This is a genomic window from bacterium (genome assembly GCA_024742285.1).
Classification (GTDB): Bacteria; Myxococcota_A; UBA9160; order UBA9160; family UBA4427; genus UBA4427.
Genome location: JANSYR010000021.1, coordinates 1 through 57,671, shown reverse-complemented (window position 1 = coordinate 57,671; position 57,671 = coordinate 1). Strand labels below are relative to the sequence as shown.

General features: G+C 68.6%; 55 protein-coding genes (1 of these 55 running past the window's edge). 48 read left to right on the top strand and 7 right to left on the bottom strand.

Annotation, left to right across the window (positions count from 1 at the left end):
* The 12 genes from recG to NXI30_26535 all read left to right on the top strand — a co-directional run.
* Window positions 1–1,958, top strand: partial view of an ATP-dependent DNA helicase RecG gene (recG, locus tag NXI30_26590; protein MCR9097803.1) — the 3' portion only. Its footprint begins 514 nt before the window's first position; 1,958 of the gene's 2,472 nt are visible here — the last part of the coding sequence; the start codon falls outside the window, past its left edge; it ends in the stop codon at window positions 1,956–1,958.
* A 112-nt stretch (window positions 1,959–2,070) separates the two neighbouring features.
* Window positions 2,071–2,700: a hypothetical protein gene (locus NXI30_26585; GenBank protein MCR9097802.1), complete on the top strand. Its 630-nt coding sequence runs from the start codon at window positions 2,071–2,073 to the stop codon at window positions 2,698–2,700.
* Between the two features lie 365 nt (window positions 2,701–3,065).
* The gene (gene leuA, locus NXI30_26580; GenBank protein MCR9097801.1) at window positions 3,066–4,784 is read left to right on the top strand and encodes a 2-isopropylmalate synthase; all 1,719 of its coding nucleotides are present in this window, start codon (window positions 3,066–3,068) and stop codon (window positions 4,782–4,784) included.
* A gap of 135 nt (window positions 4,785–4,919) precedes the next feature.
* On the top strand, window positions 4,920–6,080 hold the full coding sequence (locus NXI30_26575; GenBank protein MCR9097800.1) for an exonuclease SbcCD subunit D: 1,161 nt from the start codon (window positions 4,920–4,922) through the stop codon (window positions 6,078–6,080).
* Window positions 6,077–9,175 (top strand): SMC family ATPase, encoded by a 3,099-nt coding sequence (locus tag NXI30_26570; GenBank protein MCR9097799.1) that lies wholly within the window; start codon window positions 6,077–6,079, stop codon window positions 9,173–9,175. The genes NXI30_26575 and NXI30_26570 overlap by 4 nt, the downstream gene beginning before the upstream one ends.
* Window positions 9,172–10,572: an amino acid permease gene (locus NXI30_26565; protein ID MCR9097798.1), complete on the top strand. Its 1,401-nt coding sequence runs from the start codon at window positions 9,172–9,174 to the stop codon at window positions 10,570–10,572. Before NXI30_26570 ends, NXI30_26565 begins: the two co-directional genes overlap by 4 nt.
* Before the next feature lie 552 nt (window positions 10,573–11,124).
* Window positions 11,125–12,330: an aminotransferase class I/II-fold pyridoxal phosphate-dependent enzyme gene (locus NXI30_26560; GenBank protein ID MCR9097797.1), complete on the top strand. Its 1,206-nt coding sequence runs from the start codon at window positions 11,125–11,127 to the stop codon at window positions 12,328–12,330.
* Between the two features lie 38 nt (window positions 12,331–12,368).
* A complete protein-coding gene (locus tag NXI30_26555) occupies window positions 12,369–13,706 on the top strand; it encodes a homoserine dehydrogenase (GenBank protein MCR9097796.1) in 1,338 nt (445 codons plus the stop codon).
* Window positions 13,707–13,708: 2 nt separating this feature from the next.
* Window positions 13,709–15,070, top strand: a complete 1,362-nt coding sequence (gene thrC, locus NXI30_26550; GenBank protein ID MCR9097795.1) for a threonine synthase — start codon at window positions 13,709–13,711, stop codon at window positions 15,068–15,070.
* Window positions 15,071–15,149: 79 nt separating this feature from the next.
* Entirely contained in the window at window positions 15,150–15,776 is a 627-nt protein-coding gene (locus NXI30_26545) for a riboflavin synthase (GenBank protein MCR9097794.1), read from the top strand.
* Between the two features lie 55 nt (window positions 15,777–15,831).
* The gene (locus tag NXI30_26540; GenBank protein MCR9097793.1) at window positions 15,832–18,648 is read left to right on the top strand and encodes a trypsin-like peptidase domain-containing protein; all 2,817 of its coding nucleotides are present in this window, start codon (window positions 15,832–15,834) and stop codon (window positions 18,646–18,648) included.
* 37 nt (window positions 18,649–18,685) lie between these two features.
* Window positions 18,686–19,378, top strand: a complete 693-nt coding sequence (locus tag NXI30_26535) for a glutathione S-transferase N-terminal domain-containing protein (GenBank protein ID MCR9097792.1) — start codon at window positions 18,686–18,688, stop codon at window positions 19,376–19,378.
* 33 nt (window positions 19,379–19,411) lie between these two features.
* Here NXI30_26535 and mgtE read toward each other — a convergent pair whose 3' ends face one another.
* Window positions 19,412–20,767, bottom strand: coding sequence for a magnesium transporter (gene mgtE / locus NXI30_26530; protein ID MCR9097791.1), 1,356 nt, complete (start codon window positions 20,765–20,767; stop codon window positions 19,412–19,414).
* Between the two features lie 354 nt (window positions 20,768–21,121).
* Between mgtE and NXI30_26525 the strand changes: the two genes are divergently transcribed.
* The 6 genes from NXI30_26525 to rpoZ all read left to right on the top strand — a co-directional run bounded on the left by NXI30_26525 (window position 21,122) and on the right by rpoZ (window position 24,925).
* Window positions 21,122–22,018: a hypothetical protein gene (locus NXI30_26525; GenBank protein MCR9097790.1), complete on the top strand. Its 897-nt coding sequence runs from the start codon at window positions 21,122–21,124 to the stop codon at window positions 22,016–22,018.
* Between the two features lie 291 nt (window positions 22,019–22,309).
* Entirely contained in the window at window positions 22,310–22,543 is a 234-nt protein-coding gene (locus NXI30_26520; protein MCR9097789.1) for a KH domain-containing protein, read from the top strand.
* A 180-nt stretch (window positions 22,544–22,723) separates the two neighbouring features.
* The gene (locus NXI30_26515; protein MCR9097788.1) at window positions 22,724–23,236 is read left to right on the top strand and encodes a hypothetical protein; all 513 of its coding nucleotides are present in this window, start codon (window positions 22,724–22,726) and stop codon (window positions 23,234–23,236) included.
* Window positions 23,237–23,409: 173 nt separating this feature from the next.
* Window positions 23,410–23,496 carry an AURKAIP1/COX24 domain-containing protein gene (locus NXI30_26510; protein MCR9097787.1) on the top strand — a complete coding sequence of 29 codons (87 nt, stop codon included), beginning with the start codon at window positions 23,410–23,412 and terminating at the stop codon, window positions 23,494–23,496.
* 589 nt (window positions 23,497–24,085) lie between these two features.
* Window positions 24,086–24,370, top strand: a complete 285-nt coding sequence (locus NXI30_26505) for a hypothetical protein (protein ID MCR9097786.1) — start codon at window positions 24,086–24,088, stop codon at window positions 24,368–24,370.
* Window positions 24,371–24,604: 234 nt separating this feature from the next.
* On the top strand, window positions 24,605–24,925 hold the full coding sequence (rpoZ, locus tag NXI30_26500; protein MCR9097785.1) for a DNA-directed RNA polymerase subunit omega: 321 nt from the start codon (window positions 24,605–24,607) through the stop codon (window positions 24,923–24,925).
* Window positions 24,926–25,010: 85 nt separating this feature from the next.
* Here rpoZ and NXI30_26495 read toward each other — a convergent pair whose 3' ends face one another.
* Window positions 25,011–26,282: a HAMP domain-containing histidine kinase gene (locus tag NXI30_26495; GenBank protein ID MCR9097784.1), complete on the bottom strand. Its 1,272-nt coding sequence runs from the start codon at window positions 26,280–26,282 to the stop codon at window positions 25,011–25,013.
* A gap of 13 nt (window positions 26,283–26,295) precedes the next feature.
* The gene (locus NXI30_26490; protein ID MCR9097783.1) at window positions 26,296–27,441 is read right to left on the bottom strand and encodes a PilT/PilU family type 4a pilus ATPase; all 1,146 of its coding nucleotides are present in this window, start codon (window positions 27,439–27,441) and stop codon (window positions 26,296–26,298) included.
* A 294-nt stretch (window positions 27,442–27,735) separates the two neighbouring features.
* Between NXI30_26490 and NXI30_26485 the strand changes: the two genes are divergently transcribed.
* The 28 genes from NXI30_26485 to fliW all read left to right on the top strand — a co-directional run bounded on the left by NXI30_26485 (window position 27,736) and on the right by fliW (window position 52,334).
* Window positions 27,736–28,299, top strand: coding sequence for a hypothetical protein (locus NXI30_26485; GenBank protein ID MCR9097782.1), 564 nt, complete (start codon window positions 27,736–27,738; stop codon window positions 28,297–28,299).
* A gap of 143 nt (window positions 28,300–28,442) precedes the next feature.
* Window positions 28,443–28,619, top strand: coding sequence for a YqiJ family protein (locus NXI30_26480; protein MCR9097781.1), 177 nt, complete (start codon window positions 28,443–28,445; stop codon window positions 28,617–28,619).
* A 239-nt stretch (window positions 28,620–28,858) separates the two neighbouring features.
* The gene (locus NXI30_26475; protein MCR9097780.1) at window positions 28,859–29,614 is read left to right on the top strand and encodes a hypothetical protein; all 756 of its coding nucleotides are present in this window, start codon (window positions 28,859–28,861) and stop codon (window positions 29,612–29,614) included.
* A gap of 160 nt (window positions 29,615–29,774) precedes the next feature.
* On the top strand, window positions 29,775–30,539 hold the full coding sequence (locus tag NXI30_26470; protein ID MCR9097779.1) for a MotA/TolQ/ExbB proton channel family protein: 765 nt from the start codon (window positions 29,775–29,777) through the stop codon (window positions 30,537–30,539).
* A gap of 40 nt (window positions 30,540–30,579) precedes the next feature.
* Window positions 30,580–31,407 (top strand): OmpA family protein, encoded by an 828-nt coding sequence (locus NXI30_26465; GenBank protein MCR9097778.1) that lies wholly within the window; start codon window positions 30,580–30,582, stop codon window positions 31,405–31,407.
* A gap of 257 nt (window positions 31,408–31,664) precedes the next feature.
* Complete coding sequence (locus NXI30_26460; protein ID MCR9097777.1) at window positions 31,665–32,888, top strand: response regulator; 1,224 nt, start codon at window positions 31,665–31,667, stop codon at window positions 32,886–32,888.
* 59 nt (window positions 32,889–32,947) lie between these two features.
* A complete protein-coding gene (locus NXI30_26455; protein ID MCR9097776.1) occupies window positions 32,948–34,339 on the top strand; it encodes a sigma-54 dependent transcriptional regulator in 1,392 nt (463 codons plus the stop codon).
* A gap of 89 nt (window positions 34,340–34,428) precedes the next feature.
* On the top strand, window positions 34,429–34,980 hold the full coding sequence (locus NXI30_26450; protein ID MCR9097775.1) for a flagellar basal body-associated FliL family protein: 552 nt from the start codon (window positions 34,429–34,431) through the stop codon (window positions 34,978–34,980).
* A complete protein-coding gene (locus NXI30_26445; protein ID MCR9097774.1) occupies window positions 34,977–35,906 on the top strand; it encodes a FliM/FliN family flagellar motor switch protein in 930 nt (309 codons plus the stop codon). Before NXI30_26450 ends, NXI30_26445 begins: the two co-directional genes overlap by 4 nt.
* Window positions 35,907–35,912: 6 nt before the next feature.
* Window positions 35,913–36,266 (top strand): flagellar motor switch protein FliN, encoded by a 354-nt coding sequence (fliN, locus tag NXI30_26440; GenBank protein ID MCR9097773.1) that lies wholly within the window; start codon window positions 35,913–35,915, stop codon window positions 36,264–36,266.
* Between the two features lie 37 nt (window positions 36,267–36,303).
* Complete coding sequence (fliP, locus tag NXI30_26435; protein MCR9097772.1) at window positions 36,304–37,386, top strand: flagellar type III secretion system pore protein FliP; 1,083 nt, start codon at window positions 36,304–36,306, stop codon at window positions 37,384–37,386.
* Between the two features lie 27 nt (window positions 37,387–37,413).
* Window positions 37,414–37,686 carry a flagellar biosynthesis protein FliQ gene (gene fliQ / locus NXI30_26430; GenBank protein MCR9097771.1) on the top strand — a complete coding sequence of 91 codons (273 nt, stop codon included), beginning with the start codon at window positions 37,414–37,416 and terminating at the stop codon, window positions 37,684–37,686.
* A gap of 63 nt (window positions 37,687–37,749) precedes the next feature.
* Window positions 37,750–38,535: a flagellar biosynthetic protein FliR gene (locus NXI30_26425; protein MCR9097770.1), complete on the top strand. Its 786-nt coding sequence runs from the start codon at window positions 37,750–37,752 to the stop codon at window positions 38,533–38,535.
* The gene (gene flhB, locus NXI30_26420) at window positions 38,525–39,607 is read left to right on the top strand and encodes a flagellar biosynthesis protein FlhB (protein MCR9097769.1); all 1,083 of its coding nucleotides are present in this window, start codon (window positions 38,525–38,527) and stop codon (window positions 39,605–39,607) included. Before NXI30_26425 ends, flhB begins: the two co-directional genes overlap by 11 nt.
* Entirely contained in the window at window positions 39,607–41,682 is a 2,076-nt protein-coding gene (gene flhA / locus NXI30_26415) for a flagellar biosynthesis protein FlhA (GenBank protein ID MCR9097768.1), read from the top strand. Before flhB ends, flhA begins: the two co-directional genes overlap by 1 nt.
* A complete protein-coding gene (locus tag NXI30_26410; protein ID MCR9097767.1) occupies window positions 41,663–42,847 on the top strand; it encodes a hypothetical protein in 1,185 nt (394 codons plus the stop codon). Before flhA ends, NXI30_26410 begins: the two co-directional genes overlap by 20 nt.
* Window positions 42,844–43,713 (top strand): P-loop NTPase, encoded by an 870-nt coding sequence (locus NXI30_26405; GenBank protein MCR9097766.1) that lies wholly within the window; start codon window positions 42,844–42,846, stop codon window positions 43,711–43,713. Before NXI30_26410 ends, NXI30_26405 begins: the two co-directional genes overlap by 4 nt.
* Window positions 43,714–43,943: 230 nt before the next feature.
* Window positions 43,944–44,681: a flagellar basal-body rod protein FlgF gene (flgF, locus tag NXI30_26400; GenBank protein MCR9097765.1), complete on the top strand. Its 738-nt coding sequence runs from the start codon at window positions 43,944–43,946 to the stop codon at window positions 44,679–44,681.
* Window positions 44,678–45,466: a flagellar basal-body rod protein FlgG gene (flgG, locus tag NXI30_26395; GenBank protein ID MCR9097764.1), complete on the top strand. Its 789-nt coding sequence runs from the start codon at window positions 44,678–44,680 to the stop codon at window positions 45,464–45,466. Before flgF ends, flgG begins: the two co-directional genes overlap by 4 nt.
* A 127-nt stretch (window positions 45,467–45,593) precedes the next feature.
* Window positions 45,594–46,292, top strand: a complete 699-nt coding sequence (flgA, locus tag NXI30_26390) for a flagellar basal body P-ring formation chaperone FlgA (protein MCR9097763.1) — start codon at window positions 45,594–45,596, stop codon at window positions 46,290–46,292.
* Complete coding sequence (locus tag NXI30_26385) at window positions 46,279–47,043, top strand: flagellar basal body L-ring protein FlgH (protein ID MCR9097762.1); 765 nt, start codon at window positions 46,279–46,281, stop codon at window positions 47,041–47,043. The genes flgA and NXI30_26385 overlap by 14 nt, the downstream gene beginning before the upstream one ends.
* Window positions 47,043–48,173 carry a flagellar basal body P-ring protein FlgI gene (locus NXI30_26380; GenBank protein MCR9097761.1) on the top strand — a complete coding sequence of 377 codons (1,131 nt, stop codon included), beginning with the start codon at window positions 47,043–47,045 and terminating at the stop codon, window positions 48,171–48,173. Before NXI30_26385 ends, NXI30_26380 begins: the two co-directional genes overlap by 1 nt.
* Before the next feature lie 37 nt (window positions 48,174–48,210).
* Window positions 48,211–48,546, top strand: coding sequence for a rod-binding protein (locus tag NXI30_26375; GenBank protein ID MCR9097760.1), 336 nt, complete (start codon window positions 48,211–48,213; stop codon window positions 48,544–48,546).
* Window positions 48,543–49,082 (top strand): flagellar protein FlgN, encoded by a 540-nt coding sequence (locus tag NXI30_26370; protein ID MCR9097759.1) that lies wholly within the window; start codon window positions 48,543–48,545, stop codon window positions 49,080–49,082. The genes NXI30_26375 and NXI30_26370 overlap by 4 nt, the downstream gene beginning before the upstream one ends.
* Before the next feature lie 10 nt (window positions 49,083–49,092).
* Entirely contained in the window at window positions 49,093–50,598 is a 1,506-nt protein-coding gene (gene flgK / locus NXI30_26365; GenBank protein MCR9097758.1) for a flagellar hook-associated protein FlgK, read from the top strand.
* A gap of 29 nt (window positions 50,599–50,627) precedes the next feature.
* Window positions 50,628–51,536, top strand: coding sequence for a flagellar hook-associated protein FlgL (gene flgL / locus NXI30_26360; GenBank protein ID MCR9097757.1), 909 nt, complete (start codon window positions 50,628–50,630; stop codon window positions 51,534–51,536).
* Window positions 51,537–51,577: 41 nt separating this feature from the next.
* Window positions 51,578–51,838: a carbon storage regulator CsrA gene (gene csrA / locus NXI30_26355; GenBank protein ID MCR9097756.1), complete on the top strand. Its 261-nt coding sequence runs from the start codon at window positions 51,578–51,580 to the stop codon at window positions 51,836–51,838.
* A complete protein-coding gene (gene fliW / locus NXI30_26350; protein MCR9097755.1) occupies window positions 51,831–52,334 on the top strand; it encodes a flagellar assembly protein FliW in 504 nt (167 codons plus the stop codon). The genes csrA and fliW overlap by 8 nt, the downstream gene beginning before the upstream one ends.
* Before the next feature lie 24 nt (window positions 52,335–52,358).
* Here fliW and NXI30_26345 read toward each other — a convergent pair whose 3' ends face one another.
* From NXI30_26345 to NXI30_26330, 4 genes are read right to left on the bottom strand one after another with little or no spacing between them, the layout of a single operon-like run.
* The gene (locus NXI30_26345; GenBank protein MCR9097754.1) at window positions 52,359–53,246 is read right to left on the bottom strand and encodes an OmpA family protein; all 888 of its coding nucleotides are present in this window, start codon (window positions 53,244–53,246) and stop codon (window positions 52,359–52,361) included.
* A gap of 31 nt (window positions 53,247–53,277) precedes the next feature.
* Window positions 53,278–54,033 (bottom strand): flagellar motor protein, encoded by a 756-nt coding sequence (locus NXI30_26340; GenBank protein ID MCR9097753.1) that lies wholly within the window; start codon window positions 54,031–54,033, stop codon window positions 53,278–53,280.
* Between the two features lie 11 nt (window positions 54,034–54,044).
* Window positions 54,045–54,263, bottom strand: a complete 219-nt coding sequence (locus NXI30_26335; protein ID MCR9097752.1) for a flagellar FlbD family protein — start codon at window positions 54,261–54,263, stop codon at window positions 54,045–54,047.
* 4 nt (window positions 54,264–54,267) lie between these two features.
* Window positions 54,268–55,497: a GNAT family N-acetyltransferase gene (locus NXI30_26330; GenBank protein MCR9097751.1), complete on the bottom strand. Its 1,230-nt coding sequence runs from the start codon at window positions 55,495–55,497 to the stop codon at window positions 54,268–54,270.
* A gap of 433 nt (window positions 55,498–55,930) precedes the next feature.
* On the opposite strand from NXI30_26330, the gene NXI30_26325 reads away from it, so the two are divergent.
* Window positions 55,931–56,752 carry a flagellin gene (locus tag NXI30_26325; protein ID MCR9097750.1) on the top strand — a complete coding sequence of 274 codons (822 nt, stop codon included), beginning with the start codon at window positions 55,931–55,933 and terminating at the stop codon, window positions 56,750–56,752.
* Between the two features lie 116 nt (window positions 56,753–56,868).
* Window positions 56,869–57,671: flagellin (locus NXI30_26320; GenBank protein ID MCR9097749.1), on the top strand; the 803-nt coding region annotated here is incomplete at its 3' end.

Here is a 57,671-nt window from a genome sequence, read left to right as displayed (position 1 = left end):
GCGGGCGCTTCGGGAAGATCTTCCAGGCGGTGGTCGGCGACGACGACTCGATCGTGACCCTCAAGTGGTTCCGCGGCGGGGACGCGATCGCCAAGAGCCTGCAGAAGGGACGGCAGGTCCTCGTGAGCGGAGAGGTCAAGCGCTACCGCTTCTCGAAGGAGCTGATCCACCCGGACGTGGAGGTGCTGCGCGCGCCGAAGTCGGAGGAGGGCGAGGACGGCGAGGGCGGCGAAACGGCCGAGCCGAAGCCGGCGCCGCGCGTCTCGAAGGACGACGCCGAGCTCGGTCGCGTCGTTCCCGTCTATACCGCGCCGGAGGGCATGAACCCGCGTACGCTCCGGCGGCTGATCGGTCAGGCGGTCGAGGCCTACAGCGACCTGGTCGTGGGGCATCTCCCGGCGGACGTCGTCTCGCAGCGCGGGCTTCCGAGCGTCTCGGTCGCGCTTCGAGCGCTTCACCGGCCCGAGGCGGACGTCGACGTCGAGCAGTACGCGACCTTCGCCTCCCCTGCCCACGAGCGGCTCGTGCTCGAGGAGCTCTACCTGCTGGAGCTCGGTCTCGCGATGCGACGCGCGAAGACCAGCCAGCGGCCGGGGGTCGCGATCGATTCGACGCGGCCCGAATCGCGGACCGCGGCGAAGGCGCTGCCGTGGAAGCTGACCGGGGCGCAGCGCCGGGTGATCGGCGAGATCCTGGGCGACCTCGCGCGGCCCCATCCGATGAACCGGCTCGTACAGGGCGACGTCGGGAGTGGGAAGACGGCGGTGGCGATGCTCTCGGCGGTGGCGGTCGCCGCGTGCGGCGGGCAGACGGCGCTAATGGCCCCGACCGAGCTCCTCGCGGAGCAGCACTACCGGACGCTCACGAAGATGGTCGAGAGCGGCGGCGACGCGATCCCGCTTCGCGTAGGGCTCCTGACGGCGTCGCTGCCGCGGGCGGAGATCAAGCAGGTGCGCGGGCTGCTGGCGATGGGCGAGATCGATCTCGTCGTGGGCACCCACGCGCTCGTGGCCGGCGAGATCACCTTCAAGGACCTCGTCCTCTCGATCGTCGACGAGCAGCACCGCTTCGGCGTGATGCAGCGCGCGGCACTCAGCGCGCCGCGTCCGGACGGGCGCTACCCGCACCGCATGGTCATGACCGCGACGCCGATCCCTCGCAGCCTCGCGATGACCCTCTACGGCGAGCTCGACCTGTCCGTGATCGACGAGCTGCCGCCGGGGCGAAAGCCGATCGAGACGATCCTGCTCCGCTCCGGCGAGGGCCAGCGCGTGATGGAGCTGATCCGCGACACCCTCGAGCGGAACGAGCGCGTCTACGTCGTCTACCCCCTCGTCGAAGAGAGCGAGAAGATGGACCTGCGCTCGGCGATCGACTCCGCCGAGTCGATCGGCCGCGCCTTCCCGGATCATCGGGTCGATCTCGTGCACGGGCGCCTCGACGCGGCGGATCGCCAGGCGGCGATGGAGCGCTTCGCGACCGGCGCTTCGTCGATCCTGGTCGCGACGACGGTGATCGAGGTCGGCGTCGACGTGCCCGAGGCGACGCTCATGGTGATCGAGCACGCGGAGCGCTTCGGCCTCGCGCAGCTCCATCAGCTTCGCGGCCGGGTGGGGCGCGGCGGTGCGAAGGGATCGTGCGTGCTCGTCGCGCGCGGGAGCAGCGAGAAGAGCGAGCAGCGGCTGCGTGCGATGACCCGGACGACGGACGGATTCAAGATCGCGGACGCCGACCTCGACATTCGCGGCCCCGGCGACTTTCTGGGCACCCGCCAGAGCGGACACCTCCCGGAGCTGCGGATCGCCGATCTGCTGCGCGACACGCTCCTCGTCGCGGCGGCGCGGAACATCGCCCGACGCGAGGTGGACGCGGATCCGACCCTCCAGCACGTGCCAGCCACCCGGCGCGCGGTTCGTGCGCGTTGGGGCAGCCGGATCGACCTGTCCGGGGTGGGATGAAGCCACGCTCGCGGCGCCCCGCGCTTCTTTTTCGGGCCGATCGTGGGAGAAATGTGTCGATTTCTCCGAGTTTCGCATTATGTTGGGGTGAAATAGACTCGGAACAGCCCCCGTGTATTGCCGCGAAATCGTCCATCCCGCCGACCTCCAGGAGGTCCAGGCGCTCCGCTACGCGGTCCTCGTCGAGGAGATGGGACGGCTCCACCCCGAAGCAGATCCGCAGACCCGGCGGCTGGCGGAACCGCTGGATCGCGGAACGATCCACGTAGGGGCCTTTGAGCGCGACGCGGACGGCGAGCCGAGGCTGATCGGTGCGTTGCGGATCCACGTGCCCGGTCGGGGGGATCTCGAAGCCTTCGCCGAGTTCCACCCCGCGATCCTGTCGTCCGAGGGGCCGCGGACCGGTGTCGTCTCGCGGCTGGTCACGGCGCAGGACGCGCGAGGTGGACGTGGGGGGGCAGGGCTCGCCCTCGCGATCGAGGCCTATCGGTTCGCCCTCGCGGAGCAGCTCGAGGTGGTCGAGATCGACTGCCATGCGTCGCTCGTGGGGTTCTTCGAGTGGCTCGGATTCGTCGTGACCCGACGCTTCGAGCACCCCGTGTTCGGCGACGTCGCGCTCCTGCGGATCCGCCCCTTCGACCGGGCCGCACTGGCCGAGGCGAAGTCGGTCCTCGTCGACGTCTTCGACGCCTGGGCGGCGGACGAGGGGCACGCAGTGGCCGCGACACGGGCTCAAGCTTGACGCCCGTCCCACCGTTCCCTACTACCCGATGCCATGAACGAGTTCACGAACCACGCCAGCCGGACCCTTCTCGGGCTTCTCGCGCTCCTGCTCCTTATCGGGGCGGGCGGGGCTGCCTAGCGTCTGGACTGAGAAACGGTTCACGAACGACGAAGCCCTTCCCGCCTGACCGGCCGGAGGGGCTTTTGCTTTCGCGCCCCATTGACGGGCGCGATGACAGGCCGGCAGACGCGCCGGCCCGTCGCGTCGGGCACCTCTCCAATCGGTCTCGCGGGCGGGGCACGGAGAGAACGATGGATTCGCATTCCGAACGAGACAGGGAACGAGGAGACGGGGTTCGTCCGGCCGGGAATCGGCCGGATACGATGCCCCACGACCGCTATCGGCCTTTCGTGCGCTTCGAGCTTCCGGATCGCACATGGCCCGATCGCGTGCTCGACCACGCGCCGCGCTGGTGCAGCGTCGATCTTCGCGACGGGAACCAGGCCCTCGTCGAGCCGATGGGATGGGATCGGAAGATCCGTCTCTTCGAGTCCCTCGTCGCGATCGGCTTCCGCGAGATCGAGGTCGGCTTCCCGGCGGCCTCGCAGACGGACTTCGACTTCGTGCGCAGGATCATCGACGAGGAGCGCATCCCCGACGACGTGACGATCCAGGTCCTCGTGCAGTGCCGCGAGGATCTGATCGAACGCACCTTCGAGGCGATCGAAGGCGCGCCGAGCGCGATCGTGCACTTCTACAACTCGACGTCGCCGATCCAGCGCCGGGTCGTGTTCCAGCAGGACCGACCGGGGATCACGGAGATCGCAGTCGACGCGGCGAAGCGCGTGAAGAAGGCGGCGGCCGCGCGACCTTCCGAATCGATCCGCTTCGAGTACTCCCCGGAGAGCTACTCGACGACGGAGCTCGAGTACGCGGTCGAGATCAGCGAGGCGGTCATGGACGTGCTCGAGCCCGACGCGGCGAATCCGGTGATCCTGAACCTGCCGGCGACGGTGGAGGTCGCGACGCCCAACGTCTACGCCGACTCGATCGAGCTCTTCTGCCGGAGCCTGCGCGTGCGCGAGGCGGCGATCGTCAGCGTCCATCCGCACAACGATCGCGGCTGTGCCGTCGCGGCGGCGGAGCTCGGACTGCTCGCCGGGGCGGATCGGGTCGAGGGGACGCTCTTCGGGAACGGAGAGCGCACGGGAAACGTCGACGTCGTGACGCTGGCCCTCAATCTGATGAGTCAGGGCGTGGATCCGGAGCTGGACTTCCGCGACCTGCCGGCGCTGGTCCGGAAGGTCGAGCACGCGAATCGCCTGCCGGTGCATCCGCGCCATCCCTATGCCGGGGAGCTGGTCTACACGGCGTTCTCGGGATCCCATCAGGACGCGATCCGGAAGGGCCTGGCCGCCCTCGACGCGGAGTCGGTTCCGCACTGGGAGGTGCCCTACCTGCCGGTCGATCCCGCAGACGTCGGACGCAACTACGAGGCCGTGATCCGGATCAACTCCCAGTCGGGGAAGGGCGGGGTCGCGTACGTGCTCGAGACCGAGCACGGCTACGCGCTGCCGCGCCGGATGCAGATCGACTTCTCGAAGATCGTGCAGGCCTGGGCCGACGCGAACGAGGAGGAGCTGGTCAGCGAGCGCGTGAAGACGCTCTTCGAACGCACCTACCTCGACGTCGAAGGCGGGCCGAGGCTCGTCGGGAATCGCACGATCTCGAGCGGGGACGGCGCGAAGGACGTCGTCTCGGCGACCCTCGGCTGGGGCCGGGGACGGATCCCGGTCCAGGCGGAAGGCGCGGGCCCGATCGACGCGTTCGTCGCGGGACTCGGCGATGCGATCGGCGTTCCGCTCCGTATCGGCGACTACCACGAGCATGCCCTCGGTGCCGGAGCCGGGGCTACGGCGGTGGCCTACGTCGAGGTCGTCTTCGGCGCGAATCGTAGACTCTTCGGCGCGGGGCGCGCGGCGAGCATCGTCGATGCCTCGTTCCAGGCCGTCCTGTCCGCGGTCGCGCGGGCGGTCGCGCTCGGTTGGGTCGAGGTTCCGGCGGGCGTCGACGAGGTTCGGACCGGGACCGATCCGGACTGAGCATCGACCGGGGCGGGGGTCTTCGGGCCCTCGCCCCGGCGCTACCCTCGGTGTGACCGCTTCCGTCACGCGCCCCGGCGACGTTCCTCCGGGCGGAGGGTGCCGGAAGCGGGCTCGAGCGGAGGGGGAAGGGCGTTGCGCCTGCTGCACACGGCGGATTGGCATCTGGGGCGACTCTTCCACGGCGTCTCCCTGGTCGACGATCAGGCCCGCCTCCTCGACGAGCTCGCCCGCCTGATCGCCGAGTCGGCGATCGACGCCGTGCTGATCGCGGGTGACGTCTACGACCGGGCCGTACCGCCGCCGGATGCGGTGACCCTCTTCGATGCCTTCCTGGCGCGCGTCGCCGGGGAGCAGGGGGTTCCCGTCGTCGTGATCGCCGGCAACCACGACAGCGCGGATCGACTCGGCTTCGGCGCGCGTCTGCTCGCCGAGGGCGGGCTCCACGTCCGGGGTCGCCTCGAGGCCGATCCGAAGACGATCGAATTCACGGACGCGCACGGTCCCCTCGACGTGGTGGCGCTGCCCTTCGTCGATCCGCCCCACGCCCGGGCGACCCTCGACGACGCCGGGCTCCGCGATCACGACGCCTGCAACGCGGCGCTCCTCGCCCGGGCGCGCGCGTCGCTTCGCCCGGGCCGACGTCGGATCTGCGTGGCCCACGCCTTCGTGGCCGGCGCTTCGGACAGCGAGTCCGAGCGCCCGCTGGTCGTCGGGGGGGGCGGGCACGTCGCCGCCGCGCACTTCGAAGGCTTCGACTACGTGGCGCTCGGCCACCTCCACCGCCCCCAGCGCGTCTCCCGGGACGCCATCCGGTATTCGGGATCGTTGATGCCCTACAGCTTCGGCGAAGCGGCCCACGAGAAGAGCGTGTCGATCGTGGAGGTCGGAAGCGACGGCGCGGTCGCGATCGAGGCGGTCCCGCTCTCGCCGCGACGCGCGGTTCGGGTCGTCGAGGGGCGGCTCGCCGAGCTGCTCGATCGGACACCGGAAGGCGTCTCGAACGAGGACTACCTGCTCGTCCGACTGACTGATCCCGGCGCGCTCTTCCATCCGATGGCGCGCCTTCGCGAGCGCTACCCGAACGTGCTCCAGATCGAGCGGCCCGCGCTCGAGCGGGCCGCGAGCGGCGGCGCGGTGGCCGCACAGTCCCTGGCTCCGCGGACGCCCGAGGATCTCTTCGCGGACTTCTTCGAGGCCGTCATGGACCGCGAGATGGACGAAGGAGAGCGCGCCGCCCTCGCGGAGCTCGAGGCGCCGATTCCGGGAGCGGGTGGCTCGGAGGCGACGCCGTGAAGCCGCTGCGCGTCGAGATCGAGGCGTTCGGCTCCTTCGCGGATCGACAGCGGGTCGACTTCGAGGCGCTCGGATCCGATCGCCTCTTCCTGATCCACGGGCCGACCGGCGCGGGGAAGTCCACGATCCTCGAAGCGATCTGCTTCGCGCTCTACGGAACGCCCGCGGGCGCGGACGCGTCGGCGCCCCACCTGCGGAGTCAGCACGCCGACCCGGAGCGTCTCACCCGCGTCACGCTCTGGTTCGCGCTCGGCGACGTGCGCTACCGGATCGAGCGAACGCCCCGCCAGCTCCGTCCGAAACGTCGGGGCGAGGGCTTCGTCGAAGAGCGCGGGACGGCGCTGATCGAACGCTTCAAGCCCGGCATGCCAGAGGACGGGCCGGGGGAGCCCCTCGCGACGAAGCAGAGCGATGTCGACGCCGCGGTGCGGAACCTGCTCGGTCTCGATCGATCCCAGTTCCGGCAGGTGATCCTGCTGCCGCAGGGCGAGTTCCGGCGCCTGCTCGAAGCGTCGAGCAAGGAGCGCCAGGAAATCCTCTCGCGGCTCTTCGACATCGACCGCTACGCCGATCTCGAGCGCCGCCTGAAGGGCGCCGCGGATCAGCTCCGCAACGAGCTCGGGCGGGTCGAGGAGCGTCGGGCGACGCTGCTCGGGCAGGCGGAGGCCGAGAACGAGGAAGCGTTCGCGCTTCGGCGGAAGGCGCTCGGCGCCGAGATCGACGAGGCGCGGACGGCCCTCGAGGCCTCGGTCGAGACGGAACGTGTCGCCCGGGACGCGCTCGAGCGGGGACGGGTGGATCGGGAGCGGCTGCAGGCGCGGGAGACCGCGGTGAAGCAGCACGCGTCGCTCGCTGCGCGGAAGCCCGAGTTCGAGCACGAGCGGGACCGGCTGCGAGACGCCGTGCGTGCGGAGCCGGTCGTGCTGCGTTTCGACGCCTGGGCCAACGCACGTCGGGCCTCGGAGGAGGCGGCACGGCGGCTGGAGGGGGCCACGGCAGCGGTCCGCGCGGCGGACGAGGCCCTCGAAGGGGCACGCAACGACGAATTCGCTGCGCGAGAGCGGACCCCCGAGCTCCGGGGACTCGAGGAGACGGTCGCTCGGTTGCGCGCATCGAGTGAGGCGGTCGCCCGTCTCGAGACGCTGCGGGCGGAACACGCGGAGCGGGTCACGGCCCAGGCGGCGCTCGCGCAGCGCCTCGAGCGCGAGGCGGCGCTCGCGACCGAGGCGCAGCGGGCGCTGGCGACGCTCGAGGAGCAGGCGGAGCGGCATGCCGCCTTGCTCGAGGCCCAGCGGACACGGACCGAGGCGCGATCCGCGCTGGCCGCGCGTCTCGAGCGAGCCCGACGGCGTGCGGCGCTCGAGACGGCACTGGCGCGACGGGCGGAGCGGCTCACGCGACTCGACGCCGGGATCGACGCCGAACGCGCGGAGCTGGCCCTCGCGGAAGCCGCGCTTCGCGAGGCTCAGGCGCAGGACCGGGCGGCCGCGGCGCATCGCCTGGCGGCGACCCTCGTCGCCGGGGAGTCCTGCCCGGTCTGCGGCTCCACCGAACATCCCGCGAAGGCCTCGGAGGCGGCGACCGATCGGGCGCCCGGAGAGGCGGGGGGCGAGGTCGAGATCGAGGCGCTCGAAGACCGGGTGGCGCGTCTTCGCGCGCACCTCGAGCCACAGGTGGCGGAGCGCGCGGGGCTGGCGGGCGAGCAGGCCTCCGAGACGCGTGCCCTCGACGCCCTCCGAGGAGACGGCGAGTCCTCGGAGGACCGGGCCGACGAGCACGATGATCTTGCGTCGCTCGACGTCGCGCTCGCCGAGGCCGACCGCGCGATCGAGGACGCCCAGGCCGCGCTCGCGACGGCGACGCAGGCGAGCGAGGCGCTCGCGGAGCGACGCGCCGGGTTCGAGCGTCTGCGCGCGCCCCTCGAAGACCTTCGTCGCGAGCACGCGGGCGGAGAAGCCGCGATCGAGACGTCGGCGCAGAACCTCGCGACGCAGGCGGCCGCGCTTCCCGCGGAGGCGAGGACGCCGGAGGCGCTCGCCGAGGCCCTCTCGGCCTCCGAGACGCGGCGGTCGGCCCTGGCCGAGCGGATCGAGGCGACGGCCGCCGCGGTGGGGGACGCCGTCCGCGTACGCGCGGAGCGGGAGGCGACGCGGGTCGCGGTCGTGGAGGAACATCAGCGCACGAGGGCGTCGGTCGCCGAAGCCGAGCAGGCCGCCGACCAGGCCAGAGCGCGCGCCGGCTTCGAGGACGAGCGGGCGCTGCGCGCCGCGTATCTCGACGAGGCCGCGCGCGCCGAGCTGCAGGGGCGGGTCGACGCCTTCGATCGGGATCTCGAATCCGCGCGGCGGGTCGAGGAGACGGCGATCGCGGCGGCGGAGGGCGCGAGCGTCGTCGACGTGGAGGCGCTCGCGACCGCGTTCGAAGCGGCGAACCGCGACCGGTCGGCGCGGCAGGATGCGGTCGGGCGCCTCGAGGAGCGGGCCGCGGGGTGGGCACGACTGGCGGCGTCGCTCGAGAAGCTGATCGAAGAGAACGGGACGCTGGTGGCGCGCTACGAGCGGATCGGCGGGCTCGCGAACGTGGCCGGCGGCGAGAATCCGGAGCGGGTGTCCTTCCAGCGCTTCGTACTCGCGGCGTTCCTCGACGAAGTGCTCGCCCTGGCGACGGTCTCGCTCCGGCGGATGAGCAAGGGGCGCTACGCCCTGCAGCGCGTGACCGAGCTGGGCGACCGGCGTCGTCGCGCCGGGCTCGATCTCGCGGTCTGGGATGCGCACACGGGCCAGGAGCGCCCGGTGGCGACGCTCTCCGGGGGCGAGTCGTTCTGCGCCGCCCTCGCGCTCGCCCTCGGGCTCGCGGACGTCGTCCAGCGCCACAGCGGTGGGACGCGACTCGATGCGATCTTCGTGGACGAAGGCTTCGGTTCCCTGGATCCGGAGAGTCTCGAGCTCGCACTGGCGACCCTCGTCGAGCTGCAGTCCGGCGGGCGCATGGTCGGTCTGATCTCCCACGTCCCCGAGCTGCAGGAGCGGATCGACACGCGGATCGCCGTCCAGCCCGGTCGAGGCGGGAGCTCCCTGTCGGTGACTCGGCCTTGAGCGCGTCGAGCGGGGGAGCCGACGCGCCGGCGTCTCATCCGCGCGACCGCCTGCCGCGCGTGCTCGGGCTCCGGGACGCGTCGATGCTGATCGTCGCGTCGGTCGTGGGGAGCGGCATCTTCTTCACGCCGGCGCAGGTGGCGGGGCTGCTGCCGGGGGCGGGATGGATCCTGGCGGCCTGGATCGTGGGGGCGCTGATCTCGTTGGCGGGCGCCTTCGCGAACGCGGAGCTCGGTGCGATGTTCCCGCGCGCCGGGGGCGACTACGTCTATCTCCGCGAAGGGCTCCACCCGGCGGCGGGCTTCCTGGTCGGCTGGCTCTCGTTCTTCGCGATCTACACCGGCACGATCGCCGCGCTGGCGGTCGTCTTCGCCGAGTCCCTGGCGCCCTCGCTCGGCCTGGAGCGGCCGGGGATCATCGGTCTCGCGTCGATGGCGATCGGGGTCTGCTCTCTTCTCAATCTGCGCGGGACGCGCTGGGGCGCCTCGCTCAACAACTTCACCTCCGGCGCCAAGATCGGCGCCCTGGCGGTCTTCGTGCTCGTGGCCCCCATACTCGGCGACGGCACCTTCGCGCCCTGGTCGCCGGAAGCGATCGCCGCGCGCGGGGACGCCGCGCGGGGCGGCTGGTTCGCCTTCGGGCAGGCGCTCTCGCCGATCCTCTTCTCCTATCTCGGGTGGAACGCGTGCGTCTACGTGGCCAGCGAGATCGAGGAACCGACGCGGAATCTGCCGCGCTCGCTCTTTCTCGGGCTCGGGATCTGCAGCGCGCTCTACGTGGCGGTCAACGTCGTGTACTTCTACGCGCTCACCCCGGCGGAGCTGCGGGATACGGTGGATGCCGGCGAGGCGGCGGCGCGCTCGCTCTTCGGGCCCGTCGGGGCGGCATGGGTCTCGGCCTTCGTCCTGGTCTCGGTGCTCGGGACCCTGAACGCAACCGTGCTCGTCGGACCGCGGATCGTCTACGCGATGGCTCTCGACGGCATGTTCCTGCGACGGGCGGACCGGGTGCACGACGGGTTCCAGACCCCGAGCGCCGCGATCGGAGTTCAGGCGGTCGTCTCGATCGCGCTCGTGGTCTTCCTGGAGAGCTTCCCGCGTGCCCTCGATTTCACCGTCTTCGGCATCGTCCTGGCGACGTCCGCGGACACGCTCGCGCTCTTCGCCCTCCGCCTCAGGCAGCCGGAGCGCCCCCGCCCGTACCGGGCGTGGGGCTATCCCTGGATCCCGGCGCTCTACCTGGCGGTGAATCTCGCGATCGGCGCGGCGATCGCCCTCTCCCGGCCCGGGGAGGCCGCGGTCACCGTGGCGCTCCTTGCCGGCGGGCTGCTGGTCTACGGCGTCTTCGTGTGGCCTCGCGGCGGCGCGGAGGGGGCCCCGCCAGCGCCCGGGGTGTGAGGATCCCGCGACGTCCCGGGAAGGCGCGCCGAATCGCCCACCGCCGGTACCTGGGAGGTGATTTCTCCAGTAAGATCGGGCGATTCGAAGGGGTCCCAACGGGATGATCGATCGCCACCTGCACGCTTGCGCCACCGCCGAGACCGCCGCCCGAGCCCCGGGCGGATGCGCCGCGGCGACGCGCGCGACGACGGGGGCGGCTCGCTAGCCCGCCGGGGCCGGGGGATCCGAAGGGATCGATCCAGGAAACGGTGGGCGGGCGACGGACGGGCAGGGCGCTGCCTGCTCCGGGTGCGGCAGGAGGCGGAACCTCCTCCCTCTCCGGAAGCGGCGCAGCAACCCGAACGGGTCGGCTCCGAGGCGGGTCTCATGCAGCGGCCATTCCCAGGGTCCAGGGCATTCCCCCGAGAGAGCGACCGAAACGTCCGACACGAACCGGGCCGATCCCTTCGATGAGGGTGGCCTCGGCGCGTCGGGCGGGAACGCGAAGTGGAACGCGAACGAGTCGGCGAATCGTCGAGCGCTCCGGACCCTCGAAACGAGAAGACCGACATGACGGATTCCTTCCGACACGATTTCAACAAGCTGAACCGACTTCCTCCCTACATCCTCTCCGAGGTGACGGAGCTGACTCGCGCCGGTCGCCGCGCGGGCGAGGACATCATCGACCTCGGCATGGGCAATCCGGACCTGGCCACGCCGAAGCACGTGATCGACAAGATCTGCGAGGCGGCCCAGGACCCGCGCAACCACCGCTACTCCTCGAGCCAGGGCCTGCCGAACCTGCGCGCCGGGATCACGGAGTGGTACAAGCGCCTCCACGACGTGGATCTCGATCCGGCGACGGAAGCGGTCGCCGTGATCGGCGCCAAGGAAGGCCTCAGCCACTTCGTCCTGATGACCGCGGGCCCGGGAGACGTCGTGCTGGTCCCCGATCCGGCGTACCCGATCCACCAGTACTCGGTGATCATCGCCGGGGCCGACCTGCGCAGGGTCCCGCTGAACCACGAGAGCGACTTCATCGAGAATCTCGAGCAGGCGGTCAGCCGGACCTGGCCGAAGCCGAAGATGCTCATCATCTCGTTCCCGGCGAACCCGACCACGCACATCATCGACCTCGCCTTCCTCGAACGGATCGTCGAGTTCGCCCGGGCGAACGACCTGATGATCCTGCACGACTTCGCCTACGCGGAGATCGCCTTCGACGGATACAAGCCGCCGTCGATCCTCGAGGTCCCGGGCGCGAAGGACATCGCGATCGAGTTCGTGTCCTTCTCGAAGAGCCACTCGATGGCCGGCTGGCGCGTGGGCTTCGCCTGCGGCAACCCGCAGATGATCCACGCCCTCAAGCGGATCAAGTCCTACCTCGACTACGGCATGCCTCAGGCGATCCAGATCGGCGCGATCACCGCGCTGCGCGGTCCGCAGGACTGCGTCGCGGAGAACTGCGCGATCTACAAGGAGCGTCGCGACGTCCTGATCGACGGGCTCGCGGCCCCGGGTGAAGGCCAATGGAAGATCGAGAAGCCCCTCGCGACGATGTTCGTGTGGGCGCCGATTCCGGAGCCCTGGGCGCAGGTCGGTTCTCTCGAGTTCTCGAAGCGGCTGCTCAAGGAGGCGGGCGTCGCCGTCTCGCCGGGCGTCGGCTTCGGCGAGGGCGGCGAGGGCCACGTGCGCTTCGCGCTGGTCGAGAACAAGCACCGGATCCGCCAGGCGGTGCGCGGAATCCGTCGCTTCTTCCGGGAAGCGAAGCTCTAGCAACGGTCCGGCCGAAGCCGGACACCGAGGAGAACGAGATGAGCGGCAATCAGGATGGCATCGGCGTCGGGCTGATCGGCTTCGGCACGATCGGAACGGGCGTGGTCAAGGTGCTCGCGGACAATGCCGCGGAGATCGAACAGCGCCTCGGCTTCCCGCTGCGCATGGTTCGGATCGCCGATCTCGACCAGGACACGGACCGGGGCGTCGACCTCACGGGGATCCACTTCGATGCGGACGCCAGCGCGCTGATCGCCGACCCGAACGTCCATATCGTGATCGAGCTCGTCGGCGGCTACGACGTGCCCAAGAAGTTCATCCTCGAAGCCTTCGAGGCGGGCAAGCACGTCGTGACCGCGAACAAGGCGCTGCTTGCGATGTACGGCCGCGAAATCTTCGGCGCCGCCTCCGAGAAGGGCCTCGACATCGCCTTCGAGGCGGCGGTCGGCGGCGGGATCCCGATCCTGCGCTCGCTGCGCGAGGGCCTGGCGGCGAACCAGATCGAGACCGTGCTCGGGATCCTGAACGGCACGACGAACTACGTGCTGACCGAGATGGAGTCGACGGGGGAGGACTTCGACGTCGTCCTCAAGCGCGCCCAGGAGCTCGGCTACGCCGAGGCGGACCCGACCTTCGATGTCGAGGGGATCGACGCAGCGCACAAGCTCGCGCTCCTCACGACGATGGCCTACGGCGCCGAGGTCGTGTTCGAGGAGATTCCGACCGAAGGCATCCGCGGTCTCCTGCCCCTGGACTTCGAGCTGGCGGACGACTTCGGCTACAAGATCAAGCTCCTCGGCGTCGCGAAGTGTCACCGGGCCGACGACGGGACGGAGCGGATCGAGTCGCGGGTCCAGCCGACGATGGTTCCGAAGACGAGCATGCTGGCGAACGTCGATGGCGCGATGAACGCCGTCGAGGTGATCGGCAACGCCGTCGGCCCGACGCTCTACTACGGCGCCGGGGCGGGCGAGATGCCGACGGCGAGCGCGGTGGTCGGGGACCTGATCGAGATCGCCCGCGAGATCAAGCGCGGCGAGGCCGGCCCGGTCGCGCCGCTCAGCTATCTGCCCCAGCACATCGTCGCCAAGGAGACGGTCCCGGACAGCGAGGTCCTGGGCCGCGCCTACCTTCGTTTCACCGCGAAGGACGAGCCGGGCGTGCTCAGCAAGATCACCGGCGCGCTCGGAGCGGAAGGCGTCGGGATCGCGTCGGTCGTCCAGCGCGAGAGCGGATCCGGATCGGCGACCGTCCCGGTCATCGTCCTGACCCACACCGCCAGCGAAGCAGCCCTCAACGCCGCCCTCGCGAAGATCGAGCAGCTCGCCGAGGTCACGGAGTCGCCGCGGGTGATCCGGATCGAGGAGGAGGTCTAGTCATGTCCGAGGACGCGTCCGCGAAGCCGCAGCCGCGCGCCTGGTTCGAGTCGCTGGCCGACCCCGAAGAGCGCTATGGCCTCGACGAGGTGGTCTATACCGACTCGAACGGCGGGCTCCTGCAGGTCGTGCACGACATGGAGGAGCTCGCGAAGACCTCCGGTGCGGAATGGAAGGATCGCTTCGAGCGACGCGCGCGCAAGAACGAGTGGCCCTATGGCTCGGGCGTCTGGGGCAAGAAGGACTGGGTCCTCCCGGACATCGACAACGAGAACGTCGTCTCGATGTACGAGGGCCACACGAACCTCTTCTGGGCGGAGCGCTACGGCCGGGAGATCGGGCTCGACGACCTCTGGCTCAAGCTCTGCGGCAACAGCCACACCGGCTCCTTCAAGGACCTCGGGATGACGGTGCTCGTGTCCCAGGTGAAGCAGATGATCGCGAACGGGGCGGACATCCCCGCCGTCGCTTGCGCCTCCACGGGGGATACCTCGGCGGCGCTCTCCGCCTACGCCGCCGCCGCCGGCATCCCGGCGATCGTGTTCCTGCCGCGCGGCAAGATCTCCCTCGCCCAGCTGATCCAGCCCGTCGCGAACGGGGCGATCGTCTTCGCCCTCGACACGGACTTCGACGGTTGCATGGAGATCGTGAAGCAGGTCTCGGCCAACGACGGGGTCTATCTCGCGAACTCGATGAACAGTCTCCGCGTCGAGGGCCAGAAGACCGTCGGGCTCGAGATCGTGCAGCAGCTCGACTGGCAGGTGCCGGACTGGCTCGTGATCCCGGGCGGCAACCTCGGCAACGTGTCGGCCCTCGCGAAGGGCCTCGACATGCTCTTCGAGCTCGGCCTCGTGTCGAAGCGCCCGCGGATCTGCGTGGGGCAGGCCGAAGCCGCGAACCCGCTCTATCTGGCCTACCAGAAGGACTTCGAGGTCTTCGAGCCGATCGCGGCGCGCAAGACCGTGGCCTCGGCGATCCAGATCGGGAACCCCGTTTCCTATCTCAAGGCGGTCGACGCGCTCAAGCGCTACGACGGCGTCGTCGAGCAGGCGACGGAGTCCGAGATCCTGGAGGAGTGCGCGAAGGCGGATCGGACCGGGCTCTTCAACTGTCCGCACACGGGCGTCGCGCTCGTCGCGCTCCGGAAGCTCCAGGCACGCGGCCTCGTCGAGTCGAGCGACCAGGTGGTCGTCGTGTCGACGGCCCACGGGCTCAAGTTCGTGGACTCGAAGCTCGCGTATCACTCGATGGAGCTCGAAGGGATCGTCGCCGAGCATCCGAATCCGCCGATCGAGCTCGACGCGGACTACGGGACCGTTCGGGATCAGATGCTGCGCGAGATCGACGCGCGGTTCGGGCGCTGACTGCGGCGTCTCCCGGGTGGGCCGATTCCGGTCCGCTCGTGACGTCCGGTCGCCGGGAGGGCGCTAGAGTCCGCTCACCATGTTCACCGGAATCGTCGAGCACGTCGGCCGCATCGAATCCGTCGAGACTCTGCCGGACCTGTCCCGGTTCGTGATCGATCTCGGCCCGATCTCGAAAGGGGTCGGGCTCGGGGACTCGATCGCCGTCGCAGGCTGCTGCCTGACCGTGACGAAGATCGACGGGACCCGCTTCGGCTTCGAGGCGATCCAGGAGACCCGCGACAAGACCCGCGTGGGCGGCTTCGCCGAGGGCGATGGCGTGAACCTCGAGCGCGCGATGGGCGTCGGCGCCCGCTTCGACGGTCACATCGTCCAGGGGCACGTCGACGGCACCGGGCGCGTGCGCCGCTTCGACCGGGAGGGCACGGGGGGCAACGACGTCGAGCTCCACATCGAGTGCGACCCCGAGCTCGCCGGCCAGCTCGTCGACAAGGGATCCGTCACGATCGACGGGGTGTCCCTCACGGTCGTGAAGGTCGTCGAAGACGGCTTCCACGTCGCACTCATTCCGCACACCCTCGAGGTCACGACCCTGTCCGAGCTCACGCCGGGCGACCCGGTCAATCTCGAGGTCGACGTGTTCGGCAAGTACGTGAAGCAGTATCTCGATCGCGTGCTGCCGGGCATGGTGGCGACGGCGCGCTAGGCGTCGCGGATTCGCAGGGGGAGTCTTGAGGAGCGTTCTCGCCGGCTTGATTGCCGTGCTCGTCGTCGGGTCGGGATTCGCTCCCGCAGCCCGAGCCGTGACCGAGGCCCGCGCCTGGGAGGAGACCCTCGATCGCGTCGCGAACGCGGTGGTCGTCCTGCGTGTCTCGTCCCCTCGCGCCTTCGATGACGGTACGGCGGGAACGGCGACCGCGACGGGCTTCGTCGTCGATGCCGAACAGGGGCTGATCCTGACGAATCGCCACGTGGTGACCCCGGGGCCCGTGGTCGCCGAGGCGGTCTTCCTGAACAACGAGGAGGTCGACGTCCAGGCGGTCTACCGCGACCCGGTCCACGACTTCGGCCTCTTCCGCTACGACCCGGCCGCCGTCCGCTTCATCGAGACCGGCGAGCTCTCGCTCTCGCCCGAACGCGCCCGCGTCGGCACCGAGATCCGCGTCGTCGGCAACGATGCGGGGGAGAAGCTCTCGATCCTCCAGGGCACGATCGCGCGGCTCGATCGCGACGCCCCCGAATACGGGCGTGCCTCGTTCAACGACTTCAACACGTTCTACATTCAGGCCGCCTCTGGCACGTCCGGGGGGTCGTCCGGCTCGCCGGTGATCGACATCGACGGACGCGTCGTCGCGCTCAACGCGGCGGGACAGCGCTCGGCGGCCTCGAGCTTCTACCTGCCTCTCGATCGGGTGAAGCGAGCGGTCGATCTGCTCCGCGCCGGGCGTCCGGTGCCCCGCGGCACGCTGCAGACGGTCTTCGCCCATCTGCCCTTCGACGTGGTGCGACGGCTCGGGCTCGACGGGCAGACGGAGGCGCGGATTCGCGCGGCCTTCCCGGACGGGACCGGGATGATCGTCGTGCGTGAGGTCGTCCCGGGCGGGCCCGGAGACGGCGTGCTCCGGGCCGGGGACGTGCTCGTGGGCGTCGAAGGCCGGCCCGTCAATGCCTTCCTGCCGATCGAGTCGGCGCTCGACGCGCGGGTCGGGGGCACCGTCTCCCTGGATGTCGAGCGCGGGGGCGAGGCGCTTCGGGTCGAGCTCGAAGTGGGGGATCTCCACGCGATCACGCCGGACCACTACCTGGAGTTCGGAGGCGGCGTGCTGAACCCGCTCTCGTATCACATGGCCCGCAACGCAGCCGTGCCGGTCGAAGGCGTCTACGTCGCCGCCGGCGGCTACGCGCTCGGCTCCGCCGGGATCACGCGCCGTTCCGTGATCACCGAGGTGGCCGGCGAGCCGACGCCGACCCTCGAACGCTTCGAAGAGGTCGTCGCCGCGCAACCCCACGATTCGAAGATGCTCGTTCGCTTCTTCCAGCTCGGGCAACCGCGTTCGCCGCTGGTGGGGCTGCTGCGGAACGATCGTCGCTGGTTCTCCATGCGACACTGTCGCCGCGACGACTCGACCGGGCGGTGGCCCTGCGTCGAGTCCCCGCCGGCGCCGCCGATGGAGGCCGTTCGAGGAGGCGAGACGGATCTCGAGGTCGACGGGCCCTACGCGGTGCGTCGTGTGGCTTCGTCTCTCGTGATGGTCTCGACCTCGATCGCCTATCGCCTCGACGGCGTCCACGGCGATCAATTCCACGGTGCCGGGCTGGTGGTCGACGCGGAGCAGGGGCTCGTCGTCGTCGATCGGGAGACGGTGCCGATCGCGCTCGCCGACATCCGCCTGACGTTCGGGGGCGCCGTCGAGGTGCCCGGGGAGCTCGTCTATCTCCACCCCGAGCGGAATCTGGCGGTCGTTCGCTACGACCCGACCCTGCTCGGCGACACACCCGTCCGCGCGGCGAAGCTCCGGGACGCCGACCTCGAGGCGGGGGACGACGTCTGGCTCGTCGGGCTCACGTCGACGGAGCGAGTCGTGTCGCGATGGACGCGGATCGCGCGGAGCGAGCCCGTACAGCTCTCGATGACCCATCCGCCGCGCTTCCGGGAGGCGAACCTGGAGGTCGCGAGCGTCGAGGATCCCGCGCAGACCGTAGGGGGCGTACTGGCGGATCGTTTCGGGCGGGTGCTCTCGTTCTGGGCGTCGTTCTCGATGGGGAGCGGGGCGGCGGAAGGCTTCTTCGGCGCGATCCCCGCCTATCACGTATCGAGAATGGTGGAGCCGCTCTCGGAGGGCGGGCCCGTCGCCTGGCATTCGCTCGGAATCGAGCTCGAGCCGCTGACCCTGGCCGCAGCGCGGGATCGGGGCCTTCCGGAGGCCCAGGCGCGGCGGATCGAGAAGCACGCGCCGAGAACCAAGCGCGTCCTCTCGGTCGTCCGCCGCAGTCGCGGCCTGCCGGGGTTCGAGCTCTTCGCCGAGGGCGACCTGATCCTCTCGATCGGCGGCAAGCCGGTTTCGCGCGTGCGCGACCTCTACGGCGTGACCCGAGGCGGACGAGTCGAGATCGCCGTGCTGCGCGAAGGCGAGGTCGTGACCCTGGACGTCGAGCCGGCGCTGCTGTCGGGCGAGGGAACGACGCGGGCGGTGCTGTGGGGCGGCGCGCTGCTCCAGCCGGCGCATCCGGCGCTCGCGAGCCAGTACGGCATTCCGCGGGGCGGCGTCTACGTCTCGCGCCATTGGTTCGGCTCGCCCTCGACGCGCTACGGGCTCGAGGCCACGAGCCGGATCGTCGAGGTGGACGGGACGCCGGTCGCGGATCTCGACGCGTTCCTCGCCGCCGTCTCGGGAAAGGGCGACCGCGAGGCCGTTCGGCTCGAGACGCTCGATCTCGATGGGAAGCCGGACGTGATCACGCTCAAGCTCGACCTCGAGTATTGGCCGACCTACGAGCTGCGCCGGAACGAAGGTCAGTGGGAGCGTGTCGGGCTCGCCGTCGACGAGCCGACGACTCGCGTGGCGGTCAACGACTGAGACCCTCGGGCGCCGAGGCGAAGAGGAGGAGAGCGGCATGGGCATCTTCGACGTGGCGACGGCGACGGCGACGACGATCCTGCGCGGCGGGCTGGGACTGAAGACCGGCGCGGTCGGGGCGCGTCCCGAGAAGACGCTGATCCTCTACGAATTCGAGGGGTGTCCCTTCTGCCGGAAGGCACGGGAGGCCCTTTCGATCCTCGACCTCGAGGCGGAGATCCGCCCCTGTCCCAAGCGCGGCCACCGCTTCCGCGACGAGCTGATGGAGCGCGGGGGCAAGGCGCAGTTTCCCTATCTGGTCGATCCGAATACCGGCGCCGAGATGTACGAGTCCGCCGACATCGTCGACTATCTGTACCGCGAGTACGGAAGCGGCCCGGCCCCGGTGATGCTCGGCGGGAGCGCGCCCGCGACCTTCGCCGTCGCGCTCTCCGGGCTCGGCCGCGGTCCGGCGGGATCCTTCGTACGCGCGTCGAAGGCTCCCGAGCGGCCGCTCGAGCTCTACAGCTTCGAAGCGAGTCCGTTCTGTCGCCTGGTTCGCGAGCGCCTCTGCGAGCTCGAGCTGCCCTACCACCTGCACAACGTCGCCCGGGGCTCCGCCGCCCGCGAATCCTTCACGCGGCGTTCGGGAAAGATGCAGGTGCCGTATCTCGTCGACCCGAATACCGGGGTCGAGATGTTCGAGAGCGCCGACATCCTGGCGTATCTCGACGAGACCTACGCGGCCTGACGCGATTCCGAATTCGGCCGAGCGGCTCGCCGCTCAGACCATCCGATCCATCAGCAGCGTCGCGATCCCGAGGAACGAGAAGAACCCGAGGGCATCGACCGCGAAGGTCACGAGGACACCCGATCCGAGCGCCGGGTCCTGCTTCAGCGCTTTCAGGGCGAGGGGCACCGCGGCGCCGACGAGGCTCGCCGTCACCATCGTGACGACCATCGAGGCGAACAGGACGAATCCCATCCAGACGTTGCCGTGCAGGCCCCAGGCGATCCCGCCCGAAACCGCGCCGGCGGCGCTGCCGATCACGAGCCCGACCGCCATCTCCTTGCCGACCGCGCGAAGGCCACTCGAGAACTCGATCTCGCCGAGGGCGATCGCGCGCGTGATGACGGTGAGGGTCTGGATCCCGCCGTTTCCGCCGATTCCGGCGACGACGGGCAGGAAGATCGCGAGGCCGACCATCTGCTCGAGGGTGCCCTCGAAGAGACCGACGATCCCGCCCGCGGCGAAGGCCGTGACGAGGTTGATCATCATCCACGGCAGACGCTTGCGGATCGAGACCCGCGCCGACGTGAAGACGCGGTCCTCCTCGGAGAGGCCGGCCAGGTTGTAGATGTCCTGGGTGGCTTCCTCGGTGATCACGTCGATCACGTCGTCGACGGTGATCACGCCGAGCATCGTTCCGTCGACGTCCGTGACCGGGATCGCGAGCAGGTCGTAGCGCGCGACCAGCTGCGCCACTTCCTCCTGGTCCGCATCGGGCCCCGTCGAGAGCATCTCGCGAATCGCGAGGTCGCGGACCGGGGTGTCCGGCTGGGCGGTGACGAGGCGCCGGATCGGAACGACGCCCGTCAGGCGCTGGAGATCGTCGACGACGTAGAGGTAGAGGATCGCCTCGCTCGCTTCGAGACCGGCGGCGCGGAGCGAGTCGATCGCCTCCTGTGCGGTCATCTTCTCGTCGAGGGCGGAGAAGTTGGTGGTCATCGCGCGCCCGGCGCTGCGCGGGGGATAGAGCTCCGCGTGACGCAGCTCCTCGCGTCGGGCGACGGGCAGCTGCTTCAGCACGCTTCCGCGGCGCTCTTCGGGGATCGCCTCGACGAGCTCGAGCATGTCGTCGAGCTCGAGCCGGTCGAGGACCTCGGCCATGCGCTGGTCGGAGATCGCGTCGAGGATCTCCGGGAGCATGTCGTGAGGAAGCTCCATCAACATGATCGCCGCAAGGCGGTGCTTGAAGAGCAGGTCGACGACGATCCGGATCTCGTCGGGGGTCAGGTCGGCGAGCAGGGGCCCGAGATCCGCGGGGTGGATCCGCTCGAGCATCTTCTCCGCGCGGAAATGGGCACCGGTCTTGAGGAGCCGACGGAGGATGCGGGTCGTGACGACGGGCTGGGCCATGCCTGTTCCTCCTCGTCGTCCGTTCGGCGCACCGGGAAGTCCTGGCACGGGTCGGCGGGGTTCGCTCGGCCTCGGGTCCGCCGGGCGAGGGCGCCTCGCGGCGCCATGGGTACCCCAGAACCGGGGGCGCTTCTACCCCGGGCGATCTCCGCGCCGGGCCTGGCCTTCTCCCCGGGCTCGCTCCGGGGCTTCTTCGGTCGGACACGCCCGGGGCCCGCCGGAGATTCGCGTGTCCGAGGAGCCTTCGGCTGCCATCGCTCAAGGTTGCCGGTGAATTGCCGATCCAGGAAGGGAGAGGGTTCGAAACCTCCACGTCGAAGATCAGAAGTTCCGGGGCGGGGAGTAGGGGAAACGATGGCGAGGACACGACTCCGTGGAATTTCGGTCGGGGGGATCCAGATCGGGATCGAGGTACCGGAGGTCTACGAGTGGGCGTGGCCCGATTCACCGGTTTCCGAATTCCAGTGTCTACCGCGCGATCCCGAGGTGAACGTCGGCGTGCGCGTCGATGCGCCCGATCAGGCCGACCTCGGCGGCGAGCGTTATTCGGTCGGTGCGTGGACCTTCGAAGTCGCCCGGCTCTCCGATGGCGACTGGGTGATGGGCCTGTCCCGACGCGGGCGTCGCGAGAAGCTCGCTCGCTTCGATCGGGCGTTCGGCGCCGGCGAGATCATCGTCTCCGCCGAGACCGCGAAGTCGCGAGCCTATCCACTGCGTTGTCCCTTCGACGAGTGGATCGTGCTCCACCGTACGGTTGCGCGCGGGGGCCTCTGCCTGAACGCGAGCGCCTCGCCGCGAGAGGGCGGCGCGATCCTCCACCTGGGCGGAGGGCCCGCGGTGCCGGCCCACCGCTGGACCGTCCCGACCCCTTCGCTTCTCGGGCGGAGTGCGCTGCTCGTCCGCGAAGAGCGCGAGCACCTGCGTCTGTTCCGTGCGCCCTGGAGCGAGTCGATCGATCCGCGACTGCCCTTCGAGGTGCGCGTGCACGCGCTCGAGCGTGCGACCAGTGCAGAGGTGCCCTGGACGGAACGCCTCGACCCCGCCGATGCGGCGGACCTGCTCGTGACCCATGCGATCGTGCCGCTCTCCGACGAGGCCTTCCTCGATCGCGTTATGCGCAACGCGCAGCGCATCGCGCAGTCCGCCTGCGTGATCGAGCGCGGCGTCGCCGAGCGTGAGGAGTCGGACGCGCCGGTGCGCGAACCCGGGTGGGCAGAGGCCGGCGTGAACCTCGCTGCCGCCCGGAGCTGATCGCGCATCCGACATCCATTCCCGGAACGTCACGGAAAGGCCGGGTCGAACCCACCTCGGGGCACAAAAAGACCCGCTGGGGGGGCTTCACCTGTTGCGCCGCCCCTGGAAGGAAGGTTGACTGGAGCGGTCCCCTCGGGACCCGTCTGCACTCTCCCGCCTGCCCGCGGTACGATCGGTCATCGAAGCCGATTCCATCGGACCACGGAGGGGAGGTCGACGGACTCGGGGAGGCGCGCGCGACGACGGATCTCTGAATGCGGGTCACGATGACGAAGGGGTGTTGGAACGATGAAGCAGCTGATCGAGGACATCGTGAAGGCCCTGGTGGATCGCCCGGAAGAGGTGCAGATCAAGGAGGTCGTCGGTGACCACGCGCACGTGCTCGAGCTGCGCGTCTCGAAGGACGACCTCGGCAAGGTGATCGGGAAGGGCGGGGCGCATGCCTCGGCGATCCGGACCCTGATGGCCGCGGCGAGTGGCAAAGAGAAGAAGCGGTACATCCTCGAGATCATCGAGTACTGACGGGTCTTCACGCCGCGCTCGAGCGCGCGGCGCTACGCCGGGATCACCTGCGCACCCTCTGCCGCCTCGTTGCGGTGTGCAGGTTCGTTTTTCGACTTCGGTCGGAAGCCGTTCATTCCGATAGATCGGCTGGGCCGGACCGCGAGTCCGGCTTCACGATCGGATCGGAGGCCAGCGGCGATGAACGGCGAAGTCGAAGTGCAGGAAGCGTCGGGACAGGCAGCACGCCAGGTCCTCGGCGACGAGACCCGCGACCTCTTCGAGCAGGGACTGAAGGCGCTCGACGAGGGGCGTGTCTCGGAGGCGAGCGAGCGCCTTCGCGCCGCATACGATCAGGCACCCGACCACGCCCGCATCCGGTCCTATCTGGGCCTCGCGGTCGCGCGGGCCGGCGGAGACTTCCGCGAGGCGCGCACCCTCTGTGAAGAGGCCGCCCGCCAGGAGTTCTTCAACCCGGATCTCTACCTGAACCTCGCGAAGGTCTACCTCCGATTCGATCGTCGCTCCGAGGCGCTCCGGTATCTCCGCCGTGGTCAGATGATCGACCCCGGCCACGAGTCGATCCGCCGGACCATCGACTCGCTCGGTCAGCGCCGCCTGCCGATCGTGCCCTTCCTGCCGCGGCGTCATCCGGTGAACCGCGCCCTGGGAAACGCCCGGAGCAGGATGCTCGGCGCCTTCTCTCGCGCCTGAGGCGTTCGGCGCCAGAGGGAGGGGAGGGGGCGCGTCGGTTGCTTGACAGCGGCCGAGGGACTCCCTAAAAAGAGGCCCGCTTCGCGGCTTGACGCGCGAATCCGGTGCGATCCACGAGGAAGCCCGAGGCGCGCCCCGTGAGCGGGAAGAGACGAAGCGAGAGGAGAATCAGCGTGGGCAGCGTGATCAAGAAGCGCCGAAAGAAGATGCGGAAGCACAAGCAGCGCAAGCTTCTGAAGCGGCAGCGACACAAGAAGTAGTCGACCGGTGCGGCGCGATTGCCACGAGGCGAGCGCCGCGGACCGATCACAGCAGGAGCCGTACTCCGCGGGCCGAAAAGGCGCGTGTGAGCACGGCTTTTTTTCGTTCAGGGCTCCGTGTCGCGGATTCCGTCTTCGCTCTGCACGCCGGTCGGCGTGTCGAGCACGTTCGATCGTGAGGTATCGACGTCGCCATTGTGTGGCGAGCATGCCTCGAAAACTTCGTCGCAAACCTGTTTCGTCGATCGCAATTCGATGCCACATCCCTCTGATTTTTTTAACGAATTCTCTTGACGCCCATCTGTTGCTGGTGTTTCCTCGGGCGCAACAAACGCTCTATGGGTGCGGTTTGAGACGCGAAGGTGTCTATGCGCCTTCAAGTCGTGGGTCCACGAAGCCGATAGATAGGCACTCGCAGTTAGGTCTGTGAACTCCCGGATTTTCCGAATGAAGCTCTCGTAGCCGAAGGCGGAGCCGGGTTCCTCTCGAGGATCCAGGGGACGAACGATCACCGAAGGCCCCGGTCTTTACTGATCATCGTGTCCTCACAGGCCACACCACGAGCGATTGAAAAGGGGGAATCCCAAGAATGGCAGCTCGAAAGAAGGCCACGAAGCGCAAGGCGACCAAGAAGAAGGCCACCAAGCGCAAGGCCACGAAGAAGAAGGCGACCAAGAAGAAGGCCGCCAAGAAGAAGGCCAAGAAGAAGGCGACCAAGAAGAAGGCCGCCAAGCGGAAGGCCACGAAGAAGAAGGCCGCCAAGAAGAAGGCGACCAAGAAGAAGGCGACCAAGAAGAAGGCCGCCAAGAAGAAGAAGGCCGCCAAGAAGAAGAAGGCTGCCAAGAAGAAGAAGGCTGCTCGCCGCAAGCGCTAAGCGTCTGCAGTGAACGGCCTTCCGATTTTTGGAAGGCTTTCGAGGGACCCCGGCTCTGGGACCCCCGGCAACGGGGGGACCTGGCCGGGGTTTCCTTCTTCCGGGGCCTGAGATAGGCTCCCGCGGCGTCCGAGGTCCCGGCGGGGCATTTTCCCCATCCACCCGGATCCGGCTCTCGTCCCCACTCTGATCGGCGCGCGTCGCTCGCTCGCCGATGGCTCTGGAGGCCCGACATTGGCCCGCATCACCATCGAAGACTGCATGGAGCAGGTCCCGAACCGCTTCGAACTCGTCCGCATGGCGTCGATCCGCGCGAAGCAGCTGAAGAAGGGCGCGCGTCCGCTCCTCGAGCAGACGAACAAGGAAGTCGTGACGAGCCTCCGCGAGATCGCCGCCGGACTCGTCCAGCCGGGCGATGCCGAGGTTCCGCCGGCGCCCGAGTACGATGCTGCCGCGTTCGACCCGGCGCCCGCCGCCTCGGGCGAAGAAGCGCCGGCCGAAGAAGCCGCTCCCGAGGCCGAGGCCCCGGTCGAGGAGCCCACGCCGGAAGGCTGAGCCCTCCACTCCGACCGAAACGACGAAGGCCGCTCCCGACTGGGAGCGGCGTTCGTGTTTCAGGAGTCCCGTGGACCGGACCCGGTCAGGCGAGGACGACCGGCACGCTGAACTCGACCCGGGTGCCGACGCCGGCCTCGCTCTGGAGGAGCGAGTCGCCGTCGAGCAGGACCAGCAGGTCATGGACCAGGGTGAGACCGAGGCCCGCGCCGCGGTACTTCGCGCTCGCCTGATCGTCGACCTGGTAGAACTCGCCCCAGATGTACTTCTGGTCGTCGGGGCAGATCCCGATGCCGGTGTCGTGGATCCAGCAGTGGAGCCGGTCGCCTGCGAAGCGCGCGCCGATCTTGATCGTGCCGTGCTCGGTGAACTTGGCGGCATTGTCGAGGAGCAGGAAGAGGATCTGGTTGATCTTGCCCAGGTCGCCGCGGATCTTCGGAATCGGCGCGGGGATCTCCTTCTCGATCTCGACCGGCTTGTCGCCGAGGGTGTCCTGGACACTGAAGATCGTCTCGTCGATCACGTCCGGAACCGAGAGCTCCTGGATCTCGATCGGCAGCTCGTCCTGCTTGATGCGCCAGAGATCGAGGATGTTCTGCAGGGTGCGCTGGAACGCGGTGCCCTCGTCGAGGGCGTTGCGGAGCGTCTGCTGCGAGCTCGCGGAGAGGGTCTCGACCTCGCTCGAGAGGACGGTGATCGTCGCCTCGATGATGCTGTTGAGCGGCGTGCGCAGCTCGCGGGACATCTTCTCGATGAAGTCGTTCTTGAGCTTCTCGATCTTGCCGAGCTTCTCGTTGTTGCGGAGCAGCTCGATGTCCTGGGCGAAGAGCTCTTCGCTCAGCTTGAGCAGCTCGTCGTTCTTCTCGTCCGCCGCCTCGAGGTGCTTCTCGGACTCGGCCGAGAGCGAGGCGTACTTGTGGGCGAGGGCAGGGTGATCGATCTGCGCGGCCGCACCCCACGCGAGGACTTCGAGGTTGGCGCTCGTCTCTGCAGGGAGCTCCGCCGTCGGGACGACGACGAGGGCGCCGACGCAGCCTTCGCGTGCGACGAGGGGAAGGCCATGCATCGTCGTGCCGGGCAGCCGCTCCGAGAGCGGTGCCACGACGGGACCGCTCTGCGGCTCGGCCGCGTCGACGATCGCGTGGACGAAGCTCTCGAGGGCGGCGGCGGTCGCGCGGGCCTCGTCCGCGTTGGCGAAGCCGGCCGCGGCGCGGAGGCGGCCGCTCGTGGCGTCGCCCTCGGTGTGGGTGTAGACGAGACTCGCGCCGCCGCCGATCAGGCCGGCGGCCTGGCTGGCGGTGATGCGGAGGGCGCGGGTCGTGCGCTCGTCGGCGTTTCCGGTCGGGGTCATGCTCATCGTCACGCCCCCGCTAGAACCGCTCGTCGGGTTCGATGTCGAAGGGCTCTTCCGGCTTCACGTCGACCTGGTCGTCGTCGTGGATCAGGCCTTCCAGCTCGAGCTTCGTCTGGAAGTCCGTCGGGTTCGAAGCGGCGTTGAGCGCGCCTTCCATGGTGATCTTGTTCGCCTTGAGCAGGTCGAGGAGATGCTGGTCGAAGGTCTGCATCTTCTCGGCGCGGCCGCGGGCGATGAACTCGGTGATCTCGTGGGTCCGCGTCGGGTCCTTGATGCACTCCTGGATGGAGCGGGTCGAGCGCATGACTTCGACCGCCGGTACCCGGCCGTTCTGCTTCTTGTTGACGAGCAGTCGGAGCGAGACGACGGCCTTGAGGTTGTCCGCGAGGCGGGCGCGCACCTGCATGTGTTCTTCGCTCGGGAAGAACGACACGAGCCGGTTGATCGTCGAGGCGACGTCTGCCGTGTGGATCGTCGAGAAGACGAGGTGCCCGGTCTCCGCTGCCTTGAGCGACGTATCCACCGTCTCGAGGTCGCGCATCTCGCCGACCATGATCACGTCGGGATCCTGGCGGAGGGCGGCGCGCAGGGCGTCCGGGAAGGAGTCGGTGTCGGTCCCGATCTCGCGCTGGGTGATGATGCTCTTGTCGTGGGTGAACACGAACTCGATCGGGTCCTCGACCGTCACGATCTTGCTCTTCCGGCGCGCGTTCACCTCATTGAGCATGGTCGCGAGCGTCGTCGACTTGCCCATGCCGGTCGGCCCGGTCACGAGGACGTAGCCGCGGCGCACGTTCGCGATGTCGCCGAGCACGCTCGGCAGGTTGAGGTCGGCGAAGGTCTTGATCTGGAGCGGGATGACCCGCAGCACGATGTTGAAGTAGCGGCGCTGGCGGGAGATGTTGACGCGGAAGCGTCCTTCGCCGGGCAGCTCGAACGCGAGATCGCGCTCGTTGAAGTCGAGGTCCTGGCCGAGGGGATCGTTCTCGATCAGGATGCGAACGATCTCTTCCGTGTCCTGGGGCGTGAGGACCTTGTAGCGGAGCTCGACGAGCTCGCCGTGAAAGCGATAGAGCGGCAGGTAACCCACCTGGAAGTGGATGTCGCTCGCGCCCTTCTCGAGACCCAGGCGGAGAAGCCGGTACAGCTTTTCCCGTTCCATCAACGCTCCTCATGGCTCCGGCGGATCCGGTCGCCGATGGCCGCGGGGCCCGCCCACGAGGGGCTCGAATCGACGACGTGCCGGTCTGCACGCGCAGCCGCGCACATGGGAGACGTATCGGCCTTCGGTGACGGCCCTTGACCCCGGATTCCGAGGTCCCGGGACCGCCGGAGGATCGCTCTGCGTCCGCTATCGTTCCCGGGGTCCTCGACCGAGGGCAGCCAGGAGGCCGGTGTGCTGCGAACCGGACAGAAGAGCGGTGGGGAGACGGAGCAACGCGCTCCTGGGATCGGAGTGACGGTAAAAAGCCTCGTCCTGATCCTGGGGTTCGTGCTCGGGCTGCCGGTGCAGGCCCAGGAGGGGCCGGACGAGTCGGATCCGGGCCTCGTGGTGCCCAGCGTGCCGAAGGGAACCGGCGCGGAGAGCGCGCCCGGCCTCGACGCGCTGCTCAGCCTGCCGAAGGACTACCTCCAGCCGAAGGGCCGAACGGTCGGCGGGGCCGGGGAAGACGAGTGGCGACGGCGGTTCGCACGGGCCCACGATCGCCTGCAGAAGGCCCAGGCGGCCCTCGACGAGACCAAGGGGGCCCTCGACAACGCGGCCGACGGCAGCGGCTCGAGCCAGTGGGCCGTCGCACCTCCGGGCGCCGGCGGGGGAGGGGGCAGTCCCACCGATTCGCCCCTCTCCTTCAAGCTCCGTCAGGAGATCCTGCGGAATCGCGAGAGCCTCGAGGAGGCCGAGCGAAACCTTCGAGACCTCCGAATCGAAGCGGATCTGGCCGGGGTTCCGGTGGATTGGCGCGATGACCGCAAGGTTCCGCTGGGCAAGCGTCTGCCCGACTCGCCCTACTACAACTAGACCGATTGTTGCATGGCGAGGCGGCCGGCAGTGGCTATATTGCCGCCGCTTTCGCCCCGGAGGGGGCCGCCCGTCGACCGGGCGGCGGCGACGAGCGCCCACCGAATCCAATCATCCAGTCAGCCAGTCAGGAGACGCACGGGATGTCCGACGAGAACCAGAACGACGACGATTTCAACGAGGACGGCCCGGGCATCAACGGGGACCTCGGTAGCTGGCTCTACGTCCTGGGCGGAATCCCGGCGATGATCCTCTTCTTCGTTCTGCTCTTCGGGCTGACCGGGGCGTGCGACGGGCGGAACATTCTTTTTCCGGCCTGACCGGCCGGAGGCCGGCCAGGCCTGGGCCGCAGGCGCTTTCCCCTGAACCCGGACTTCCGGCGGGTCGGGTAGGTCGAGAGCGCTCGTTGCCGGTCCGATTCCGATGTTCTGCGACACCGCGATCCTTGATGGGGTCGCGGTGTCGTCGTCTGGGGGGAAGGATCGGCAGCTGAGCTGCGAATCCCCCGGCAGAGCGCTGGCGCCTCAATCTACGCTCGGAGCGGACCGATACCGGATGCATGACCCTCCGGTTCGTCCACAGACCCTGGAGCCGCATTCGCCCGGCGCTCTTCGCGAGCGCCGTCCTGATGCTGGGGCTCGGCTGCGCGGGGACCTCCCTGGCCCCGCCCATTCCTCAGGGACTCGACTACTTCCAGTCGCCGCGGGCCGACGACGTCTGGAGCCCGAAGATCGAGGGCTGGCAGCGTCGCGAGCGCTTCGATGCGGCGCTGATCGCGCCCCTCGAGACCGGTCCGGCCGTCGAATCCGCGGGCTACAGCGCTGCGAACGAGGCCCTTCCCGAGGACCAGACCGACGAGTCGGGCCTTCGGGCCAAGTACTTCGCCTTCCGCGCGGACCGCAAGCGGGCCCTCGCGCGCGAGGTCGCCGACTGGATCCAGGCGGAAGCCAAGGTCCACTACCGCGAGGACGGGGCCGTCGACCACTGGGCCACCCTCGAAGAGACGCTGGCGCGTGGCGGTGACGACTGCGACGGCCTCGAGCTGCTCGCGTTCCATGCCCTGCGCGACCTCGGCTTCGCCGACAGCGAGGTCTATCGCGCGATCGTCGTCCGCCCCTCCGACGGGCAGCACCACATGGTGACGCTCTGGTTCGAGGACGCCGGGGATCCCTGGGTGATCGACCCGACCGGCGCGATGACCCTCGGCATGCCGCGCATGTCCGAGATGAGCGATTGGGTCCCGATCAAGGTCTTCTCCGAAGATCTCGAGTACACGGTCCGGGATCGCTCCGAGGCCTTCGCGCACTCGCACTAGGCGGGCCGTGGTCGCGGCGCGAGCCGCCCGGGCCCTCGGGCGATCCCCCGAAGCGAGAGTCGGGATTAGGTCGGATGGAGCCGCCCCCCGCGCCATCCGATAAGCGGGTCACGGGACACCGCCGCCTGGCGCGAGCGGTGCGACCGGAGGCCTCGCAACGATGGATCTCGGAACCATTCTCGGACTCGGGCTCGGATTCGGCCTGATCATCGCCGCCATGATGCTCGGCGGCGGCGTCATGCCCTTCGTCGACGCCCAGAGTGCACTGATCGTGGTCTTCGGCACGCTTGCCGCGACGCTCACGAACCAGAAGATGCCCTACGTGATCAGCGGGCTGAAGTCGGCGGTCCAGGCATTCTTCGACAAGTCGAGCCCCAAGGCCGACCTCGTTCCCCTCATCATCGACCTCGCCGGCAAGGCCCGCAAGGAAGGGCTCGTCGCCCTCGAGGGCGAGGAAATCGCGGATCCCTTCATGGCGCGCGGCGTGCGTCTCGGCGTCGACGGCCTCTCGCCCGAGCTCATCACCGAAACCCTGAAGGGCGAACTCTCGGCGATGAAGGAACGCCACGAGCGGGCGCAGCAGATCTTCAAGTTCATGAGCGCGACGGCGCCTTCGATGGGGCTGATCGGTACGATCATCGGTCTGGTGCAGATGCTCCAGAACCTCGACGATCCCGACTCGATCGGCCCGGCGATGGCGGTCGCGCTCCTCACGACCCTCTACGGCGCGATCCTCGCCTTCGTCGTGTACGGGCCGATCGGCTCGAAGCTCGAGAATCGGACGGCCGAAGAGGTCGCGGCCAAGAAGCTCGCGATCGCTGGCGTCGAGTCGATCCTCAAGGGCGACAACTCGATGGTCATCCAGTCGAAGCTCGAGTCCTTCCTCTCGCCCGAAGAGCGAGAGGGGCTCGGGGCAGGGGACTAGACGGGTGCGTGCGTCGCAGGAACCGGAAGGGGTCTAGACCGTGGGACTCGATCCGAGCGAAGCCGAAGACCACGTATGCGAAGAGGGCGCGCCTGCCTGGCTCGCCACGATGGGCGACCTCATGAGTCTGCTCCTCGTCTTCTTCGTGCTCATGCTCTCCTTCGCGAACACGGACAAGCAGCTCTTCCTGCAGGCCATGGGCTCGATCCAGAACGCGCTCGGCGTGATCGAGGACAACCCCGGTCAATTCGAGCTCAAGAGCACCTCCCTCATCGAGTGGTCGGAAGACAAGTCGACGCCCTTCCTGGACGTCGTCCAGGTCGACTCGTCGGAGCAGGCTCCGACGATGGATCAGAAGATCATGCAGGAGGTGCAGCAGGCAATCGCGGAGAGCAATCTGTCGCGGATCGTCGAGGCCGAATCGTCGGAGCGGGGCGTGATCGTTCGCGTGAAGGGCGGGGCGCTCTTCAAGCCCGGCTCGGACAAGCTCCTTCCGGTCTCCTTCGTCTTTCTCGACGAGGTCATCCGGATCACCGAGGAGTTTCCCTACGAACTCTCGATCGAGGGACACACCGACGATTCCCCGATCGCGACACCGCGCTTTCCGACCAACTGGCACCTGGCCGCGGCTCGATCGATCGCCGTCCTTCGCTACATGATCGACGCCGGCGACATCGACGCCAGTCGCGTCGCGGCCTCGGGATACGGGTCGACCCGTCCGCTGGTGCCGAACGATTCTCCGGAGAACCGCGCCGTGAACCGGCGAGTCGAGTTCGTCTACAAGCGCGATCCCGTCGCGGATCGCGCGACCCGTGCCCAGCGTCGCGTCCGTCGCGCCGAAGCGCGCGCCGACGTCGGCGGCCGATAGGCGCCGCTCGAGACCGCGTCTCGCGCGGCTCCCCCTTCGCCAGGAACGCCGCTCGTGTCTTCCCGCGCCTCCTCCCGGTCCTTTCCGTGAGAGCGCACCCGGAGTTCTCCCCAGGTTTTCGACCTGCGACTTCGGACTTGGAATGCGCGTTCACTCCTGCTGCAAAATTGCACGAATAACGCTCAAGACGACCTCCCCAGGACCGATCGTTGAAATGTTCGTGGCAACACGGATTGCATTGCGGAAGGGAGGCCGCCGTGTTGAACGACGAAGTCGGCAAGAAGTTCCGGGCGGACCGAACGCGCAGGGATTCGGACCGCGATCGCGCGGCCGAGGATGCCGTGAAGATCCTCGTCGTCGACGCCGTCCTCGGCTCCCGCTTCTCGCTCGTCCGCGCGGCGTCGCAGCCTGGTTTCGTGGTGGACGCGTGCGCCAGCGCGGACGAGGCGTTCCGACACCTCGGGCGAACCGACTACGCGTTGCTGATTGCCGACGAAGCGCTCGGAGCCGTCGATGGGCTCGAGTTCCTCGCGGAGGTCCGGCGTCGATACCCCGAGACCGCGCGCGCGCTGGTCAGCGCGGAGTCCGGCTTCGAGTGGAAGCGGACGGCCATCGAGCGCGCCGGCTTGATCTTCCTCCTGCCCAAGCCCTGGAGCTTCGATGGGCTTCGCCAAACGCTCCGCGAACTCTTCGGCACGAACACCGAGTACGCCGGCTGGAGCCACCGCGAGACGCCGCGTCAGCCTGCCCACCACGTGCCCCCGCGCATGCCGGTCGAGGGGCTCGCGCGGCACGAAGTGCTGTTGCGAGGGCTCCTGGCGGGGCTGAATTCGTGCTCGACCGAGAGCGAGATCTTCGAGCTGCTCCGCTCGGAGTTCGCCGGGGCTTTCGGCGCTCTGCGGTGGCTCTGGATCGACGAGACCCGACTCGTCGCGATCCGCCTCGCCGGGGACTGGGCCCTCGAGGAAGCCATCGAGCTGGATGCGCTCCCGGACTCCGATCTCGACTCCCTGGCCCGAGCCCGACGCAACGTCCGGGTCTCGCGGCTCGACGCGGCGCCCTCGGCGGACGCGTCGCCGGGGACCGCCGAGGCCTGCCTGGGCTTCGGTCTGCGCGTCGGCGATCGACGCGTCTGGACGGGTCTCGTCTGGACGAAGACCTCGGATGCGGGGACGTGCCTGGGAGTCCTGAGAGAGCTGACCGGTGGGCTGCAGTTCGCCGTGCAACGGACCCGCGACGCGCGAGTGCGCGGGGTCGCGGCGCGGGATCTCGCTCGACGCGTCTCGGAAGAGCTTCGGACACCGGTCGGCGCGTTGACCCATGCGGTCGACCGGCTGCGGGGGGAAGCCGAGCGCGCGGGTCTACCTGCAGAGTGGGTGGAGCGCGTCTCTTCGGAATCTGAGCGTGTCGTGCGCGTCGTCGAGCATCTCGAGGGGGAGATGCTCGAGACGCCGCTCCACGCGGATACGCCGGCCGGCTGACACCGGTCGATTCGCGCCGGCCCCGGCCGGCGATGCCTTGGATGGGGGAAATACGGAAAGTGGCCAGGATCTTGATCGCGGATGGGGAAGAGAATTTCGTTCGGCAGGCGGCGGCGACGCTCCACCTGAACGGTCACGAGGTGTCGAATTGCCAGACGCTCGAGGAGGCCATGCGGGTGGCCGCGAACCACGCGCCGCAGCTGGTGCTCGCGGACCTGCAGCTCGAGGGCGGCGGTGGATTCGAGCTCGTCGACCGCATCAAGGCGGGCGGCTTCGGTTGCGGCGTGATCGTGACGACCAGCCAGGGCAGCATCGAGAGCGCGGTCGAGGCGATCCAGCGTGGCGCCCTCAACTACCTGCGCAAGCCCATCGACCGCGACGATCTCGTCTCCATCGTGGAGGACGGCCTCGCCAAGGCGCAAGCGTCTTCGCCTCGCGCGGAGATCTCTGCGGCCGAATCCGAGAACGAGGATCTGTCGGCGCTCACCGGCATCGTCGGGACGTCCCGCGCGATGGAGGACCTCCTGCGCCTGGTCGAGAAGGTGGCCGACACGGACAGCTCGGTCCTGATCACCGGCGAGACCGGCGTCGGCAAGGAGCTGATCGGCCGGGCGATCCACCGGCTCTCCCGCCGCTCGGACCGCGTCTTCTGCGCGGTCAACTCCGCCGCCTTCCCCGAGACGCTCCTCGAGAGCGAGCTCTTCGGGCATCGACGCGGCGCCTTCACCGGTGCGACCGCGAACAAGAAGGGTCTCTTCGAGTTCGCCCACGAAGGGACGGTCTTCCTCGACGAGGCGGCGGAGATGCCCCTGTCGATGCAGGTCAAGCTCCTGCGCTTTCTGCAGACCGGCGAAGTGCGGCCCGTCGGCGACGAGACGACTCGCTACGTCGACGTCCGGCTCGTCGCGGCGACCAACAAGAATCTCGAGCGCGAGGTCGCGGAGGGGAGTTTTCGCGAGGATCTCTACTACCGCCTTGCGGTGATTCCGATCCACGTGCCGCCGCTCAGGGAACGGCCGGAAGACGTCCGCGCCCTCTCGAACCACTTCCTGCGCCGCTTCGCCGAGCGCGCGGGCAAGCCCGTCGAGCGTATCTCGACCGACGCGATGGAGCTTCTCGCCGGCTACGCGTGGCCGGGCAACGTGCGCCAGCTCGAGAACTCGATCGAGCGTGGGGTCGCGCTGTGCCAGGGGGAAGAGATCCTCGTCGAGGATCTGCCGGTTCGCCTCAAGGAGGAGTCTCTCGTCCGCGAAGGCGAGACGATCCACAGCCTCCAGGTGATGGAGCGCTCTCACATCCTCAATACCCTCGAGCAGGTGAACTGGAACCGCAAGCGCGCGGCGGCGCTCCTCCAGATCTCGACGACGACCCTGTGGCGACGTCTGAAGGACTTCGGAATCGAGACCGACGGATCGCGCCGGCCCGCGAGCATTCCCTCGGTGAGCCGCTGATCGCAGACCCGATTCGATCCCGCGCGCGGATGGCGCGCGACTGAGCAATCACGGGATCCCGATCGGGATCCCACGTACGGAGCAGATGGATGGCCAAGGACAAGGACAACGAGACGGAAGCCGAGGAGACCCAGGAGAGCTCGTCCGGTGGGGGCAAGGGAGGACTGGTGATGATCATCGCCGCCGCGCTGATCTCGCTCGGGCTGGGTGCCGGCGGCGCCTTCTTCTTCGCGAGTCAGCAGCAGCCTCCGCCGCCGCCGACCGCACAGCAGTCGATCGAGGCCGAGCTCGCCGCCGAGAAAGCGGCCGCGAAGCAGCGAGCGCTGACCGAGGACTTCAAGGAGCGGCTCTACGGGCTCGACCCCTTCGTGGTCAACGTGACCGGCGACGGGTACAACCGCTTCCTCAAGCTGCGGGTCGAGCTCGAGACGACGGACAGTGACGTCAAAGAGGAGATCGACGCCCGCCTGCCGCAGGTGCGGGACGCGCTGATCGTACTCCTCTCGAGCAAGCAGCTCTCGGACATCACGGACTTCGAGGGCAAGGCACTTCTCAAGGAAGACATGCTCGAGCGCGTGAACGATCTCCTCGATTCGGGGCAGATCCGCTCGATCCTGTTCACGGAGTTCGTGGTTCAGTGAAGTCGAACGGGGCGGAAGAAGCGGTTCTCTCGCGCGAGGAGCTCGATGCGCTCCTCGAGGAGATTCCGAAGGTCGTCGCGGAGCGCGATGCGGACATCGATTCGCATCGCCCTCGCTACGCCGAGATGGACCTGCAGCGCGCGAACGAGGACTTCGCGTTCGAGCAGGGCCTCGCCCTGTCCAATCAGTACCAGCGGGTCATCGGCTTCTCGCTGATCGGCCATCGCGAGATCGACATGTCGGAGCTCGCGGAGCTGATGTTGCCGACCGACCTGGTCGCGGCCTACCAGATCCTTCCAAAGGGTCTCGAGGGCTACCTGCTCATGTCGCGCCCCTTCTTCTTCCAGATGCTCAGCATGAGCTTCGGGTCGGGACCGACGCTCAAGCCGACGCGGCCGCCGACGCGGGAGTACTCCCGGATCGAGCGCCGATTCTACGCCCGCTCCGCGACCGAGATGCTCGCTCACATCGAGCGCGCCTGGAACAAGATCGCGGCCACCCAGCTCTCGTTCGAAGGGCTGATCAGCCGAGCGAGCGTCGCCGACAGCCTCGGCGGCTTCGCGGTCCTCGCGACCTTCGACGTGAAGGGCTTCTCGGAGGCGTGCCGGGTCCGGATCGCGATTCCCGCGAGCGCGTTCGGCGCCAAGGAGGCCGTGGCGGCGACTGCTTCGCCGGGACTCGGCAGCTCGCTCGGGGTCTCGGTCATGGAAGTGCCGATCCGGCTTCGGGCGCAGGTCGGGACCGCGGAGCTCTCCCTCGCCGAGGTCGGCAGGCTCGAGCCGGGATCGGTGATCCCGCTCGATGTGCCCTCGGACGGTGCACTCACGGTTCGAATCGGCAGTCAGGACAAGTTCAGGGCGATCGCCGGAACGCAGGGCGGCAAGCGCGCCGTCCAGCTCGGGGATCGCGTAGATAGTGTGGAGTAGGGGACGATGAGCGACGAGAGCGAAGAGCTCCCGGAGATCGACGAGGAAGTCGTCGCGGGTGAGAGCGAGAAGCCGGAAGAGGTCGAGGCGACCGCGGGCGGCGCTCCGCCGGACCTCGGTCTGATCATGGAGGTCCCGCTTCGTCTGAGTGTCGAGGTGGGCAGCGCGCATCTACCGGTTCGAGACGTCCTTGCCCTCTCGAAGGGGTCGATCGTCGAGCTCGACCGAGGAAGCGGCGAGCCCGCGGACATCTATGTGAACGACCGGCTGATCGCGCGCGGTGAGATTTCGAGCGAAGACGACCGCGTGGCGATCCGCATCACCGAACTCATCGCAACCACCGCCGCCGCGGCGAGCTGAAACCGCTCGTCTGGCTGGATCGGGTTCGGAGGGAACCATGCTCGAGACCGTCGCCGCACTCTGCGTCGTGCTGGGAGCCATCGTGCTCCTGCGAGGGGCACTCGTGCGCTTCGGGCTCGCTCCGGGCGGAGGACGCGCGCCGAGGTCGATCCAGGTCGTGGAGTCCGTCCCGCTCGGTCCCAAGCAGCGCCTCCATCTCGTGGAAGTAGACGGAAGACGACTGCTGCTCGGCGCGAGCGAGCAGGGCATCGCGAGGCTGGCGCGGCTGCCCGATGAAGCGGCGGCGCGCGAAGCCACGATCCCGGAGGTCGACGAGGCACCCGGGGCGCGGCGCAAGCCGCGTTTGACGAGCGTGCTGAGCGCGTGGAGCGGTTGGCTGCCCCTGTTCGCGTTCGCGCTGCTCGCGGTCTCGGCGCCCGAAGCGGCGGCACAGGACGTGGCGGAGGCATCGCCCACGTTCTCCGTCTCGATCGACGGCGCGACGGCGCCGGACAAGCTCTCTGACACGCTCAAGATCGTCCTCGTCCTGACGGCGATCTCGATCGCGCCCTCGATCCTGCTGATGGCGACGTGCTTCACGAGGATCCTGATCGTGCTCGCCCTGCTTCGACAGGCCCTCGGGACGGCGACATTGCCGCCCAATCAGGTGCTGGTCGGGCTGGCGCTGATGACGACGGTCTACGTGATGACGCCGGTCGGCGAGGTGGTCTACGAGGATGCCCTCAAGCCCTACATGGCGGAGGAGATCGGCGGCGACGTCGCGATCGAACGCGGGCTCGCGCCGGTGCAGGACTACCTGCTGGCGCACACACGCGAGAATGATCTGCTCCTCTTCGTCGAGATGAAGGGGGAGGCGATTCCCGAGGCGGCGGAGGACGTGTCGATTTCGGTGCTGATGCCGGCCTTCATGATCAGCGAGCTGCGCACGGCCTTCGAGATCGGCTTCATGATCTATCTGCCCTTCCTCGTGGTGGACCTCGTGATCGCTTCGATGCTGATTTCCCTCGGCATGATCATGCTCCCGCCGGTGATGATCGCCTTGCCGTTCAAGCTGATGCTCTTCGTTCTGGTCGACGGCTGGAATCTGACCCTGACCGCGCTCGTGAGCGGACTGCAATAGGCGCGAACGGGCGCAGGGGAGAGGACGATGTCCCTCGAACAACTGGGAACCGTGATCCAGGACATGATGATGACGACGCTGATGGTTTCGGCGCCGGCGCTCCTCGCGAGCCTCGTCGTCGGTCTGATCATCGCCGTCTTCCAGGCGGCGACGCAGATCAACGAGCAGACGCTCACCTTCGTGCCGAAGATCGTCGCGGTCTTCGCGGTCTTCGCGGGTCTCTTTCCCTGGATGATGCAGCTGATGATGGAGTTCTCCGGCCGCGTCATGCAGATCGTGGCGGCCAACGGTGGACCGTGATCTTCGTGGACAGGGAGGGATGCTTCGCGTGATCGATTCCCACGCGGGGAAGGACGATCCGGCGTGACGTTCGAGGTCGGCTTGATGCCCGTTCTCTGGGCGCTGCTCGGCAGCGTCCGGGTCTTCACGATGATGATCGCGGGGCCGGTCTTCAGCCATCCGGCGCTCTCGATGCGGATCCGGATGATGTCGGCGCTCATGATTGCATGGGTGGCTTCGCCCGTGGGCACACCCGAGCTCGCGGCGTCCCAATGGGACATGGCGACGCTGGCCGGGGCGGTGCTCGTCGAAGTGATGATCGGCGTCATCGTGGGGATCGGGTCCGGCCTCGTCTTTGCGGGCATCCTGCAGCTCGGCGAGTTCGTCGCGATCCAGGGCGGTCTCGGCGCGGCGCGCAGCCTCGATCCGACGAGTGGGGCCTCTTCCGTGGCGATCGGTACGGCGTTCAACACGTTCGCGATGCTGATCTTCCTGATCATCGGAGGACACCACGAGCTGATCCGCGGGATCGTCGCGTCCTTCGATTCGCTGCCGATCGGCGGCGACCTGCCGGGCCAGGGGGTCTATCGGGAGATCGCGGCGCTCGGCAGCGTGATCTGGGAGCTCGCCTTCCAGCTCGCCGCGCCGATCTCGGTGGCGATCTTCGTCCAGAACATGGCGACGGGGGTGCTCGCGCGGGCGATGCCGCAGCTGAACCTGCTCCTCGTGAACCTGCCCCTGCATGTCGGCATGCTTCTCTTCTTCGTCGGCTTCGGGGCGGGGGAGTTCGTGCACGCCTTCAAGGACGTGCTCGAGACGTGGCCGAGCCGCGTCTTCGCGATCCTGATGGAGGGCTCCCTTGGCGGATGACGCCGAAAAGACCGAGGCGGCGACTCCGAAGAAGAAGGAGGACGCCCGGAAGAAGGGGCAGGTCGCGCAGAGTCGCGACGTGTCCACGGTCGTGCTGCTGGTCGCCGGTGCGCTGGCGCTGTCCTCGCCCCTGGGCGAGCGACTCGCCGCGACGGTGCACGAGACCGCCCGGACCGTATGGGGCGGCATCTGGATCGTGCCGGACTCGGTCTCCGACTATCACGCGATCTTCATGAAGCTCTCGCTCGTCGTGATGGCGTCGCTCGCGCCCCTTGCAATCCTCTTCCTGGTCGTGGGGGTGGCGGGCAACATCGTTCAGGTCGGCTGGATGCTCTCGCCGGAGGCGCTCCAGCCGAAGTTGGAGAAGCTGAACCCGCTCTCGGGCCTCAAACGGATGGTGAGTCTCGACAAACTCTACGAGCTCGCGAAGTCGATCCTCCGGCTGATCGTCGTGGTGCTGATCCTCGTCTGGCTCCTCGCGCCGAGTCTTCCCGCGGTGCTCACGCACATCGGCGCGTCGCCGGTCTCGATCGCGCTCCTCGGGGGCGAGCTCCTCGAACGGACGATCTGGACCATCCTGGCCGTCTTCGCGGTCTTCGCCATCGTCGACTACGTGTGGCAGCGCTACCAGCACGAGAAGAAGCTCCGCATGACGAAGCAGGAGGTGCGTGACGAGGCGAAGCAGCGGGAAGGCGATCCGAAGGTCAAGAGCCGGATTCGTCAGATCCAGCGCGAGGTCGCCCAGCGCCGCATGTTCGAAGCCATCGCCGATGCCGACGTCGTGGTCGTGAACCCGACCCACTACGCCGTGGCGCTCCAGTATCGGCCGCCGGAGCAGTCCTCGCCCAAGGTCCTGGCGAAGGGCCGCAACCACGTCGCGCTCCGGATCCGTCGTCGCGCGGAGGAGCTCGGGATCCCGGTCGTCGAGAACAAGCCGGTCGCCCAGCTGCTCTACCGCACGGCGAAGATCGATCAGGAGATCCCGGAAGATCTCTATCAGGTCGTCGCTGAAGTCCTCGCCTACGTCTACAAGCTCGATCCGACCCGGGCGAACGGCTGGAGGGCCGCCTGATGCCGAAGCTCCCGGTCAGTCAGCTCGTTCTGGGCGGCTCGTTCTTCTTCATCCTGGCGCTCCTCGTCGTTCCGCTCCCTGCGGCGGTGCTCGACCTCTTCCTGTCGCTCTCGCTGACGCTCGGCCTGATCGTCCTGCTGCTGGCGCTCTTCGTCGAACGTCCGCTGGACTTCTCCGTCTTCCCGTCGCTCCTGCTGATGATGACGCTGATGCGGCTGGGGCTGAATGTGGGCAGTACGCGCCTCATCCTGCTTCATGGCAACGAAGGATCCGACGCGGCGGGCAACGTGATTCGCGCCTTCGGTGAGTTCACCGTCGGGGGCAACTACGCGATCGGTATCGTGATCTTCCTGATCTTCGTGATCATCAACATGGTCGTGATCACGAAGGGCGCGGGTCGGATCGCCGAAGTCGCCGCGCGCTTCACCCTCGACGCGATGCCCGGCAAGCAGATGGCGATCGACGCCGACCTGAACCAGGGGGTGATCGACGATGCGGAGGCGCGCAAACGACGGATCGAGGTCCAGCGGGAGTCGGACTTCTACGGCGCGATGGACGGTGCCAGCAAGTTCGTGAAGGGCGATGCCATCGCGGGCATCGTCATCATGCTGATCAATCTGGTCGGTGGGCTCGCCGTCGGCGTGTTCCAGGAGGGCATGCCCATCCTGGAAGCGGCGCAGACCTATACGACGTTGACGGTGGGCGACGGGCTCGTGAGCCAGGTGCCGGCCCTCGTCGTCTCGGCGGCGGCGGGTGTGGTGGTCAGCCGGGCGGGTGCGGGGGATTCGCTCTCGGCCGAGCTGCGCGATCAGGTCGTGCTCCAGCCGAAGGCGATGGGAATGACCGCCGCGATGCTCGGGGTGATGGCCGTGGTGCCGGGCCTGCCCTTCGCGCCCTTCGCGGTGCTCGCTGCTGCGGCGGCGGGTGTGGCGCTCTTCGCGAAGCCCGAGGAGCCGGAGCCGGAGGTCCTGCCTCAGACGACGGAGATCCCGGCCCCCACGGAGGAAGAGCAGATTCGCGAGGCCCTCGTCCTCGACGATCTCGAGCTCGAGATCGGCTACGGCCTGATCCCGATGGTCGACGAGAGCCGGGGAGGGGAGCTGCTCTCCCGGATCCGCGCGACGCGGAGACAGCTAGCCTCGGAGCTCGGCTTCATCGTCCCACTCATCCACATCCGCGACAACCTCGACCTCGCCGAGGGCGGCTACTCGATCCGCGTGCGCGGCGAAGAGGTCGCCGGCGCGGAGATTCCGCAGGGACGCTCCCTCGCGATCGCGCCGGGGGAAGACGCCGAGGAGATCCCCGGGCTCCAGACCCGGGATCCGGCCTTCGACCTGCCTGCGCGCTGGATCGAAGAGCGCGACCGGGATCGCGCGAGCGCGGCGGGTTATGCCGTCGTGGACGCTTCGACGGCGCTCTCCACGCATCTCGCCGAGGTGGTGCGGAACCACGCGCCGGAGCTGCTCACGCGCCAGCGGGTACAGGATCTGCTGGACCAGTTCGCCGAAGGTTCTCCCAAGGTCGTCGAGGAGCTCGTCCCGGCGGTGGTGCCGCTCTCACTGCTCCATCGCACGATGCGTTCACTGCTCTCGGAGCGCGTCTCGATCCGGGACCTCGGAACGATCCTCGACACCCTGGCCGAGCACGCGGGGAAGATCCAGGACCCCGACCTGCTCACGGACCTCGTCCGCGAGCGGCTCGGGCGCTCGATCACGCGCCCCTATCTCCAGGACGATGGTCGACTGCCGGTGATCACGCTCGGGACGGACCTCGAGGAGCACCTGAGGAGTGTGGTGCAACGTTCCGAGAGCGGGTCCTTCCTGGCAGTCGATCCCATGACGCTCGATGGCCTCGTCCGTGGCGTGCAGGGGGCCGTCGATCGCCTGGGGCTCGGAGGCGACGAACTCGGGCCGGTCCTGCTGGCGACCCAGAGCATCCGCTCGCCGCTGCGGCAGATCATCGCGCGGTTCCTGCCGCGCATGGCGGTGATGTCTCACGGCGAGCTGCCCGGTGGCGTGCAGGTCGTGGCGATGGAGACCGTGAGGCTCGAGGCCGATGCACATCAAACGGTTTGAGGCACCGAGCCTCCCGGAAGCGCTCGCCCAGGTGCGGGCCGAGCTGGGGCCGGACGCGCTGATTCTCGGCTCACGCACGATCCATCGGGGCTGGGATCGGTTCGGGTTGCTCTCGCGGAGCGTGGTCGAGGTCCAGGCCGCGCGGGAACGGGGGGACGCCAGGCCCCTCGAGACACCGCTGGACTCCGCTCCGGTGGCGCCCGATCTGCGCGCGCTCGTCGAGCCTGGGGAGGCGAGGTCCGAGGCGGAGAGGGCCGCGTCCGTCGCCGTGACGAACGATCGGCTCGCCCGCTTCGAGGCCGAGATGCGCAGCGAGCTCCGGTCCGTCCACCGCGCCATCGAAGCGCTCGGTCGCGCGCTGGGTCCATCCGAGCGCGGCGCGCTCTCGCCCACCGACGAAGCGGGCCTCGATCTCGCGCGGCGTCGGCTCGAGATCGCGGGGCTCGCGCCGTCGACCCGGGAACATCTGATCTCGGGCTTCCAGCACGCGTGTGAGGACACGCCAGGCGTGGGGCTCGAACGCTTCGTGCGCACGTCGATCGAGTCCCGGCTCGCGCCACCGCGTCCCCTCGAGCCGGGCCAGGTGCGGATGCTCGTGGGCGCGCCGGGGGTCGGCAAGACGACGACGCTGGCGAAGCTCGCGGCACGCAACGAAGAAGGAGAGCGGGACGTGACGCTCGTGTCGCTCGATCACTACCGGGTGGGCGCGTCCGATCCCTTGCGGCGCTACGCGGCGCTCCTCGAATCGCCCTTCGTCGAGGCGAGCTCCGCGACGGAGATCGCGCGATTGCCGGCGCGCCGCGCCGGGCACGAGGTGCTGGTCGACACCGCGGGGCGGGGGCGCGAGGACGAGAGCCGACTCGTCTCGCTCGAGCCGCTCCGTGATCGCCTGGGAGCGGCGCTGCGCGTCGAGCTCGTCGTCGACGCGACGGCCCGCCCGGAGATCCTCCGAGCCCAGCTCGACCGGTTCGCGTCGCTCCGACCGGATCGCATCGTGTTCACGCGGACCGACGAATGCGAGAGTCTGCGCCCCGTCGTCGACCTCCTGCTCGATCCGCACTGCCCCCCGGCCTCCTGGCTGGGAACGGGGCAGCGGGTCCCCGAGGACTTCGAGCCCGCCGAATCGGGTCCGATGGTCCGATCGCTCTTCGGGGCCGCGGCATGATCGTGGACGCACCCGGGCAGCGGGCACGGGATGGGCAGGCGACCGGGCTCTCCGCCCGTCGGCGTTCGCGTACGCCGGCAACCGGCGGACTGGACGTGGAGCGCCCGCCTCGCAGCCTGGCGATCGTGAGTGGCAAGGGCGGCGTCGGCAAGAGCCTGCTCGCCGTGAATCTCTCGCTGGCGATGGCTCGCTTCGCGGAGCGGCGACGGGTCCTGCTCGTCGACGGAGACGCGGGACTTGCGAACGCAGACCTCCTGCTGGGTTGGATCCCGTCCTTCACGCTGAGCGACTGGATCGAAGGGAGGGTCGGGTTCGACCGGCTCCTCACGCGCGGGACGGACCGGCTCGACCTGCTCGTGAGCGGATCTTCGGAGCCCGGCGCGAACCTGATCGCCCGTCTGGCGGCCGGGCGACCGGACGATCCCTTCGCGGCTCGCTTCGCGGAGCACGACCTCACGGTCTTCGACCTCGGGGCGGGGATCGGCGCCTCGGTGGTGGAGGTCGCCTGTGCCTGCGATCGGGTCTGGCTCGTTGCGACACCGGAGCCTACGAGCCTCGCCGATGCCTACACGATGGCGCGTCGGCTCGTGGAGCGACGGCCGGAGGTCGATCTCGAGCTCGTCGTGAACCGGGCGCGAGACGCGGAAGAGGGCGCGCGCACCCATCTCGCCCTCGAGCGCATGACCCGACGCTTCCTCGATCGACCGCTGCCGCTGCGCGCGGTCCTGCCCGACGACCCCGCCGCACGCACCGCCGTCGCACGACAGGTCCCGCTCTTCGACGACGCGCCCCGCGCGCCGATCTCGCGCCGGATCAGGCTGCTCGCCGACTCGATCGGCGAGGAGCTCGCCGGAGCGACGGCGTAGTCCGGGGCCCTGCGCGCCTTCCAGCCTGAAACGAAGGCTTTCAATCCGCGGGCCGAGGTGGGCAGATCTTGCCGGCCACCTTCGGGCGTCTTCCGAAAAAGACGACTGGATCCGAGGGGTTGCAGTCTTCCCGGTCCTGCGCGGCGCGTGGCACGGGGCTTGCGAATGCCCTCCCCAGGAATGCCACCCGGAGTGCGTTCGACGTACGGAGCGGTGGGCAAGAGGAAGGCATGGGCAGCGAATCCTACATCTCGGCATCAGGGGCATCGGCGCAGCTGCGCGATCTCGATGTCGTGTCGAACAACCTGTCGAACGTCGGAACGCCGGGGTACAAGCGCTCGGAGTCGATCTTTCGCGCCGTCCTCGAGTCGTCGCTCCGGGCGGCTTCGGGGCAGGCGGTGAACGGCGCGCCGGCGACGAGCTTCGTCTCCACGGACGAGGTCGGCTCGAACTTCGAGCGCGGCTCGGTCGAACGAACGGGGTCGCCGCTCCACACGATGATCGACGGCCCGGGCTTCTTCGAGATCCTGACGCCCCAGGGCACGCGCTACACGCGCGCCGGCAACTTCATGCTGAATCGCGAGGGAGAGCTCGCGACGCCGTCCGGCTACCCCGTGCAGGGCGAGGGCGGTTCGATCGAGGTCCGGGACAGCGCCGCGCGGATCGATCAGACCGGCGCGATCGTCGACTCGACCGGAAACGTGATCGGTCGCCTCAAGGTGGCCGACTTCGACGACCCCCAGGCCTTGAAGCGCGAGGGACAGAGCGTCTTCAGCGCGCCGGAGGACGCGGGGCTCCGCGTCCTCGAGAGAAACCAGTTCATCCCGGGCTCGATCGAGGGCTCGAACGTCGATGCATCGAGGGAGCTGGCCACGATGGTCATGCTCCAGCGCGCCTTCGAGACGAACGTGCGTGCGATGCAGGTCGACGATGAAACCACCCAGAGACTGATCGAAGGAATCCGCTGATGCGAGCTCTATTCACCGCGGCCACCGGCATGGAGGCCCAGCAGGCACAGATCGACACGATCGCGAACAACATCGCGAACGTCGGGACCACGGGCTTCAAGAAGTCCCGGGCCGAGTTCCAGGATCTCTTCTACGAGACTCTGCGAGCTCCGGGCGCGTCGAGTGACGACGGCTCCGTGCTGCCGACGGGTGTCCAGGTCGGTCACGGCGTCCAGCTCGGCGCGATCAACCAGATCTTCAGCGCGGGCGATCGTCTGAACACGGGGAATCAGCTCGACATGGCCATCGACGGCCTGGGCTTCTTCCAGGTCCAGCGCCCGAACGGCGACCTCGTCTTCACTCGAGACGGCACGTTCAAGCTCGATGGCGACGGCAACGTGGTGACCGCCCAGGGCTACCAGGTGATTCCGAACATCACCGTCCCGCCGGACGCCATCTCCGTGACGGTGCTTCCCGACGGAACCGTGAACGCAGCCCAGGCGGGGAACTCCCAGCCTCTCAACCTCGGCCAGATCCAGCTCGCGCGCTTCGCCAACCCGGCAGGTCTGCGAATGGTCGGCGGAAACCAGTTCGAGGCGACCAATGCCTCGGGCGACCCGGAGACGGGGCTGCCCGAGCAGAACGGCTTCGGCGGGATCGCGGCAGGCTTCCTCGAGGGCTCGAACGTCGAGGTCGCCGAGGAGCTCGTCCAGATGATCCTCGCCCAGCGGGCTTTCGAGGTCAGCTCCCGAGTGATCCAGGCCGGCGACGAGATGCTCCGCATCGCGTCCCAGCTCTCGCAGTAGGCGACTGCCGCCGTGGTAGGCGGCTGACGCGCGCGTCGGCGCGCAGATACCGGAGGAAGGCAAGTTGCGAAGGTGGGGAAACCGAATTGCGGCGGGGCGTTCGTGGACGATCGCATGTCTGCTCCTCGTGGCGATCACGGGGCAGGCGCTCGTCGTCGCGTCGGCGCAGGCCGACGCCGGCGAGAAGCGCGTCCGCACCGACATCGAGCGCTTCGTCCGGGCGCGGATCGCGCGTTCGGAGGCGGAAGGTGCCCGTACGTCGATCGACATCCCGCCGCTCGGCAGCTTCACCGTGGACCGGGACCGGTATCCCGGGACGCTCCGAACGGAAATCTCGACCCGCGCGGCCGAGCCGCTGCGCGGCCGGGTGCCGCTCGCCATCTCGCTCTACGCGGGCGATCGCCTCGTCCGTCGCGCCGTCGTCTCGCCCTACGTCCGACGGACCGAGAGAGTGGTCGTTCCTGTCCGTGACATCCAACGGGGGATGATTCTCGACGCCTCCGATTTCACTGTCGTCGATCGCGACGCCAATCGCCTGCCGCGTGACGTCGTCCGCGAAGTGGCGGAGGTGATCGGGCTGCGCGCGAAGCGTTCGCTGCGCAAGGACCGGGTGTTCCGCGCCTCGCAGGTCGAGGGCGTTCCTCTGGTCGAACGGGGGGATCGCGTCCAGCTCGTCCTCCAGGCGGGACCGCTGCGCGTGAGCGCGATGGGGCGCGCTCAGGAGGCGGGGGCACTCGGCGACTGGATCCGGGTCCTGAACGTCGACTCGAAGCGTGAGCTCTCGGGCCGTATCGATGCGGAGGGGCGGGTCCATGTCGCGTTCTGATCGCGGAAGCCGCGCTCTCGGCGTCGTCGCCGTCGCATTCGTCGCGCTCTCCGTCGGCTGCGTCGAGACGTCGCTGCGCGAGGCGCGTGAGCCGATGGACTACGAGGCGCTTCCGACGCCGCCTGCGCGCCCCACGACCGACGGTTCGATCTGGACGGGGGCGACCCAGTCCGGGTCGTTCCTGTTCTTCGACGAGAAAGCCGCCACTGTCGGCGATCTCGTCACGGTGGTGATCGTCGAGGCGACGGAGGCACAAGGGGATGCCCGGACGGAAACGGACGCCAACCGGCTCGCGAACGTCGGTCTCTCCTCCGACGTCGGTTTCCAGAAGCTCGTTGCGAGCCCCATCCAGGGACTGCTGCGGATCTTCGGATTCGACGACGAGGGGACCGGTGTCGACCAGGGGAGCCAGCTCAACGTCGTGAACAGTCAGATGCAGACCGAGTTCACCGGGGAGGCGCTCACGAGTCGCCGAGGAACCTTTACCGGCGTCATCACCTGTCGGGTGATCGGTGTGCTCCCGAACGGCATCCTTCACATCCGCGGTCGGCGATCCGTCGTGGTGAATCACGAGGCGCAGTACATCTCGCTCGAGGGCCTCGTTCGCCGGGAAGACCTCACGATCGAGAACAGCGTGCTCAGCAACTCGGTCGCCGAGATGCGCCTCTCCTACGACGGAATGGGCGTCCTCGACGACAAGCAGCGTCCTGGATTCATGACCCGTTTCCTCGACTGGGCGTACCCGTTCTGATGCGCGTCTGTCGTGTAGAGGACCGGATTCGTCGCGGCCTGCGGGTGATCCTCGCGCTGGTCGTGCTCTTCGCTCTGGGAACCCCGACCGCCGACGCAGCGCGGCTCAAGGACATGGCTTCGGTCAAGGGCGTGCGATCGAACCAGATCATCGGCTACGGCCTCGTCGTCGGCCTGCGCGGCACCGGAGACAAGGCCGGCGCGCGCTTCACGACCCAGTCCCTCCGCAGCCTGCTCTCGAAGATGGGCATCGCCCTCGACCCGAACGCGATCCGCGTGGCGAACGTCGCGGCGGTCATGGTGACCGCCGACCTCCCGCCCTTCGCGCGGACCGGGACCGAGATCGACGCGGTCGTCTCCTCGATTGGCGATGCGCAGAGCCTCGAGGGTGGGATGCTCCTGATGACCCCGCTCCTCGGCAACGACGGCGAGATCTATGCGATCGCCCAGGGTGCCGTGGCGGTGGGCGGCTTCTCGGTCGAAGGGGGTGGCGCGGCCGTCTCCCAGAACCATCCGACGGTGGGCACCCTCGTGGGGGGCGCGACCGTCGAGCGGGAGGTGGCGTACAGCCTCGTAGGCCGCGAGCAGTTCGAGATCTCGCTCCATAATCCGGACTTCACGACGGCGCGCAGGACGGCGAGTCGCATCAACGAGGCGTTCGACGCCCGGGTGGCCGCAGCGCGCGACTCGGGGACGCTCGACCTCACGATTCCGACTGCGTACCGCGACGACGTGGTGGGCTTCCTCGCACGGGTCGAGACCCTCGACGTGGTCCCGGACAAGGCGGCACGCATCATCCTGAACGAGCGGACCGGCACCATCGTGATGGGCGATCGCGTACGCGTCTCCACCGTCGCGGTCTCCCACGGCAACCTGACGGTGATCGTGAACCGGACCAATCAGGTGTCCCAGCCCGCGCCCTTCGGCCGCGGCGAGACGACCCGACTCCAGAACACCGAGATCGAGGCCTTCGAGGAGCAGGCACAGCTGAGCGTGATCGAAGACACGGTCACGATCGGCGAGCTCGTCCGCGCCCTGAACGCGATGGGCACGACGCCCACGGATCTGATCTCGATCATCCAGGCGATCAAGGCGAGCGGCGCGCTCGCCGCCGACGTGGAGATGATGTGAAGTTTCGCGCAATCGAAACGAACGAGAGGGTCGCGTGATGGACGGAATCACGGCGCCGCCGCTGCCGACGGTGAACAGCCTCGGCAAGACGCCGGCGGGAAAGATGGACGAGAAGACCGCGCTCAAGTCCTTCGAGGCGTACATCGTGGGGGAGATGCTCCGCCGCGCCGCGCCGAAGAGCGAGGGGGGACTCTTCGACGGCGGGCAGGCCGGCCGCATGTACCAGGACCATCTCTATCAGGAATACGCGCGGCTGATCGCCGAGGACGGTCGATTCGGTCTCGCAGAGCAGCTCGAAGGCCAGCTCACCGACGCGCGGGAAGACGCCGCCGATCCGGACGAGGACGGCACGACGGAGGAGGCGGCGCGATGAGCTCGGTGTCGAAGCCCGACGATCGGACGGCGAGCTCGATTCGCGAGCTGGTGACGCGACTCGAGGTCGTCGTCGAGGCGGAAGAGGAGACCTATCGCCGGTTCAAGCAGGTCCTGCGTCGTGAAGAGGACGAGCTGATCACGCTCGACCCCCGCGACCTCGAGCGGACCACGGCCGAGAAGGAGGCGCTCGGAGCGGAGGCCCGGCTGCACGGGGAATCCCGGGTGGAGCTGACCCGCGCCCTGGCGAGCGTCCTCGGGGAGACGCCCGCGGAAGCGCGCCTCTCCGAGCTCTTGCCGAAGCTGGGGGACGTGGCGAACGGGCTGGTGGATCGCCAGGCGCGGCTGCGCGCACTGATGGATTCGACGCGCGCGCTCCTCGCCGCGAACGAGGACTTCGCGAACCGGACCCTGGGTCGCGTGCAGGACACGCTGCGCATGCTCGGTCAGGCGATCCCCGAAGCCGAGGGCTACGGCCCCGGCCGATCCTCGGAATCGTCCGCCGGTCGCGGACGCCTCGTTCGCGCGGCGATCTGAGGGACGATCGATGGCAGGACTCTTCGACGCACTCGAGACCGCGACCCGTGGGATCACCGTCGTCCAGCGAAGCATGGCGACGACCGGTCACAACATCGCGAACGTCAACACGCCGGGCTACTCGCGACAGCGATCCGTTCTGGTGGCAGGTACGCCGCAGCCCGACGCGGCCGGAGCGATCGGCTCCGGCGTCGAGCAGCTCACGGTAGAGCGGATCGTCGATCAGTTCGTCAACACACGGCTCATCAGCGAGACGTCCCGGTACGCCGAGACCGACGCGGACGCGTCCCTGTATCGCGAGATCGAAGCGATCGTCAACGATCAGCTGACGGAAGGCCTGAGTGACGAGCTGGCGTCGTTCTTCGACTCCATGGCCGGCCTCGAGGGTGCGATCGAGGAGGGGCAGCAGGTCGCTCGCGGCCAGGTCCTGGCGTCGGCCGAGTCCTTCGTCGACACGGTCCATCGCTGGGACAGCCAGCTGCGAACGCTCCAGCGGGACACGGACCGGGGCATCGTCGGTCTGATCCCCGAGATCAATTCCCTCGCGAGCGAGATCGCGGAGTTGAACGGACGGATCGCCGAGGCGGAGACCCTCGCGCCCGCGAACGACCTGCGGGACCGACAGGACGCGTTGGTCCTCCAGCTCGCAGAGAAGATCGAGATCAAGACGATCGCTACCGAAGACGGGTCGGTCTCCATCCGACTGGCGGGTGGCCTCTCCCTGGTGGACCGGCGGGTCGCGGGGCAGCTCGAAGCCGTCGTCGACCCCACGAATCCGAATCCGCTCGATTCGACGTACTCGCAGGTCTACTACACCGGGGCCGGCAGCAGCTTCGACGTGACGAACCAGATCAGCGGCGGCGAGCTCGGCTCGGCCATCAACGCCCGGGAGCAGGTGATCGCCGGCGCGATCGCGGAGCTCGATGCGTTCGTCTATACGCTGGTCGATCGATTCAACGCTGTGCATCAGGACGGCGTGGGGCTGGTCGACGACACGCGGAACGACTTCTTCCAGGACATGAGCGCGCGCCCGACCATCGACGGGGCCGCACGGGATCTCCGGATCTCGGACGCGATCGATCCCGATCGGGGCGGTTCGACGGACAACATCGCTGCCGGTGACCGCGCGAACATCGATCCGCTCGATCCGCCGCTTCGGGGGCGAATCGGCGACGCGAGCTGGGCGCGCGAGCTGGGTGGAATCAGGAACGAGCGCGTGACCGGCTATCTCGCGGGCGACGTTCCGGGCGCGCCGACGGGCAGCTCGGCGGGCATCGCGGCGAATCTGATCAACCTGACCGGCGAGATCGGACAGCGGGCCCGTACCGCGAATCGTGCCCTCGAACAGCAGGAAGCGCTCCTCCAGTCCGTGCAGGACCGGCGCGACTCGATCTCGAGCGTCTCGATCGACGAGGAGGTCGCTCAGCTCGTCAAGCTGCAGTCGAACTTCCAGGCCAACGCGCGCGTCGTGCGGACGGTCAGCGAGATGATCCAGGACCTCTTCGACGTTATCTAAACGCGGCCCGACCGAACGGAGCCTTCGGCATGCGAATCACTCAATCGACGCTCGCCCGACTCGGGCTCGCTCAGCTGAACGATCAGCGGAGCCGACTCGCGCGCACGCAGGAGCAGGCCGCGACGGGTCTTCGCATCAACCGTCCGTCCGACGATCCCGTCGACTATCGCAAGGTCCTCTTCCTGAAGGATGCGTCGAGCCAGACCTCGACCTACCTCCGGAGCATCGACCTGGCGAGGGTCCGCCTGCGCGCGACCGAGTCGGCGCTCGACGGTGCCGAAGAAGTGATGAGCCGCGCGGGGGCCCTGGCCGTGGGCGCCGCCAGCTCGACGAATCAGAATCCCGGTGCCGCGGCGGCGCTCAAGACGGAGGTCGCGCAGCTCTTCGACGAAGTATTGAGCTACGCGAACGTGCGGGCGCCCGGTGGCGGTTACGTCTTCTCGGGTCTGGACTCGGCCTCTCCGGCCTTCACGCGGGCCGGCGATTTCGGACCGGGCGTGACCCCGACGGTGACCTTCACCGGCGAGGCGAGTGCGATCGAGGTCGAGATCGACGACGGCGTCCTGATCGAAGTCACCCGTGACGGACAGGCCGCGTTCCAGGGGGCGAACGATGCCTTCGCGGCGCTGTCTCGACTCTGGACGGGAATCGACGAGGGGGACGTGGACGAGATCCGTGGTGCGATCACGGACATCGAATCGGCTCGCGAACACCTGACTCAGGAGCGAACCGTGCTCGGTGGCTCGGACTCGAAAGCCGATTCCTTCGAAGAACGTTTGAGGCTCCAGGAGCAGAACATCGCGACGCAGGTGTCTTTCCTCGAGGACGCCGACGCCTTCGAGGTCTACTCGAGCCTGACTGCGCAGGAGACGGCGCTGCAGGCGGCGCTCCAGGTGAACGCCCGACTGCTGCAGCCGACGCTGCTCGACTACATCTAGTCCGTACTGGACGACAACCCACGAGAATCGAGGAGGTTCTCATGCTGGTACTCACGAGAAGGCACGGCGAGAGCGTTCGGATCGGTCCGGACGTGCGCGTGACCGTTGTGGCTTCGAACGGAGGGCAGGTCCGCATCGCGATCGATGCCCCCGAAGAAGTCGGGATCTTCCGCGAGGAGATCTTCGAACGCGTGGCGTCGGCGAACGTCGAAGCCGCGTCGATGAGCAAGGCGATGCTCGACGAGCTGCCCAAGGGCGAGGCCGCGCGGGCGATGGACTGGGAAGGAGCGACCGATGAGTGACGTGATCCGTTTCGAGAGTCGAAGGGTTGGACTCGTCGAGGTGCCGGAGGCGGACGTCCTGACGTTCGAGCCGCTGCCCGGGTTCCCCGGAAAGACCCGCTACATCCTGATGGAGCACGCGCCGGATTCTGCGTTGGCCTGGCTGGTCAGCCTCGAGGATCCGGACCTGGCCTTCGTCGTGACGTCTCCGTGGACGTTCTTCCCGCAGTACGATCCGCCGGTCGAACGCGAGCACCTCGCGATGCTCGGCATCGAACGCCGGGACGACGTCGAGCTGCTCTGCATCGTGACGCTCTCCAACAAGGAGATCTTCCTCAACCTGGCGGCGCCGCTGCTGGTCAACGGCGCGACCCGCAAGGGAACACAGGTCGTGAGCGACGATCCCCGGTACACGACCCGCGCGCCGCTCCCCGAGCTGCGTCCGGTGGAGTCCGAGGCGAATGCCGACGGCGCGAACGAGGTGAGCGCGTCTTCCCAGGCTCCGCCCGCGCGCTGATCGCGAGGTCGCGAGGGAGCGGGATCAGGGGAGCGGGATGTCTTCCGGCGGCGGCCCGGCGGGCGCCGGCCGGAGCGTCTGGTCCGCTTCGTCCGGAAGCGGCGGGAGTTCCTCGAGCAACTCGTCGAGGGCGTCGCGGGTGCCGTCCGCTTCGCCGCTCGCGATGAGCTCGCCGTCTTCGAGGACGACGATGTCGACGCGACGGTTGCGGGCGCGATTGGCGGGATCGGCATTGTCGGCGATCGGTCGCTGGGCCGCGTGTCCGACCACGCTGATCCGCCCCGGCGCGATGGCGTGGTCGTCGATGAAGAGGCGCGCGACGGCGGCCGCCCGCGCCGCGGAGAGCTCCCAGTTGGAGGGGAAGGGGCCGTCGGCGACGGGCTGGTCGTCGGAGTGACCCTCGAACTGCAGCGAAGCCGTCGTCGAGGCGAGGACGGGCGCCATGGCCCCGAGCGCGGACCGGCGGGCGGCTGGAATCTCGACGCCGCCGGCTGGGAAGAACTCGGTCGAAGCGAGGCGGATGATCAGGCCCCGTTCCGTCCGGTGGAGCGAGACGCCGGGCTCGTCCCCGGGCTCGCGGGGGGTCCGCTCGACGACGTCGACGAGGTCCTCCTCGAGCTGCATCAGGACGGGAACCGGGGCGAGAGCTTCCGCATTCGCCGCTTCGGCGCCGGGGGCCTGGCCGCTCGTCGGGACGGGGGACGGCGAGTCCTGGTCGAAGACGAAGGCGGCCTGCAGGCCCTCGAAGAGGCTGGCGTCGCGGTCCTCCTCCGCTCGTGCGCTCGCATAGAGCACGACGAAGAGCGCGAGGAGGAGCGTCATGAAGTCCGCGTACGAGAGCAGCCAGCGGTCGCGACCGCTCGTACCCTCGCTGCTCGGGGCGAGCTCCCTTCGACGGTGCTCCCCTCTCATCACGGAAGGACGTGCTCGCGCGGAGCCGAGGTCACGAGGACACCTCGTCCGTCAGGTGGGCGCGGAGGAGCCTTTCGATCGCGCGCGGGGGCAGGCCCGCCTGCAGGGCGAGCGCGCCCTCGATCACCATCTCGTCCTCCGCCGAGCGGGCCTCGACCTGGCCTCGGATCCGGGTGGCGACCGGCAGCAGCACCAGGTTGGCCAGGCCCACGCCGTAGATCGTCGCGATGAAGGCGACCGCGATTCCCTGCCCGAGTGCATCGGGGTCCGAGAGCGCCTCCATCGCACGCACCAGACCGAGGACGGCGCCGAGGATGCCCATCGTCGGTGCGTATCCGCCCGCGGTCTCGAAGACCGAGGCGCCCGTCAGGCGATTGCGTTCGCGCCCCTCGACGTCGGAGCGAAGGACGGCGCGCAGCTGGAGCTCGTCGCAGCCGTCGATCACGTGTCGCAGGGCGCGACGCATGAACGGGGTCGGCTGCTGAGCGAGCTGCCGCTCGAGCGCGATCAGGCCCTCCTTGCGCGCGACCAGCGCGAGGTCCCGGAATCGGGTCGGAAGGACGCCACGGTGATCGCTCGGGCGGACGAGGACGAGCCGAAGCTCGCGGCGTGCCGCCGCGAGGGCGTCGTGGGTCGTGGAGAGCAGCGTCGCGCCGAGGGTGCCGAGGCCGACGATGACGGCGGCGGGCCCCTGGGCGAGCGCGGCCGGATGTCCCCCTTCGAGGATCTGCGTGCCGAACAGGGCGCCTGCGCCGAGGAGCAGGCCGGTGAGGACGAGTCGATCCATGCTGCTTCTTTCTATTCCGGATCCGGCTCGAATTCGTGGACGAGAGAGAGGCCCATGATGCGCTGACGCCAGGCGGCGACGCGCTCGACGAGCTCTTCCGGGCTCTCGAGGATGCGCAGGCGTTCACCGGTCGCCATCACGAGAAGAGTGTCGTGGGTCGCCTCGACGTAGAGCACCTGGTCGTCGTTGAGCAGCACGCGATCGCCATCGAGTCGGGTCACCCAGATCATCGGTTCAGATCGACTCCAGGCCCCAGACGAACAGCGGAATCGGCAGGTGCGCGAGGGCCGCTCGGCCGAGGCAGGGCTCGAGGGCGCGGGCGAGCTCGGTCGGATCCTCCGGGCCGGCGCACCCGAAGAGCGCGTCGAAGAGGGACCGGGGGTCGAGGCGCGTCTCGCCATGCGCGCTTCGGAGTCGGATCCGGACGGGCGTTGCGCCTGCGGTGGGCTCGACCTCGATCGCGAGGCCGCTCACGCCGGGGAGCATCGACGAGAGATCCGCTGCCAGCGCCGAAGGCGACGCGACCCGCATCCACGCGAGACGCTTCCGGACCCGATGCGCGCCTGCCTGACGAAGCGACCACGACAATGCGTCCTGCGCGGGCGGCGTCATCAGGAAGAGCTCGTTCCAGGGCTCGTTGGCCTCGAGGAGCGCCTGGCAACAGAGAAGCGCCGCATCGGCATCGCCACCCCATTCGTGTACGACCTCGACGAGGTCGTCCCCGCGTCCCCGCATGGCGAAGCCACGGAGGCCCGTCGCGTCGGAGGCCACCCGGACCTCGAGATCCGGGATCGATCGCGAGCGAGCCAGCTCGCCCGGGTCGAACTCGAGCTGGCACGTCCGGTAGCCCCGCAACCGCTCGATCTCCAGCCAGTCGCTCGGCGTGGCGCAGCCGATCTCGAGACTCGGCGCGGGGCGCTCGGTGAGGAGTGCGCGCTCGACGGTCGCAGCGTCGATGACGAGGAGCGATTCGTGGCCTGCCTCCACGAAGTCAAGACCGGAATAGAGGGCCTCGACGTCGCTCCAGAGAAGAAGGAGTCCCAGCTCGAGGGCGGTGGCCTCGTCGATGGCGGCCTGCACCACGTCGCTCGCATGTCCACGACCGCGGAATCCGGGGTCCGTGTAGACGAGGGAGATCATGCCCGTTCGCAGACGGTGCACGCCGACCCGGAACGTGACGGCCCAGAGCATGCAGAACGCGATCGGCGTCGTGTGCGACCAGAGCGTCACGGGGATGGCCGACGCGTTCCGCTCGAAGAGAAGCGGATACTCGCTCACCAGCCTTCCGGGACGCCCGTCCCGAAGGCCTTCGTTCAGCCAGTCGAGCACGTGCCGACGCTCCTGGATCGAAGAGAACCCGACCGTGATCCGTTCTTCTGGATCCGCACGCAACGCGATCCAACCCCCCTGATCCAGCGGGGTGTCGGGGGGCGCGGGCTGTGCGTTCTTTCGCGTCGTCGCCACGGTCTTCCTTCTCTCGATACTTGCGGACGCTGCCGCGCCCATCGAGACACGAATCCATCCTCCGGAAAAGCAAGATCGATACCGGTCGCTCGGACCCTTCACGTCGGCGTGAAGGGCCTTCCCTCGGCGTACGCGCGCCTTCCGTCGCGCAATCTGAAACGAAGCGGGATCCGGTACTCCGACTTGAAACGGGATCTTGCAAGGCGCTCGTGACGGGCAGGGCGACCCCCGAGCGCCGATCGCGCACTTGGAATCCGAGTTGCCCATGCGTGAACGAGTGCTGCATGTAGGGTGCGCACCGCGCAGGCTGGCACCGCCATTGCACTAGCCCCGTGCGTCAGTGGGCCCTTCGTCCACGGCGATGCAGTGTCGCCATGGACCGGGCCGGGCGCGTCACGGATGACGAGCTCGACGTCAAGGAGGAAACGTAACCATGGGACTTCGCGTAAACGCGAACACCGCTTCGATCAACGCGCAGAGAAATCTCGCGAACACGACGGTCAGTCTGCAGAAGAGTCTGCAGCGACTCTCTTCGGGTCTTCGGATCACGCGCGCGGCCGATGACGCCGCGGGCCTTGCCATCTCGGAGGGCTTTCGCGCCGACATCCGCAGCCTCGGTCAGGCCCAGCGGAACGCCAACGACGGCATCTCGCTTCTTCAGGTGGCAGAAGGCGCACTCAACGAGGTGAGCTCGATACTGATTCGTCAGCGTGAGCTGGCGATCCAGTCGGCCAACGGCACGCTCGGCTCTTCGGAGCGCACGACCCTGAACAACGAGGTCAGCGATCTCTCCGACGAGATCGACCGGATCGCTTCGGTCACCTCGTTCAACGGCACGCTCGTGCTCTCGAGCACCGCGACGATCTCGTTCCAGGTCGGAACCGAGAACTCCGCCGACAACCGGATCGACGTGACCGGTGTGCTCGCCAACGGCAGCAACATCGGCATCAGTGCCCTCAGCGTCTCGACCGTGACGGCGGCGCAGTCGGCGCTCACGATCCTGGACGCGGCGATCTCGAACGTCGCTTCGCTCCGCGCCGGCTTCGGTACGGTGCAGAACCGGCTCGAGTCCGCGATCCGATCGATCGCCGTCGCCGTCGAGAACACGTCGGCCGCGGAATCGCGGATTCGCGACGTGGACTTCGCGAGCGAGACGGCGGAGCTGACCCGGAACCAGGTGCTCCAGCAGGCGGGCATCTCCGTCCTGGCTCAGGCGAACGTCTCCACGCAGAGCGCGCTCTCGCTGCTCGGATAGTCGTGGACCCAGGACGGTCGCCGGCGACGCAAGGATGGGTCGAGGCGGCCGTTGGTCAGAAGACGTACGGAAGCGGATAGCGATTTCGTACGGAATATTGTGAAGGAGATCCCAGGATGGGACTTCGAGTCAATTCGAACGTGGCGTCGATCAACGCCCAGCGAAACCTGGTCAACTCGACCGGGAATCTCCAGAAGAGCCTTCAGCGGCTGTCTTCCGGTCTCCGCATCACGCGGGCGGCGGACGACGCGGCAGGCCTCGCGATCTCGGAAGGGTTCCGAGCCGACATCCGCTCGATCGCGCAGGCGCGGCGGAACGCCAACGACGGCATCTCGCTGCTGCAGGTCGGTGAAGGCGCACTCAACGAGGTGAGCTCGATCCTGATCCGTCAGCGTGAGCTGGCGATTCAGGCGGCCAACGGGACCCTCGGCGACGCCGAGCGCGACACGCTGAACGACGAGTTCCAGGACCTGATCTCGGAGATCGACCGGATCGCTGCCGTCACGTCGTTCAACGGCGCGACGATTCTCGAGAGCGGAGCGGGCGTGACGTTCCAGATCGGCGTCGATGCAACGAGCAACGATCGGATCACGATCAACGCCGTCGATGCGCGCGCATCGACGATCGGTCTCGGGACCGTATCCAGCGTCTCGGGCTTCAACTTCGCCACGATCAGCTCGGTCGCGAGTGCGCAGGCCGCGCTCTCGTTGATCGACTCGGCGATCTCCCAGGTCGCCTCGCTTCGGGCGAGCTTCGGTACGGTGCAGAATCGGCTCGAGTCGTCGATCCGGTCGCTGGCGGTCGCGCAGGAGAACACGTCGGCCGCGGAATCGCGGATCCGCGACGTGGACTTCGCGAGTGAGACGGCGGAGCTGACCCGGAACCAGGTGCTCCAGCAGGCGGGCATCTCGGTCCTGGC

Excerpts from the sequence above, each read along its gene's own strand:
- NXI30_26345 (MCR9097754.1), bottom strand. The coding sequence starts at position 53,246 with ATGAGAGGGGAGCACCGTCGAAGGGAGCTCGCCCCGAGCAGCGAGGGT.
- fliN (MCR9097773.1), top strand. The coding sequence starts at position 35,913 with ATGAGCGACGAGAGCGAAGAGCTCCCGGAGATCGACGAGGAAGTCGTC.
- NXI30_26325 (MCR9097750.1), top strand. The coding sequence starts at position 55,931 with ATGGGACTTCGCGTAAACGCGAACACCGCTTCGATCAACGCGCAGAGA.
- NXI30_26405 (MCR9097766.1), top strand. The coding sequence starts at position 42,844 with ATGATCGTGGACGCACCCGGGCAGCGGGCACGGGATGGGCAGGCGACC.
- NXI30_26520 (MCR9097789.1), top strand. The coding sequence starts at position 22,310 with ATGAAGCAGCTGATCGAGGACATCGTGAAGGCCCTGGTGGATCGCCCG.
- NXI30_26560 (MCR9097797.1), top strand. The coding sequence starts at position 11,125 with ATGACGGATTCCTTCCGACACGATTTCAACAAGCTGAACCGACTTCCT.
- csrA (MCR9097756.1), top strand. The coding sequence starts at position 51,578 with ATGCTGGTACTCACGAGAAGGCACGGCGAGAGCGTTCGGATCGGTCCG.
- NXI30_26480 (MCR9097781.1), top strand. The coding sequence starts at position 28,443 with ATGTCCGACGAGAACCAGAACGACGACGATTTCAACGAGGACGGCCCG.
- NXI30_26525 (MCR9097790.1), top strand. The coding sequence starts at position 21,122 with ATGGCGAGGACACGACTCCGTGGAATTTCGGTCGGGGGGATCCAGATC.
- NXI30_26495 (MCR9097784.1), bottom strand. The coding sequence starts at position 26,282 with ATGAGCATGACCCCGACCGGAAACGCCGACGAGCGCACGACCCGCGCC.
- NXI30_26515 (MCR9097788.1), top strand. The coding sequence starts at position 22,724 with ATGAACGGCGAAGTCGAAGTGCAGGAAGCGTCGGGACAGGCAGCACGC.
- NXI30_26450 (MCR9097775.1), top strand. The coding sequence starts at position 34,429 with ATGGCCAAGGACAAGGACAACGAGACGGAAGCCGAGGAGACCCAGGAG.
- NXI30_26535 (MCR9097792.1), top strand. The coding sequence starts at position 18,686 with ATGGGCATCTTCGACGTGGCGACGGCGACGGCGACGACGATCCTGCGC.
- NXI30_26375 (MCR9097760.1), top strand. The coding sequence starts at position 48,211 with ATGGACGGAATCACGGCGCCGCCGCTGCCGACGGTGAACAGCCTCGGC.
- NXI30_26555 (MCR9097796.1), top strand. The coding sequence starts at position 12,369 with ATGAGCGGCAATCAGGATGGCATCGGCGTCGGGCTGATCGGCTTCGGC.
- NXI30_26410 (MCR9097767.1), top strand. The coding sequence starts at position 41,663 with ATGCACATCAAACGGTTTGAGGCACCGAGCCTCCCGGAAGCGCTCGCC.
- NXI30_26475 (MCR9097780.1), top strand. The coding sequence starts at position 28,859 with ATGACCCTCCGGTTCGTCCACAGACCCTGGAGCCGCATTCGCCCGGCG.
- NXI30_26490 (MCR9097783.1), bottom strand. The coding sequence starts at position 27,441 with ATGGAACGGGAAAAGCTGTACCGGCTTCTCCGCCTGGGTCTCGAGAAG.
- leuA (MCR9097801.1), top strand. The coding sequence starts at position 3,066 with ATGCCCCACGACCGCTATCGGCCTTTCGTGCGCTTCGAGCTTCCGGAT.
- NXI30_26340 (MCR9097753.1), bottom strand. The coding sequence starts at position 54,033 with ATGGATCGACTCGTCCTCACCGGCCTGCTCCTCGGCGCAGGCGCCCTG.
- NXI30_26505 (MCR9097786.1), top strand. The coding sequence starts at position 24,086 with ATGGCAGCTCGAAAGAAGGCCACGAAGCGCAAGGCGACCAAGAAGAAG.
- NXI30_26470 (MCR9097779.1), top strand. The coding sequence starts at position 29,775 with ATGGATCTCGGAACCATTCTCGGACTCGGGCTCGGATTCGGCCTGATC.
- NXI30_26545 (MCR9097794.1), top strand. The coding sequence starts at position 15,150 with ATGTTCACCGGAATCGTCGAGCACGTCGGCCGCATCGAATCCGTCGAG.
- fliP (MCR9097772.1), top strand. The coding sequence starts at position 36,304 with ATGCTCGAGACCGTCGCCGCACTCTGCGTCGTGCTGGGAGCCATCGTG.
- mgtE (MCR9097791.1), bottom strand. The coding sequence starts at position 20,767 with ATGGCCCAGCCCGTCGTCACGACCCGCATCCTCCGTCGGCTCCTCAAG.
- thrC (MCR9097795.1), top strand. The coding sequence starts at position 13,709 with ATGTCCGAGGACGCGTCCGCGAAGCCGCAGCCGCGCGCCTGGTTCGAG.
- NXI30_26385 (MCR9097762.1), top strand. The coding sequence starts at position 46,279 with ATGTCGCGTTCTGATCGCGGAAGCCGCGCTCTCGGCGTCGTCGCCGTC.
- fliQ (MCR9097771.1), top strand. The coding sequence starts at position 37,414 with ATGTCCCTCGAACAACTGGGAACCGTGATCCAGGACATGATGATGACG.
- NXI30_26335 (MCR9097752.1), bottom strand. The coding sequence starts at position 54,263 with ATGATCTGGGTGACCCGACTCGATGGCGATCGCGTGCTGCTCAACGAC.
- fliW (MCR9097755.1), top strand. The coding sequence starts at position 51,831 with ATGAGTGACGTGATCCGTTTCGAGAGTCGAAGGGTTGGACTCGTCGAG.
- flgK (MCR9097758.1), top strand. The coding sequence starts at position 49,093 with ATGGCAGGACTCTTCGACGCACTCGAGACCGCGACCCGTGGGATCACC.
- NXI30_26370 (MCR9097759.1), top strand. The coding sequence starts at position 48,543 with ATGAGCTCGGTGTCGAAGCCCGACGATCGGACGGCGAGCTCGATTCGC.
- flgF (MCR9097765.1), top strand. The coding sequence starts at position 43,944 with ATGGGCAGCGAATCCTACATCTCGGCATCAGGGGCATCGGCGCAGCTG.
- flgL (MCR9097757.1), top strand. The coding sequence starts at position 50,628 with ATGCGAATCACTCAATCGACGCTCGCCCGACTCGGGCTCGCTCAGCTG.
- flhA (MCR9097768.1), top strand. The coding sequence starts at position 39,607 with ATGCCGAAGCTCCCGGTCAGTCAGCTCGTTCTGGGCGGCTCGTTCTTC.
- NXI30_26380 (MCR9097761.1), top strand. The coding sequence starts at position 47,043 with ATGCGCGTCTGTCGTGTAGAGGACCGGATTCGTCGCGGCCTGCGGGTG.